The organism is Martinezella sp. CNPSo 3795, from assembly GCF_057784475.1.
The window spans coordinates 340,063-396,647 of sequence record NZ_JBXSOQ010000001.1; the positions used below are offsets into that span (position 1 = coordinate 340,063).

Here is a 56,585-nt window from a genome sequence, read left to right on the forward strand (position 1 = left end):
TCTCCTGCCGTTTGAACATGTGGAGATGGATTTTCTTGGCTCGAAAGTTCTCAGGCTGCACAATCCCATCAACCGGAGAGTCGCCTATGAGCTCTTGCGGCGGCTGGGTTTGGGCGCCATGTCCGAATGGGCCTATCGTTCAGCCTGACCTTGAGCCGGCCTCGCCTGCTGGTGGCGGAGTGACAGGGATTTCGTTTTTCAAGTAATCCTTCAGAGAGGCCCGCCAGAAGCGGGCCCCTCATCGGTCCTGATCAGTAGATTTCCGGCACATACATTTCCGGCGGCACCGGCGTACGGTGATAATCTGCATTACGCATGCGTTCCGGCAGCACGATTTCCGGCTTCGGCACGCTTTCGTAGGGGATCTGGCTCAGAAGATGGGCGATGCAGTTGAGGCGCGCCTTCTTCTTGTCGACGGCGTGGACGACCCACCACGGCGCTTCCGGAATATGGGTGCGCTCCAGCATCTCTTCCTTGGCCTTGGTATATTCCTCCCAATGCACGCGGCTCTGTAGGTCCATCGGCGACAGTTTCCACTGCTTCAGCGGATCCTGGATGCGCATGTTGAAGCGGAATTCCTGCTCTTCATCGGTGATCGAGAACCAGTATTTGATGAGGATGATGCCGGAGCGAACCAGCATGCGCTCGAAATCCGGCACGGAGCGGAAGAACTCCTCCAATTCCTCCGGCGAGCAGAAGCCCATGACGCGCTCGACGCCGGCGCGGTTATACCAGCTGCGGTCGAACAGCACCATTTCGCCCGCGGTTGGCAGGTGCGCTGCATAGCGCTGGAAGTACCATTGATGCCGTTCGCGCTCGGTCGGTGCCGGCAATGCGACGACGCGGCAGACGCGCGGATTGAGGCGCTGCGTGACGCGCTTGATGGCGCCGCCCTTGCCCGCGGAATCGCGCCCTTCGAACAGCACGACGACCTTCAGCTTTTTGTATTGGACCCAGTCCTGCAGGCGCACGAGCTCGTGCTGAAGCCGGAAAAGTTCGCGGAAATAGATGCGGCGGTCGAGCGTCGCCTCACCTTCGCTGATAAGGCCTTCTGCGACCAGTTCGTCCAGCCGGTCCTCTTCGAGCTGCATCTCCAGCTCTTCGTCGAAGCTGTCGACGATCTCATCCTTGATACGGCTGAGCGGGTCCTGGGTTTCGTCGGTCATTGTGCGCCTCCTGCTCTGTTTTCATGTTGATGCTGCAGCCCTGGGCTGCTGAGAGCCGGCACGGTGCTCAAGCATGTGCCGGCTATGGCTGCGGTGTTATTCGGCGGTCCAGCCGCCGTCGACGGAAAGCGTCGTGCCGGTAATCTGCTTTGCGGCGTCACTGCACAGGAACACCGCGATAGCGGCAACTTCGTCGACGGTTACGAATTCCTTCGTCGGCTGGGCGGCCAGCAGCACGTCATGCTTGACCTGCTCTTCCGTCATGTTGCGGGCCTTCATGGTCTCGGGGATCTGCTTTTCGACGAGCGGCGTCCAGACATAGCCGGGCGCGATGGAGTTGACCGTCACGCCGTTCTGCGCGGCCTCGAGAGCGATGGTCTTGGTGAGGCCGGTAATGCCGTGCTTGGCCGAGACATAGGCGGACTTGAAAGGCGAGGCGACCAGCGCATGCGCCGAGGATGTATTGATGATTCGACCCCATTTGCGCGCCTTCATGCCGGGAATGGCGGCCTTGATGGCGTAGAAGGCGGCAAGCAGATTGATGCGGATAATCGCCTCCCACTTGTCGTCGGGAAACTCCTCGATCGGGGCGACGAACTGGATGCCGGCATTGTTGACGAGGACATCGAGGCTGCCGAAGGCTTCCTCGGCTTCACGCACCATCGATGTCACTTCCTCGCCATTCATCATGTTGGCGCCGGAATAGCGGCACTTCACGCCGAAATCGGCTTCGATCGCCGCGCGCTCCTTTTCGATCGCATCGGCATCCCCGAGGCCGTTGATCGTGATGTTCGCGCCCTCGGCGGCAAAGGCGCGGGCGATCGCAAGCCCGATACCGCTCGTCGAACCGGTGACCAGTGCATTCTTCGAAGTCAACGAACCCATGATGCAACTCCTGCAATCTCTATGACATGGTTGGGTAGAGGGAAATGCTCAAGATGAGCGCACACTGCCAGCCTGATATGTCGCTTTGATAACAGCGCGGTTTTGCCTCGCGGCGCTGCCAATCATTGGCTGACACTTCACTGTCATGCAACCGTGCAAGTTTTCGCTCTGGCGCCCGGCGATTTCCTCCAACGACGGACAATACGATGAAGGTCGAAGACATTCTGAAGCATGCCTATGCGATGCCGCTGACCAATCCTTCCTATCCTCCAGGGCCTTATCGGTTCTTCGATCGCGAATATATCATCATCACCTATCGCACCACGCGCGAGGCGCTTGAAGCGGTCGTCCCGGCGCCGCTCGAAATCGACGAGCCGCTGGTGAAATACGAATTCATCCGCATGCCCGATTCCACTGGCTTTGGTGATTACACCGAGACCGGACAGGTCATCCCCGTGACCTATCGCGGACAAAAGGGTGGCTATGTCCACTCCATGTATCTTGATGACGATGCGCCGATCACCGGCGGGCGCGAGATCTGGGGCTTTCCGAAGAAGCTTGCCAATCCGAAGATCGTCAACGAAGGCGAAGTCATCGTCGGCACGCTGCATTACGGCAGCGTTCTCTGCGCCACGGGCACGATGGGTTACAAACACAAGCCGATCGACCAGGGACCGCTTCTAGCAGCTCTCTCGGAACCGAATTTCCTGATCAAGATCGTGCCGCATGTCGATGCCACGCCGCGTATCTGCGAGCTCGTGCGCTACTATCTGACCGATATCACCATCAAGGAAGCCTGGACTTCGCCGGCTGCCCTCGATCTTCGGCCGCATGTCATGGCCGACGTCGCGCGACTGCCCGTGCTGGAAGTGGTTTCGGCGGTTCATTTTACCGCCGATCTGACGCTCGGGCTAGGCGAAGTCGTTCACGACTATCTCGCCGAGCGCAGGTAGCCGAAGCCTTATTGTTAGACCATACTGGAGACGGATCGTGCTCGAACGAAATATCAAGGCGGTAGCGCCGACCATCCCGGAAATAGCCGCGCAATATGATCGCGTTGCCCTGGTCTTCCAGGGTGGCGGTGCGCTCGGCGCCTATCAGGCCGGCGTCTATCAGGCGCTTGCCGAAGCGGGATGCGAGCCGACCTGGCTCTCGGGCGTCTCCATCGGCGCAGTCAATGCCGCGATCATCGCCGGCAACGAGCCAGGCCGGCGGTTGCAGCGTCTGGAGCAGTTCTGGCAGATCATTTCCGGCCGCAAGATCTGGGCCTATACGCCGGAAGGCGATTTCTTCCGCGATATCCGTAATCGCACCAGTTCCTGGATGACTATGACCATGGGCCAGCCCGGCTTCTTCAAGCCGCGCTTTCCCAATCCCTGGTTCGAGCTGCCGGGAGCCGAGGGGGCAACCAGCTTCTATGACTCGGCAGAGCTCAAGAAGACGCTGGAGATGCTGATCGACTTCGACGTGCTGAACGATGGCAAGAAGCGCTTCAGCGTCGGCGCGGTGAATGTCCGCACTGGTAATTTCGTCTATTTCGACACCGACAAAGTGCGCATCGGCCCCGAGCATATCATGGCGAGCGGCGCCCTGCCGCCGGCCTTGCCGTCCATCCGGATCGAAGGCGAATATTACTGGGACGGCGGCATCGTTTCGAATACGCCGTTGCAATATCTGCTCGATCAGGAAGAGGACCGCAGCTCGCTCGTCTTCCAAGTGGATCTTTTCAGTGCCCGCGGCGTCCTGCCGCGCAGCATGCCGGACGTGCTCTCGCGCCACAAGGACATCATGTATTCGAGCCGCACGCGGCAGAATACCGACAATTTCAAGCGTATTCACGGACTGAAGATGAAGCTCCTGAGCGCCCTAAAGCGTGTTCCGAAAGAGCAGTTGACTGCGGAAGAGGAAGAGCTGATTGCGGATTATTCCGATGCCGGCGTCGTCAATATCGTGCATCTGATCTATCAGCATAAGAACTACGAAGGTCACGCCAAGGACTATGAGTTCTCCGGCACGTCGATGCGCGAGCATTGGGACATGGGCCTCGAAGATACCAAGCGCACGCTGCGCCATACCGACTGGCTGCTGCCACCCTTCAGCGACGATGCCGTCGCCATCCACGATCTTCACAGGGAAGATCCGGCTTGAGCCAATGGTGTTCTCGGCTCGACTCTAGTGATATCGGGCAGGAGCGAGCTGGGCTTAGCTTCAAGCTGTAATTCATGCTTCCAGCAAAACGCCTGTCTTTTTGCGGGACTGGCGTCAGCTCTGCTTGAGCCGATGTCGATGGGCTGCCTGCTTGGAGCGATTGCCGCACATCGCCATGCTGCACCAGCGTCTGCGGCGCCCGCGGGTATGGTCAACGAACATCAAGGTGCATGCGTGGCCTTCGCAGGCCTTCACATCGGAAAAATCTTCCGTGCAGACAAAACGTCCCAGCGCTTCGCCGATCGGTAATAGCAGCGATTCCGGAGAGCGCCATTTCCGCATCGGCTGAAGGCAGAGTTTGCGATCTTCGCCCGGCTTTCTTGTGACAATCCGGCTAAAACCTTCATCGCGTTCCAACAGACGGTTCAGCGGTTCCAGATCGTTCAAGGCCTCTGATGCCAGCGGCTTTCCCCTGTGGGAGTTTACGAAAGTTCTGAACCACTCACGCAGGCTTCTTGCCTGGTCGGCGACTTTGTCGAGTTCGCCCGGCAGCGCCTGCTTGCGCATGGCGGCAAGCGTTTTCCGCGGCACTAGGCCTGCCTGTTCCAGCCAGCGCAGCAGACCCTCTCCGTCGTCAATCCAGTCGATCGGCACATCCACCGGCGTTGCGACCGAATTGAGGAAATCCAGTCCGAGCGTGTCGCCAACGAAGATGGCGGGTGAACGGCTGTCCATCGACTGCTCCTTATTCCGGCCGACAGGGGGCTGAAAGGCCGCTCGAAAACATAGCGACTATATAACCCTTCCAAAGCCTCTTGACAAGTTACCCAAGTGAAGAGTAACCATATCAGTGTCATTAAAGAGGTTATTTATTCCAACTGGCGGGAGAAGGCCAATGCTACTACAGAGGGCCGAGTTGTCCGCGCTGATGATGGCGTCTGTCGCTGATATCGGTGCCAATGCAGGCGCGTCCGCGGCATCATTTGAATTCTGAGATGTAACCTAAAAAATAGATGTTCATAGGTTACGAAAGGAGCTTAACATGACTGATATCACCTATCGCAGCGTCAATATCGAAGATGTCAAGGTTTTCTACCGTGAAGCGGGCTCGGCCGGCGCGGACAAGCTTCTGCTGCTGCATGGCTTCCCGACTTCCAGCCACATGTTCCGCGATCTCATCCCGCTTCTGGCGGATCGCTACCACATCATCGCCCCAGATCTACCCGGCTTCGGGCAATCCGACGCGCCGAAGGGCAGCAACACATTCGACAGCATCGCCGAGACGATCGACCGTTTCACGGAAGTCGTTGGCTTCGACCGTTTTGCCGTCTATGTCTTCGATTATGGTGCGCCGACCGGCTTCCGACTGGCGTTGAAGCATCCGGAACGGATCACGGCGATCATCTCCCAGAACGGCAATGCCTATGAAGAGGGCCTGAGCGAAGGTTGGAATCCGATCCAAGCCTATTGGCGCGAAGCCTCCGATGAAAATCGTAATGCCCTGAAGGCATTCCTTCAGCCGGACGCGACGGCGTGGCAATACACGCACGGTGTCCCGGACCTCTCGAAGGTCTCTCCCGACGGCTATTCGCTCGATAGTCTCTATCTGGCCCGACCTGGTTCGGAGAAGGTGCAGCTCGATCTTTTCGGCGACTACAAAAGCAACGTCGCGCTCTATTCGACCTTCCAGAATTATTTCAGAACCTACAAGCCGCGTCTGCTTGCGGTCTGGGGCAGGCACGATCCCTTTTTCTTGCCGCCAGGTGCTGAGGCCTATCGCCGGGACATTCCAGACGCGGTGGTCAAATTCTTTGATACCGGCCATTTTGCTCTAGAAACCCACGCTGCCGAGATCGCAGTCGAAATCCGCGCTTTCTTGGGTTGATATCAAGCTGGACCGCGCCGGCGCTCGATCGGCGCGGTCGGATCATTCGCAATGCAAATGGGAGGAGACCGCAAAGCTGATGCCTTTCGGGGTTTCCTCGAGCGCATCAGATCGCTTAGGCTCGGAACCCTTCGTGGCATGCCTCATGAAAGGCTGATCTTGTCTTGACGCTGCCTTGACAATCCCAACGCAGATGGTTCGGCGAAACCAAATCCGCCGGACTTTCGCATGAATCAAAAGACATCAGCTGCTGCGGCGCCGGAGCGCCTCCTATCCAAGATTTCCCCTTGTCCTGCGTTGCCACCAACGGCTTCCCGACCGCCTATATCGCGATACATCGTCATCTGGAGAATATTGACCTTCGGCCTGCGCGTGCGCTGGAAGCGTGCTTTTCTCTTCTGGTGCCGCTTTGCTGCAAACCCGCTTCTGACTATTCGTTGGTGGCGCTTTATCACGGCGTTCGCGGCTACGCATGAATTACCGCCTCCGCATGACGAACTGCTGCAGAAACCGCTTTCGAAGTTTCTCGTCCACAGAATGCCCAATTCCCGTCGGCTGTCTCTTCTCATCGAGCATTTTTCGATTGCTGAAACCATCCTCTCCAGAGACAGCATGATACGGCTCTGGCGCGGCGAATGGCTGGAAATGGGGACGGTGCAGGGCAAATGCGAGGCATATGCATGCCACCTTGCGCTCGCCGACCGCAGCGGCGGCCGCCATGAGGGTGCTTTCGCCATCAAACTCCTGCGCGTGAGCGATCAGGCTGTTCTTTGCACGGCCAGATTCACGTTCGTCTATCAAGGGACGAAGGGGCGTTATACATTCGTCGTCGGCAGCATGCAGGGACCACGCAATGCGAAGCAGCGTATCATCGAGGTAACTCGCGATCTCGCCGGCCTCAGGCCCAAAGAGGCGATCCTGATCGTGCTGCAGGGCCTGGCGGCGGAGGGAGGCATGCAGCACTTCCTCGCGGTTTCGCAGGCAAGGCACCCGATTCAATATCGCCGGCGTTCCCGGCAATCGATGCTGCTATCGAACATCGATGCTTTCTGGCTTGAGCGTTCCGGCGAGCCGGAGTGCGTCTACGGCTTCCAGATCCCCCATTCGAAAATTCAGAGAGAGGACAGGCGCAGCCAGAAAAAGTCGTGGTTCCTCAATATCGGCGAACTCTTCCACTGACGGCCCGACCGCGGTGGCCTTGTTCAACAAAGCCGGCATTGTCCGGAGGCTGTATCCTGCTCACCGAAACCGCGCGTTTCTCCAGGCATACCGTCTGGCAAATGGATTGCGACCATGGCGCCGCCCTCGGGCCGATTTGCGAATTCAAGATGTCCGCCGTGGGCAGCCGCGATTGCCTGCACCACGGATAGTCCCAGCCCGGTGCCGCCGGTCGCCCGCGAACGCGAGGGGTCGCCGCGCCAGAAAGGGTTGACGGCGACGGCATCCATATCCTGCGGAAATCCGCGACCGTGATCGAGAACGCGAATGACGATCCTATCGTCCGCCAGCTGCTCGGTTTCGCATCGCAGCCATCCACCTTCGGCAGCGTAGCGGCACGCATTTTCGAGCAGCGCCAGCACGGCTTGGCGAATGCGGGGGGAGTCGGCTGAGATCCAGGCGGGTTTCAGCTCAGTTTCGACCTGCAGCTTGCTGGCTTCCAGCATGGGTTTTGCCGAGGCGATGACAGTCTCGACCAGCAGGGATGCGTCGATGCGCTGACGTTCCATCACGAGTTTCTGGCCGATGGCGAGCGACAGGGTGCGCAGATCCTCGACAACCCGTCCCAGGCCTTCGACCTGCAAGAGGAGGTCGGAAATGATTTTCCGATCCATCGGAAACACGCCATCGAGCATGCTCTGCAGCGATCCCTGCAGGATGGTCAACGGTGTGCGCAGCTCATGTGCAACCGCCATGTTGTTGAAGCGCAATCTTTCCTCCATCGTCTCCAGGCTGGTCGCAAGGGCGTTGAAGGTTTCAACGAGGCTCGCGACTTCGCGCGTGCTGCGATAGGAGGCTGCGACGCGGACGGAGAAGTCGCCGGACTTCAGGCCCTCGGCGGCGAAAGTGAGATCTTCGAGCGGGCGCGCAAGCCGCCGCGCCAGGAAGACGCCGATTACGGCGCAGAGTAGAGCCGACAAGAGGCCGAAAACGAGGACGGAGAGCTGCACCTTGAGATCCGTAGGTTCCGTCAGCGAAATGAGGTGTTCGACCAGGAGCTTAAGGGAATCTCCATCGGGAACCTTGTTTTCGCTCAGCATCTTGTAGGTCGCCGCGGCCTTGGGCGGCAGGGCCTCGCTGATGCCTTGCTCCAGATAGGTCGCATACCAGTTGACCCCCAGATAGGTTAGGCCAACGCTGAGCAGCAGCATGATCGTGGTGACTATGGCCGTGAGCGTTGCAAGCGGCGCGCTGGGAATTCTCTGTCTTTTCATCGCGGATCCGAAAAGCGATAGCCGATGCCGCGCACGGCAGGAAAGAAGCCGATCTGCCCCATTTCTTCCAGTTTGCGTCTGAGATTAGAGATGTGGGTATCGACTGTACGCACCAGGGCATCGCTTTCCGGCAGGCAGGCATCGAGAATATCGGCGCGCGCGAAAGCCTGGGTCGGATGGCGGATCATGTAGGCGAGGATTCGAAATTCGCTCAGCGTCAACGGCACTGCAACACGGCCTTCGTCCCTGTTGATGAAGACGGTGTAGCTGCCGAAATCGACCTCCAGCGCGCCGAAGCGCTTGATGGCTTCTGCGCGCTCGCCCTGCGTCCGGCGTAGGACCGCTCTGACGCGGGCGACGACTTCCTGCGGGTTGAACGGTTTGACGACGTAGTCGTCGGCACCGAGGCGCAACCCGCTCAGTCGGTCGATGTCGTCAGCGACGGCTGTGACCATGATGACCGGCGTTGAGCCGGCCTGGCGCAGGCGGCCGAGCACACCGAAGCCGTCCAGTTTCGGCAAACGAACATCCAGAAGCACGAGATCGGGCTTCAAAAGCGCATGGTGCTGCAGCGCGGTTTCGCCGTCGCCGGCGCGGACCGTGCGAAAACCGTCCCGCGTCAGATAGCCCTCGAGTATCTGTGCGATTGCCGGTTCATCCTCCACGATGAGAACAAGACTGTTATCCACCCCTAGCGCCCTGTGTTTCTTCTGTTTTTCCGTTCGGCTTTGCCGCCCGAGTTCTACTATTGCGGACAAAACCGGCTTCCGCAATTTCCAAACAGCTTTCCGATTGCCTGATGGCCGATTCTGAACAGGGCCTTGATGCGATCTTCGCCATTTCTTGACAATCGGGATTCAGCTTGGCGCCATTCCGTCTCTGGAGATATGGCATGTGGAAATTTGCATCGAATTCCTGGAGCTCCGATTCCGGCCAAGCGCGGCTGCGCCGGCGGCAGGAGCACGCAACGGCTGATGGTGAATTGGCAGCCATCGGTATGCTGATCGTCTGGAGCAGTTTCGTCTTCGTGGTCTTTCCGAAACTCGATCTGGCCGTTGCGCGCTTATTTGCCCACGGACATGTCTTCTGGCTCGCGGAAAACCCCTGGCTGAAGGCGGTGAGGGATATTGCCCGTCAAAGCCAGCCTTATATTCTCGGCACCATGGCCGTCATCATCGTCCTGCATGTTTTCCTGCCGCGGCGATTGCGGTTCTGCCCTCCTCACAAACCGCTTTTCGTGCTCCTGAGCTTTGCCGCCGGGCCGCTATTGGTGGTGCAGACGCTAAAAGTAGCGATTGGACGCGTGCGCCCTCGTCAGCTGATCGAGTTCGGGGGCACAGCTGATTTTACCCCGGTGTGGCAGTTTTCGGCAGCGTGCACCCGCAATTGTTCCTTCCCTTCCGGCGAAGCAGCCGCGGCTGCGGCGGCGCTGTCCCTATTGATATTTGTGCCTGTGGGGCGCAGATGGATTGCTGCGGTAATCCTGGTACCATGCTCGCTGTTCGTGGCGTTCAACCGCGTGATCTTTGGTGCTCATTTCCTGTCGGATGTCATGCTCGGATGGCTTCTGACCATGTTTGTCATGGCCATGGTCTGGCGCTGGATCGAAGCGAATTCGCGGATGATCGATCGCCACGTCACGCGCCTGATGTTCAGATGATCCCATCGTTATGGAAGCAGGCGCCGACATCCTCGTTCAGCCCTGTTTGCGATCGCCGCCGAGCGGGATTGGCTGCCGGGTGTCGCCGCAATGCGACAGTCCCAGGCAAACCCATGTTACAAACCTTAATACAACGTTTCTTCACCTTTCTTTCGATCAGGGGTTACCTATTTAGCGTTGGCCATGCCGTCGGACGCGATTGAGGCCGGTAAGGCGGATGGTGAAGGGACCTTGGCGGGGTGAGAGTGACGGGATGGGGTTGGTAGATTGGGCGTTGCGCGGAATGCTCGACCCGGATGGCCGACGCAGGATGCGCTCCCGCAGAGACCATTACGAGCCGTGGGTCGTGCTGGCCGTGGAAAGTTTCGAGCGGGAAATGCTGGCCTTCTACAGGCGCTCGCAGTTCAAGCTTGTTCATACCGCGGCGTGACGGCCGCGACGCCAACGCAATAGAGCATGTGAAAGCCGTCGCCGCAGTCGGCAGTGAATGCAGGGGATGTTGCAAGCACTCCAGGGACGCGCTTGCGCCGTGAATGGCGTCATCCGATCCGCATCGACAGTTCGATGTCTTCGGCGAACGGTACGGACATATATCCGCTTGCCGGCGACCGCACCCATGCCAAGTAATCGGGGCAGAAATCCGCATTGTCGGCCAGCACGAGAGCTCCCGGCCTTAGGCGGCTTTCCACCAGCCTCAGAATGTCCGGATAGAGCGCCTTGGCGCCATCGAGAAGCAACAGGTCGATAGCATCGGGCAGATCGGCGCTCAGCGTCTGCAGGGCATCGCCTTCCCGGATCTCTACGAGATCGATGAGGCCAGCGGCTTTTAGATGTTCCCGCGCCCGTGCCACTTTGGAGGGTTCGAATTCGGTGGTGATCAGACGCCCGCCGCCATTGTCCCGCAGCGCAGCCGCAAGGTGAAGGGTGGAGATGCCGAAGGAAGTTCCGAATTCGACGATGGTGCGGGCTCCCGTGCTTCGCGCCAGCATATAGAGCAAGGTTCCAGCCTCGCGCGAGACCGCGAGCGGTATGTCCTTCAGCCGGGCATAGAAATCGAGGTAGTCGGTTTTGCTGCGCACCAGACGCGCGCGTTCCTCGCTGGAAAGGCCGCCCCAGTAGGCGGCGACCGATGGAGTTGTCGCGGGCGACGTCGCATCGGCTTCCTCGAACAGGCGATCGAGCAAGGGTGCGAGCGGGGCGTTGGTCAGGGAGGTCATATTTTTCTCCGTTCAGGACTGACGTTTTCGTCGGCGAAAAAATACGAATAATTCGTCGCTTTTCATAATCGCGTCGGCCGATGTAGGCGTGGAATGCATTTATGATTTTGAAAATATTCAGTAAATCCGCGAGCTGATCACATCCCGTGCAATCTCGTGAGAGCTGTCATTCGCATTTCAGTGGTCGCCGGAGATATCGAAACCGACGATGTCGACCGGATGGTCGAAGCCCCTCAGAGCGTGGCGGCCGAAAGACTTGCATTGAATGCCGGCGGCCTCCGCGAGAGCCGAAGTCATCAGCATAACTGCGTCCAGATCCTTGGCGAGGGCCTGCAATCGGGCCGAGCGGTTTACCGGCGTGCCGATGATCGTAAACGAAAATCTGCCTGCGGAACCGATATTGCCGTGAACGACGTCGCCGATGTCGATGCCGATCCGCGCCCGCAGCGGCGGCGCCGTCTTTCGTGACAGCATGGCATTGACGCGCTCCAGTGCCTGCAGCCCCTCCAGCGCGGCCTTTACCGCAGCAGCACAGAGCGGCCGTTCACTTTCGGCGTCCGGAATGGGAAAGAACATGACGACGGCGTCACCGACATGACCGGAGACCTGGCCGCCGGCACGAGCCAGAGGCCGGGTAATCGTCTCGAAGAACAGATTGAGGTGGTCGATGAGAGCCCGAGGATCCAGCCGCTCGGTCAGCGAGGTGAACTGGAATAGGTCGCAATAGATCACGATCGCCCGAATTTGCTCGACCTCGCCAAGGCCCACGCGGCCGTCGAGCAAGGCGGTTGCAGCATTGCGGCCCAGATAAGTCTGCAGCAGAACGCGCGCGGCGGCGGCATTCAATCGGGCTCCGAGGGCAAGTGCGAAGACAGGCGTCAAGAGATGCAGCAGCTCTATTTCCATCGCTGAAAACCCACCGGGACGCTCGGTGATGAACAGGCTCATGACGTCGTCGAAGAAACCGAGCGTGACGTCGGGGGCAAGATGGTTCGCAAAGGCGATGGCGTCCGTTGCTCTATCCTGCGGAACGGATGCAAGGCGACCGCTGCGAGCATCAAGGCGGAGAACCGCTGCGTCCTCCTCCAGCATGGCAGTGAAGATCTTACCGCCGAGAATATTGTCTTCGGTGCCTTCGCCGTCTCGCCGCCAACGAATGAAATGCTGCACCCTCTCCGGATCGACGGCATCACAGCCGATCTCGATCGTCGAAATGTCGAGACCCACCGCATACAGCGCACGGCCGAGAAGAATGACGAGCTCGGAGTCGCTCGCGCCGGCAAGTGCGGCTTTCACCAGGCTTTGGCTCACATGCGAGACAGTCTTTGCCAGGGCGTCGGTTTCGACTGCTCCGCGTGCCGGCCCGCTGCTTTCATCGCCATGTTGTTCTTCGGTTTGCATGGCGCGCAAAATACGATTAATTCGTCATCTTTCCTATTCGCATTGTCAGGCCTCGATATGACGGATCGTCCAAGAGCCCGGATTTCCTCGCGAAAGCAGCCGAAGCAGGCTCGCTCGACCGAGCTCGTTTCCGCGATCCTGAGTGCTGCGGCTCAGGTTTTGGCAACGGAGGGCGCTCAGCGCTTCACCACCGCACGCGTTGCCGAAAAGGCCGGTGTCAGTGTCGGCTCCCTCTATCAATACTTCCCCAACAAGGCAGCGATCCTCTTTCGCCTGCAAAGTGACGAATGGCGGCGGACTTCGGATATGCTGCGACGCATCCTCGAGGATACGGCAACGCCACCGCTGGGCCGATTACGCTCCCTGGTCCACGCGTTCATCCGCTCCGAATGCGAGGAGGCCGCGATGCGTGTTGCGCTCAACGACGCGGCGCCGCTTTATCGTGATGCGCCGGAGGCGCATGAGGCGCGGTCATCCGGGGACCGCATCCTGCAGCTCTTCATGCGCGAAGCCTTGCCGGAGGTCGATGACGCGGCCCGTGTCCTGGCGGCGGACTTGATCGCCACGACGCTGAGCGCCACGGGAAAGCAGCTTTCGGAAAGCACGCAAACTGCGCAGGAGATCGAAGCCTATGGCGATGCCATGGCGGATATGTTCTGCGCCTATCTTAAAAGCCTCAGGCTTCGGTGAGGGGCGGGCCAGCATGCCTCCGGCGCGGTCAACGCGATGTTGACACGCTTGCGGCAAGCGCCTATTGGAATGGCAGCCGGCGGTGCCGGCCGTAAGCGTTTGACGTCAAGCAACGCACTCAACGATCCTCGTCGGTCGGAGTGCGTTTTTTTGTGCCTTCGCTGATCGAGGAAAAGCCCGGAGATTATCATGGCTTTTCGATCGACACCTGAACAGACGCGCGGCCGGCTGATGCTGCTGAGCGTCATTCTCTTCATATCCTATCTTTGCATCGGCATCTCGTTTCCGATCGTGCCCCTTTATGTGAGCGGTCAATTGCGGCTCGGCAATGTCTGGGCCGGGCTCGGCGTCGGCATCGCCTTTCTGGCAACCATCCTCACGCGCGGCTATGCCGGCGGGCTCTCGGACCATCGCGGCGCCAAGGTGGCTGTGACGCGGGGGCTTGCATTCTATGTCGTGGGGGCTTTGATGGCTTTGGGTGCCGGCGTTCTCACCGACACGCCGTTGCCGTCCTTTCTACTCCTCCTTCTGGGACGCTTGGCTTTGGGGCTGGGCGAAAGTCTGGTTGCCGTCGGCATCATCGCCTGGGGCATTGGCGTCGTCGGCCCGGCTCGTTCGGGCAGGGTTCTGGCGCTGGTCGGCGCCGCCATCTATGGAGCGCTCGCCGTAGGCGGGCCGATCGGTCTGGCTTTGTTCAGCCGGTTTGGCTTTGCCGGGACAACGGCGATCAGCGCTGTTCTACCATTCCTAGGGCTGATGGCGATCTGGCGGGTTCCTGGCGTTGCGCCTAATCCCGGTGCGCAGCGCCCGCCATTCTGGACCGTCGTCGGCAAGGTCTGGCTGCACGGGGCGGTCGTGTGTTTTCAGGGCATAGGCTTCGCCGCGATTGGTGCCTTCTTCACGCTGTATTTCCTTAATCGGGGCTGGAGCTATGCCGGGCTGGGCCTGACGGCCTTCGGCGTCGGCTTCGTTTTGGTGCGCGTGCTCTTCGGCCATCTGCCTGATCGTATCGGTGGCTTGCCGGTCGCGTTCGGGTCACTGGCGGTCGAAGCGGTAGGCCAATTGCTGATCTGGAGTGCCGCCGATCCCATGCTCGCCCTGGCGGGTGCCTTTCTGACCGGGCTCGGATGCTCACTGATCTATCCTTCCATGGGCCGCGAGGTCGTCCGGCGGGTGGAACCGCATCTGCGCGGCACCGCGCTTGGAGGCTTCTCGGCCTTTCAGGATCTCGCCTACGGGCTGACCGGGCCATTTGCCGGCCTTCTGGCCGACCGGACCGGCTATGGCAGCGTCTTTCTGGCGGGCAGCGTCGCGGCGATCGCCGGCCTGTTGATCGCACTCTCGCTCCGCAGGATACGCACTGTTGCGTTCGGCTGATTGATGTGGTGGTCCCTGCGTTCGGCCGGGACCGCCAGTAGGCTTGGCAATATGACCAGCGACATCCTTGGCACAGCTATAGGGCAGCGAAAACCACGCCGTAGTGATAGGGCGGCAGCTCGATCACGGCCTGGGACTTGAAGCCGAAGGTCTCGACAATCGCCGCGACCTTGGCCGGCGCCATGCGCATCTCGGTCCTGGGACCGCGCGGCAGCCCGAGCACCGTAGTCTCCTCGCGCGATCGCGTCTCCCAGTTGACGATGCCGAAAAGCCCCTTGGGAGCGAGCACCGAATGGATGGCGCGGACGAGGCCAGGCTGATCGGGAACACCGTGAAACGTGTTCGCCATCAGGACATAATTGATATTTTCGGGAAGATGTTTTGCGACGTCGCGCGCATCGGCATGGATCCATTTTTGCACGGAGACGCCTTGTCGATCGGCTTCCGTCCCCGCCATTTCGAGCATGGTTTCGTCCAAATCGAGCGCATAGACCTTTCCGGCAACGAGTTTTGCCAGCGGTGCGGTGAAGTAGCCATCGCCGCAGCAAAGATCGAGGACGGTCATGCCGGGCTTGATGCCGAGTGCTTGGAGTGTTGCCAGCGGATCGGGCCAAAGTGCCGTCCACCAATCGCGGTCCGGCATCGATGTCGCTGGAAATGCTTCGCCCATTGGGATCTCCGCAGATGGAGGACTTGCGGCACCATAGAATACCATTGATACCGCGGCGTCAGAATATCACGGCGAATGCGGCGTCATCGCGACAAGAGGCTGCAACATGCGTGGATGGTGGAGCGAGAGCAATCCGCGTGTGTTGGCGACCTTAGAGAGCTTGCGGCGCATCCTTCGGCAGGCTTTTGAGAGCCCAGGATGCGATGGCCTTGTCCGCCAGCCTCTCCGTGACCTCGAATTCGCTGATCATCAGGCTGGGTAGAAGCGAAGTGCTGCGTGCCTGTGCGGCAAAATTCCTTTCATAATGCGCCGGCTCCAGCACATATGTGGAGAAGGCGGCAACCTTCCGCCCCCCAAAATCCATCCGTTCGAGGAAACTCATGACAGGCGGCGTGATGGTATTCCACCACACCGGGCCGCCGACGAGGATCAGGTCGTATTTCGAAAGATTGGGAAGGCCATCGAGCAAGGGAGGAAGCTCTCCCGTTTCCAGCTCGTATTTGGACTGCTCGGCTGCACGCTGCATGTCGAGAGGATAAGGGTTGCGCATCTGGATTTCGAAGAGCTCGGCCCCCAGGAGTGCACGAAGCTTTTCGGCAACCGCCCTGGTATGGCCGGTATAGGAATAATAGACGACCAGAGCCCGTCGTTCGTCTGCGGCAAAGCTCCATCTGGGTGCGGCGGCCGCGGCCACCATCGATGTCAACACGGTGCGGCGGGAAATGTGCATGGGTTTGCCTTCCAATTTAAACGAGGCTTTTGGGTGCGGAAGATGACCGGACAATTTCGACGGCGGACAATCATTGCTGCCGCGCCGATGAAGCGCCCATTGATGCCACGGCCCTTTGGGCCGGCAGCATAGGTCCGCCGGAAGTCTGCATTGCCTCGTCGAGGCGCTGCTCGAGAGCCAGGGGATCGGTTTCGCCCTCGTCGGCGAATTTCATGAGCTCACGAGCGGCGATGATCGCCGTTCGATCGGCGAACTCCAGTTCGTGCCGGGCGCAGAAGATTTCGAGAACGCGGCGAAGCGTTGCGATCTGTGATAATTCCATGGCCAATTCCATATCCTCCTGTCAGCGTCGATAGTCTCGACCGGGCAAGTGATCTTCGAGCAGGAGGTTAAGACGCTCATGTCGCAGCTTTGTGCCGGAGATGTAAAAGCCTGTCGCCGGCGATGGCAGCGCCGGCCATCGGCTCTGGCACAGGCCGGCGCGGCAGTGATTGTTGGACGGCTGCTGCAAGCGGCCTATTTTGCAGAGCAAATGGCAGGATTTGCCCTTGATCGAAGCCGGGCGATGTCGTCGCCCCATTCCGCATATCGGTGGTACGAGAGCTGCGACAGCTTGTTACAAATTTGCCCGTCCGCGGCACATCCATGTGACAACAACCTTATAGTTTGTCAGCTGCAGGGGACCTCTTCGCGCAACATATCGATTGGATTTCGAGGACAGGTTCGATGAAATCCGTATCCTCTCGATACGGCTTGCACCGGCTGTCGCAAGGTTTGCAAGCGGGGGTGCCGCTTGCAGCGCAACCCTCCGGTCTATGTGAAACTTTGATACACTTTTTTCGATGCGGCTCGGAGCGGCCTTCTGTAGAATGACTTGAGATCGTGGAAACCGTCATGCAAAAAGCTGCGCACATCGCCGTCGTCGATGATCATTCGGATATAAGGGACCTTGTCGGCCAATATCTCGAGCAGCAGGGCTATAAGGTCAGCGTCGCCGATAGCGGGCTCGCCCTGAGAAGGATCCTCGAGCGCGGTGCGGTGGATCTGATCGTTCTGGACGTCATGATGCCGGGCGAAGATGGTCTCTCCGTCTGCCGCCATCTCAGGGGGACGACGGATACCCCGATCATCTTTCTGACCGCCATGAGTGAGGATACGGACCGCATCATCGGCCTTGAACTGGGGGCTGACGATTATCTGGTGAAGCCATTCAATCCGCGCGAATTGCTGGCACGCATCCGGGCTGTCCTGCGTCGGGCCAATGGTGTGCCGCAGCAGCAGCGGGAAACGCTGAAAAAGGCCAGGGTTATCCGCGTCGGTCAATGGCGCGTCAATATGGGGCGGCAGGAGCTTTCGGGCGACGACGGTGTCGGCATCCCGCTCAGCACCGCCGAATTCCGGCTTCTGAAGGTCTTCCTCGAACGTCCGGGCATGGTGCTCAGCCGCGAGCAGCTTCTCGATCTGACGGTTGGCAGGACGGCCGACATCTTCGACAGAAGCATCGACAACCAGGTGAGCCGCTTGCGCAAGAAGATCGAGCCGGATCCGAAGAATCCTTCGGTCATCAAGACGCATTGGGGCGGCGGCTACAGCCTCTCGGCGGATGTGGGGTTCGAATGATCTACTGGTGGAGGAGGAGCCTTGCTGCCCAGTTCATCGGCTTTACCCTGCTTGCCCTTGTCGTCTCGCAGTGCCTGACGTTTTCGATTTCCTGGGACGAGCGCACCAAGGCGCTGCATGCCGCCATGAAAAGCGAATTCTTCAGCCGGTGCGCCTCCGTCACGCGCTTGATGGAATCCATGCCCAAGCCGTTGCGTGAACAGGCGCTGCTCGCAAGCGAGACCAGCTATTCCCGTTTCTGGCTTTCGCAGATTGAGCCGACGGATGCCGGCGCATGGCGCTCGCGTGCGGCAAATGAACTTGCACGGCCGATCGAGAATTTTATCGACCTTGGAGCGAAGTGGGGCATGCGCTCGAGCCCGGATGTCGATCATCTGATGTCGAAGGGGGTAATGACGGCGAACGCCGGCGAGGACTGGGCTACCCCACCGCCCGTTCTCTGGAGCCTGCCGCAGCCGGCAAAGTTCGTTTATTTCGGGGATCGCAATGGATATGGCCTTGCCGTCAAGCTCAATGATGGCATGTGGCTGAATACGGCGTTCTATAAGAATGTCGGCGACCGCTGGTGGGATATGAAATCGCTCACCTCACTTGCGACCACCGCGCTCATCCTGTCGCTCATCGGAGTATTCATCGCCAGCCGCATCGCACGCCCGCTGAGACGGCTTGCCGTTTCGGCGGAAGCCTTGGGGCGTGGCGAAAATCTGCCGCCGTTGCCGGAGCAAGGACCTGACGACATCAAGCGTACCGCCGAAGCATTCAACCGCATGCAGGAGCGTCTGCATCGCTTTGTCGATGATCGAACGAGGATGCTGGCCGCGATCGGCCACGATCTCAGGACGCCGTTGACCTCGCTGCGGTTGAGGGCCGAGTTCGTCAAGGATCCGGACGTACAGCAGAAGATGCTGGCGACCATCGACGAGCTTCAGAGCATGACGGAAGCCGCCATTTCCTTCGCACGTGGTGAATCCACGGCCGAGGAAACGCGGGCCATCGAACTGGAGGCGCTGGTCGGCAGCATTTGTGACGACCTTGCCGATCTCGGCCTGCCAGTGGAGTATATCGAAGGACCAAAGACGACTTATCGCTGCCGGCCCGATGGCTTGCGCCGCGCCGTCCGCAATCTTGCGGAAAATGCGGCGCGCTACGGCGGCCATGCCAGGGTCCATATTCACCATTCGGCCGGCACCATCGATATCGTCGTCGAAGACAATGGCCCGGGCATACCTGAGGATATGAAGGAAAAGGTATTCGCGCCCTTCTTCCGTCTGGAAGCTTCGAGAAACAGGGGCACGGGCGGCGTCGGGCTCGGCCTGTCGATTGCAAGGGCAGTGGCCCGGCAGCATGGCGGCGATATCCTGCTTCAGCCCAACAATCCCGGTCTGAAGGCGATCATTTCCTTGCCCCAGGAAGGGCAGGTCAAGACGCCTTCGTCGCGGGTGAGCCGGAGAAGAAAGCGGGCGCAAGCTCTCAAGCTTGCCGGGCAGGAACGCTAAAGCACGTCGCGATCTTTCAGATTCGCTTCCTGTGCTTTAGATCCTTGATTTTGCGCATGTCGTTCTCGCAAAACCGCTACCCACTTTTGCGCGACATGCTTTAGATGCTTGATCCGGCTTATGGTAGGGCAACCGCATGGACTGAAGTCGTTGCGGCGTCCCTTCTCCCCGCCGGGGAGAAGGAATTTCCAGTGCTCATCCGCCCCATATGCGATAGCCCTGAGGCTTATGGGGACACCATGCCGGAAGTCACGAGCAGCGGCACGGCAACGGTCAACGGGCAACCAGGAGCTACCGCATCTGCAATATGATCGGGCTGCTGCTTGCCGGATCCGTATGCTCGCGTAGGGCCTTCACATCGTTAGCTGCAACCGCTCCGCCGTGATTTCCCCAGGAAGAGCGCACGAATGTCAGGACATCGGCAATCTGCTGGTCCGAAAGCTGCTGGCGGAACGGCGGCATGCGATAGGCATCCGGAATTCCGTTCGCCACGACGCGGCTGGAACCGTTCAGCGTCACATTGATCTGCGATGCGTTTTCCTTCGCAAGCGAAGCGGCAGAGCCGGCGAGCGGCGGAATCCATTGCTGCTTTCCGCGCCCGTCGATGCCGTGACAGAAGCTGCATTTTGCAACGAAAGTCTGGGCGCCCGGTATCTGCTCACGGTTGGAAAGCGATACGTTCTGGGCGGTGCCTTCGTCGTATCGCCAGGGCGTGCCGTCGCGGGCGGGATCGCCGGGCAGGGATTTCAGGTAGTGGCTTATCGCCTTCAGGTCGTCGTCCGTCATGAACTGTGTCGAATTGTTGAAGGCATCCGCCATGGAGCCGAAGACGACGGCGTGACCGTTCCTGCCGCTCTTGAGGAAGGCATAGATATCCTCCTCGCTCCAGCGGCCAAGGCCGGTATTGGGATCGCCGCGCAGGCTTGGCGCATACCAGCCGTCGAGAAGAGCACCGGAAAGATAGAGCGGACTGCTCTCATCCAGCGCCTTTTCCGCCATGGTGATGGCGCGCGGTGTATGGCAGCTGCCGCAGTGTCCCGGCCCCTGCACGAGATAGGCGCCACGGTTCCATTGGTCGTCGCCGGCCGTTTTCGGCTGATAGGTGCCGCCTTCGGTGAAAACGGCGTTCCAGAGTGCCAGAGGCCAGCGCATGTTCATCGGCCATTTGATGTCGGAGGGTCTGTCCGCCTGCTGTACCGGCGCGACCCTATTCATGAAATAGGCGTAGAGCGCTCGAATGTCGTCGTCGTTCATCTTCACATAGGAAGGGTAGGGCATGGCCGGATAGAGGCGATGCCCGTCGCGCGCAACACCCTGGCGGACGGCGCGGTCGAAATCGGCGAGCGTATAGTTGCCGATCCCGGTTTCCTTATCCGGGGTGATGTTGGTCGTGAAGATGGAGCCGAGCGGCGTCCCCATTTCCAGCCCGCCGGCGAAGGGAGCGCTCTTCGGCGTGCTGTGGCAGGCGACGCAGTCGCCGAGGCGCGCGACATATTCGCCGTGGCGCAGCAGGTCTTCCGAAGGCGCCTGTATCGCGGCGACATTGTCGAAGGGAGAAGCCGGCGTGCGCGTGACGAACCACGCAATACCGCCGGCCACAAGCACGATAATCAGGAGAAGAACCAGAAGAAGTTTCTTCAAGAGTGTGCCCTCATGTCTTTGCTTCGGGATTTCGTATTCTGTCAGGCGGAAGCCAACCAAGCCGGCTCTCGGACCGGAAATGAGCCGAGAGCCGGATATGTGCCTGGCGCAGCGAGTGCTGCGCCTCAGCTTTCAAAGGTGTAGTTGGAGAGAGGCATGCTGCGTATCCGTTTGCCCGTCAGCGTAGAAACTGCATTGGCGACCGCCGGAGGGACGGCTGGCAGGCCCGGCTCGCCGATGCCGCCCATCTCTGCCCCGCTTTCGACGATGCGGACGTGAACGCGCGCCATGCGATCCGGCGGCAGGATCGGATAGAGGTCGTAGTTGCGCGCCACCGGCTCGCCGTTCTTGTAAACGGCCTCCTCCATCAGAACCTGTGACATTCCGAGCGCCGTCGCCGAATTGATCTGTGCTTCGATGATCGCCGGATTGACGATGCTGCCGGGATCGATCGCTTCCCAGACATCATGGACGACGACCTGGCCGTTGTGAATGGAGACCTCAGCGATTGCCGCCGTATGGCTGCCGAAGGGAGAGGCCATGGCAACGCCACGCGCCCGCTTCGAGCCATCCTCCGCCGTGAAGGGGCCCCGCTTCCAGCCGCCTGAGAGATCGCCGGCCGCTTTCAGGAGATTGCTCAGCCGCTCGTTCTTTTGCAGCAGCTTGAGACGCAGCTCGTAGGGGTCCTGCCCGCCCTTGTCGGCCAGCTCGTCCAGGAAGGTCTCGTAGAAGAAGTCGTTCATGGAATTGCCGACAGAGCGCCAATAGGCGAGTGTCGTCGGGTTTTTGACGTAGATCTGTGCGATGCGATAGTTCGGGATTGCATAGGATTTGCCGGCCAGGCCCTCCAGGGCCGTCGGATCCAGCGAATCCTCCTTGTGACCGTAAACGCCCTCGGTCGGTCCCTCGCAAGCGCTGATGGCCTCGAGCGCCACTGGCATACCGTTGGCATCGAGTGCGCCGCGGAAGCGCACTGCCGCCATCGGGCGCATCGGATCGCGCAGAAATTCCTCCTCGCGGCTCCAGATCAGTTTGACTGGCCGCCCTACCTCTTTTGCAAGCTGGATGGCCTGCGGATAGGGATTGGCGGACGGATACAGGAAGTGCCGTCCGAAGAAGCCGCCCAGAATGGGGCTGTGGAGCGTCACTTTCGATGGGTCGAGGCCGGTCAGCTTGGCGATATCCGCCTGGAATTGCTCGGGCGCCTGGTTGGGCATCCAGATTTCGAGACTGCCATCCGGGTTGAAGCGGGCTAGGGTCGATGGCGGCTCCAGCTGCGCATGATGCAGATACTGGCTCCTGTAGGTGGCGGAAATGACGGTCTTGGCGCCGTCGAACGCTTTGGCGATATCGCCGACATTCTCCGCCTCCTTGCCATTGCCCGGTTCGTTAGCAAGCTTGTCGTTGAAAGCTGTTGTCGAAAAATCGGCGGGCATATAGCGGAGCGCAGGATCGGCGTCCGAGCCGGGTTCGCGCCAATCGACTTGAGCGGCTTCTGCTGCCCGCTTGGCATTCCACCAGCGTTCAGCGACGACAGCAACAGCGCCGGACAGACTATGGACGGAATGAACACCCGGCATCGCCTTCACCTGGTCTTCGTTGCGGATCTTGCCGACCGTCAGGCCGAGGCGGGGAGCGTGCTGGACGGCGGCATGCAACATGCCGTCAACCTTGCAATCGATCGCGTAGATTGCCTTGCCCGTTGACTTGTCATGCATATCGAGCCGTTCGACCGGTTTGCCGATCCATCGGAATTTGCTTGGGTCCCGAAGCGCGACGTTCTCAGGGGCAGGAACCGGCAGATCCAGTGCTTCGCTCGCAACGTCGCCATAGGCGAGGCTGCGGCCCGATGCGGCATGGATCACGCGGCCGGGTTCCGTCGTCAGCTCGGTAATCGGAGCATCCAGGCGCTTGGCGGCTGCTTGCAGGATCATGTTGCGGGCGAGCGCGCCGAGCCGGCGCATGGTCTCATAGCTGGTGCGCACCGACATGCTGCCGCCGGTGATGCGCATCTTGCCGTGCACGACAAGATAGTCGCTGCCTGTCGGCGCATTTTCGACAATGAAGGTCTTCGGATCGGCATCGAGTTCTTCGCCGACGATCTGCGCCATCGCAGTGAAGACGCCTTGCCCGCCCTCGACGAAGGGGCTCATGAAGCGGATGGTGCTATCCGGGCGGATTTCGAGGAATGCCGGAACGCGAGTGCCTGGAGGCATAGCGCTTGCCGCCTGCTGTGCCCGTGCCCGGCCGACAGGAACGCCGAAGCCAAGCACGAATGCCCCGGCTGCCGCACCGGCAGAAGTGAGGAGAAAGTGCCGGCGTGAGATGTTGACCGGAGATCCGGTAGGGAATTCATCCTCCGGAACGAGATTGCGGCTGGTTTCGGTCATAGCGTCTCTCCTTCCTTGGAGGAGAGGTCTTTGACCGCCGCCTTGATCGCATTGTAAGTCCCGCATCGACAGAGATTGATCATCGCCGCGGCGATTTCGTCATCGGAAGGGTTTGGCGTTTGTTTGAGGAGCGCGGTCGCGGCGACGACCTGCCCCGATTGACAGTAACCACATTGCGGAACCTGATGCTTGACCCAGGCGGCGACAACACGCTTTCCAACCGGGTCGGCTTCGATCGCCTCGATCGTCGTGACCTGTCGACCGGCGACGCTGTCGAGCGGCGTCACGCACGAGCGCACCACTTCGCCGTCGACAAGGACCGAACAGGCGCCGCATTGTGCCAGCCCGCAACCATATTTGGTGCCGGTCATGCCCAACTCATCACGGATGATCCAGAGGAGCGGTGTATCTTCCTCCGAATCGACTTGGTACGATTGGCTATTGATTTGAAGATTCATGAGGCGCCTCCTGAGGCTTTCGATCGCGAACCTTCAATGCCGGTGCTGTTCGATGATCTGGATGCTCAACGAACGGATGACGTATAGCTCAGGCTCACAACCCGGACTATAACACTGAACCGGCCGCATCAAAAAGATTAGTATGTGAAACGTGATAGACGTTAGAAACCAGATTCATAAATCCGGTTTCCAGGCCTTTTTCGTTCGCGCAAAGGGGCGGCTGCATCGAAGAAGTGATCGATGCAGCTTTCGCGCCAAGCGATAATATGCTGATTCTAATGCGTAATCGCGCAGCTATGGTCCTGCACGTCCTCGCCGCCCATGCCCGGTGCGGCGACATCCGTCAGGACGATGAAGCCGGGGCCGTCGGCGAAGTTGGCGCCGACCACCACGAGATTGTGATCGCCCATTTCCTTTGCCGGGTCCTTCAATGTCTTGGCAAGCGCCAGGAATGGATTGAAGTCGCCCAAAGTCTCGCCCTTGACCCGGACCGCCATGAACCTGTGGCCGGCGATGGTATCGGGAAGAGGTGCCCAGTCGGCACCAATTTTGTCGGCATCGGCCTTGAGGACTGCCCGTGCATCAGCGCTCAGGCAATCGATGTGGATATGCAGCTGGTTCTGTGAGCGCGCTTGCTGTGCGTTAATAGCCAGGCTGAGGCCGTCACGCGGGAGCGCATGCGGCAATCGAACATCGACATCGGCCCGCTCGGCCCAGGCATCGGCAAAGAAGTTATGCGTTGCAGGATCGAGGAGCGCCGCGCTCTCCATGCCGGTAATCTTGTCGGTCGGAATCAGCAGAACTTGCGCAACGCCCCGCAGATCCTTCAGCATCGCGTAGTGTTCGGCCGTATTCACCGAAAGGCAGGGTGCAGTTTGTACGACGCACTTGTCATGAACGATCTTCCAGAGCACGTCGGAGTCGGCGAAGGCCGGCGCGAAAAGGAGGGGGAGGAAGGATGCGGCAAGAGCCGTGACGCGATACGAGAATGTCATGGCGGGAAATTTCCTAGGTTCAAACGGTTTGGCATTGTCCGAAATTCTGGAAGCTTAGCACAGGCCTATTAGGCTGATGTGACGGCTTGGCGGCGGCAAGTGACAAATGTGGGCAGGCGCGTGTCGCAGAGATTGCGCAGCATCAGCTTCGCTTCATCTTGGGCTAAGGCCGCTTTCAGTTTAGTTGCCTAAATGGCAGGAGCCGGGGAAAACCATGCCTCGCCCCAGGGAGGAAAAGGTCGCTTGCGGTGACTTTCCAAACATCGGCTGCGAGGCGTTCGCAACGCTCGATTGCCGCAACTTTGCGGCAGACAAAAAACGATCAGGAGCTTGAAATGGGTATCGGAAAGCTGATTGAAGAAGTTGCAGGTGCCGTGGCTGCCGACGAGGCCGTCGAGGCTGTCGACCCGAATGCCGGTTTCCTGACGAAGGCGGCCGCCGCCGTCGCCGGTTTCGAAGGCGTCAACAAGCTGACGGACGTGCTGAAGGAGAAAGAACAGGAGCCGGCTGCCGACAATAGCGGCGACCAGAACGGCTGACAGGAAGCGGCAAGCACGCCTGCCGAAAAGATTTTGAAAGCCGGGCATGTCCCGGCTTTTACGCCAGGTTCATCAATCTGCTGTCCGTCTTCAGCCATCGGCCTCGATGGAGATAAAAGGGCGAAAGAATGCAGTCGGCTGCAGGATCGAACTGGCGATATTGGCGATGATCGGGCCTGAAGCCTCGCTCTTTGCCAAAGCTTCCTTCCAGACCGGATCGGTTACGAACTCCGCCCACTTCCGCTGGCGTTCCTCTAGTGATTGCCATTCAAGTAAATAGATGAGGTCATTGCTGGACGGTCCGATCATCGTCGTCCAGAAACCGATGGGGCGGATTCCGATCCGATCCCAGATCGCGAGTGTCGCCGTTTCAAAACGCTCCTGGAGCGCTGGCAGCTTGCCGGGTAGGCAGGTATAGATGCGCATTTCATGGATCATGAAAATCCTCCTTAAGTGAATTCACAAGAGGTCGAGCCTGTCACTGACGGCCAGATTTAAAAATAGTTGAGCGATGACAGGAGGTTGTGATCATTTTGGTGCTGAATCAAAATGAGGGTCCGATGGCCTCGGCTACTATTGCTCGATTTGAGCATAACTTAGGTACACTTCATTTTTCAAGTGATTTGATGGATGGGGAGCGGGCGTTGATCGATCCCTTCACCCCGCCGGCTCGCAAGAAGGGACCGAGGACAAATAGCAGAGGCTCTTTCGATCCGCCTCCTGCCCATCCTCTATCTCGATCGTTTCAAAGCTAGATTCGCCCGAATGTCGGGGCTTGACGAAAACAAGCCAGGCATTAATTTAAACGGAGGCGCCTCCGTTTATTTGTTGCGTCCTCCGCTTCCCAATTCAGATGAGAGCCGATCATGACGTCAGAATTCCATCGGCCCATCTTTCCAACAGAAACCATAGCAACCGGTAGACCGACGGATAGATTCCACTAGATTCCGCAGGTCTTATCTTCGTGACGATGGCAGGAGCTTATCATGACACGAACCATCCATATCGCGCTCGACATTAACGGGCAGCGCCACGAGCTCGATATCGAGCCGCGTGTGACGCTTCTCGATGCGCTGCGCGAGCATCTTTCCCTCACCGGCACCAAGAAGGGCTGCGATCAGGGACAGTGCGGCGCCTGTACCTGCCATGTCGACGGTAAGCGCGTGCTATCCTGTCTGACGCTGGCTGCGCAGGCCGAAGGCCGTGAGATCACGACGATCGAGGGACTGAGCGGCGAGAGCGGCGATCTGCATCCGGTGCAGGCCGCATTTATCGAGCAGGACGCTTTCCAGTGCGGCTATTGCACGCCGGGCCAGATCATGTCGGCGGTTGCCTGCATCCGCGAGGGACATGCCGGCTCGGATGCGGAAATCCGCGAATATATGTCCGGCAATCTCTGTCGGTGCGGGGCCTATAACAGCATCGTTGCGGCGGTGCGCCAGGCCGCGGAGGTGGCATGATGCGAAACTTCTCCTATCTGCGGGCCACATCGACAGCAGAAGCCGCCCAGGCGGCGCAGCAGGCCGGCGCCATGCTGCTTGCCGGCGGAACGACGCTGCTCGATCTTGCCAAATGCGGTGTCGGCGAGCCCGATACCGTCATAGACATTACCCATCTTTCCGGTATGAGCGGCATCACCGTAACCGCCGATGGTGCAACGATCGGCGCGCTTGCCAGGATGAGCGAAGTCGCCGACCACAAGGATATCCTCGCGGCCTTCCCGGCTGTTTCCGAATCCTTGTCTCTGGCCGCCTCCGCCCAGCTTCGTAACATGGCGACAGTCGGCGGCAACCTCCTGCAGCGGACGCGCTGTTCCTATTTCCGCGATCCCGGCGCCTTTCCCGCCTGCAACAAGCGCAATCCCGGTTCCGGCTGTTCGGCGATCGGCGGCGTCACGCGCAATCACGCCGTGCTCGGAACCAGCGAGGCCTGCATCGCCTCCTACCCCGGTGATCTGGCGGTTGCTCTGGTCGCATTTGACGCCGTGGTCGAGACGGATAGCCGTAAAGTCGGCATCGACGATTTCTTCCTCGTTCCGGGCGACACGCCGAACAAGGAAACCGTCCTGCAGCGCGGCGAGATCATTACCGCCGTCACTATTCCTGCCTCCGCCGCTGCTCGGAACTCCACCTACCTCAAGGTCCGTGATCGGCAGTCCTATGAATTTGCTGCCGCGAGTGCCGCAGTCGGCCTGGAGCTTGAAGCCGACGGGAGAACGGTGCGTGATGTCCGCGTGGCAATCGGCGGGGTTGCCACCAAGCCCTGGCGGGCACGGGCAGTCGAGCAGGCACTCATCGGCAAGGCTCTCACTCCGGAGGCTTTGGAGAAGGCCAGCCGGCTCGCCATGGAGGGTGCCGCCGATCATGGCGGCAACCATTATAAGATCGAACTTGCGCCGCGCGTCATCGTCCGCGCCATTCAGAAGATGGGAGGTCTCGCATGACCATGATGGAACCCCGCAAGCACGGCGATGCGTCCGACGGCACCGTCGGCGGTCGTCAGTCGCGCTTCGAAGGCAGTATGAAGGTAACGGGTACGGCGACGTATGCGCTGGAATATCCGGTCGAAAACCTCGCTTATGCCGTGCTCATCCAGAGTACGATTCCGGCTGGCCGCGTTGTCGAGGTGGATGCTTCGGCAGCACTTGCGATGCCGGGCGTGCTGCTGGTGCTGACGCCGGAAGATGATCTCGGTCTCAAGCTTTCGGCTGATTGGGGCGGCAATAAGCCCGCCGACGGACCCTACTATCCGCTGCCGCGTGATGTGGGTTTCAACGGACAGTCGATTGCCGCTGTCGTTGCGGAGAGCCGCGAACTGGCGACGGAGGCCGCCAGGCTGGTGCGCGTCACTTACGAAGAGAGCCAGCACGTCGCCGATCTCAACGATCCGAATGCCGGCGAGGGCAAGCTCATGGAGCCCCTCTCGATTGCCTGGGGTGATGCCGAGGCAGCACTTGCTGCTTCCCCGGTTAGGATCGAAGCGGAATATTCGACACCGCGCGAATATCACGTGGCGATGGAGCCGCATGGTCTGACGGCGAAATGGGATGGCGACCAGCTGACGATCTGGGAGCCAAGCCAATGGTCCCATGGCATGGCGCGCATGTATTCCGAATGGTTCGACATGCCCTATGAGAATGTCCGGATCATTTCGCCCTTCATCGGCGGCGGTTTCGGATCGAAGGGGGTGCCGCTTGCCTATGGCGCGGTCGCCGTTGCGGCTGCCAGAAAGCTAGGCCGGCCGGTGAAACTAGCGGTCACCCGCCCGCAGAATTTCACGAGCTATGGCGGGCGCGCCGCGACCAGGCAGAAGATCGCGCTTGGCGCGACGGAAGACGGTATCCTGCAGGCGATCGTCCATCGCGGTGCCAGCGAAACCTCGGTCGATGCCGACTGGCCGGAGCAGACGGGGGCGGCAACGTCGATCCTCTACAAGGTCGAGAATTTCTCCTCGCAGCATCGTGTCGTGCCGGTCAATAGCGTCACGCCGGGCGCCTTGCGTGGTCCGGGCAAGAATCCGAGTGCCTACGGCATCGAATGTGCGATCGAGGAGCTGGCCTACAAGCTCGGCATGGACCCGCTCGAGATAAGGCTGAAGAACTATGCCGATCACGATTACCAGTCCGGCAAGCCGTGGTCGACGCGCCGGCTGCGCGAGGCGCTGACGGAAGGCGCGGAGGCTTTCGGCTGGTCGCGGCGCAGCCACGCGCCGCGCTCGATGCGGGACGGCAAGACGCTGATCGGCTGGGGCATCGGCTGCGGCACCTTCCCGGTCATCCGCGCACCGAGTGAAGCGATGATCCGCATTCTCGCAAACGGTCGGGTCGAGGTCGTCAGCGGCGCCATCGATATGGGGCAGGGCACCTACACGATCCTTGCCCAAAGCGCTGCGGAGGTCTTCGGCATTCCGGTCGATCAGGTCGAGGTCTATCTCGGCGATTCACGCCTACCGGGTTCGGCGATCGCCGGCGGTTCCATGCTGGCAGGCTCGATCATGGGGGCCGTCCATAAGGCGGCGGTCGCTGCCCGTGACGAACTCATCGGCCTTGCGCTTAGTGATGCCAATTCGCCCTTCCGCGATACGGGTGCAAATACGCTGAATTTTGCCGAGGGGCGCATCGCAGCCCCGCGTGGCGAGGCACCATCGCTGACGCTCGCCGAACTGATGTCCGCGCTGAAGCGCGAGGAGATCGAAGTCCGGCGCAACACCCTGCCTGACGGTGCGAACGCACAGGAGCAGCTTCAGGCGTGGACCACCATGGCTAGGGTTCAGGGACCGACCATGGGCGATTATTCCATGCATAGCTGGTGCGCCCATTTTGCCGAAGTGCGAGTCGACGAGGACTTCGGCACGGTGCGCGTCTCGCGCATGGTTTCCGCCTTTGATTGCGGCCGGCTCTACAATCCGAGGCTGGTGGAAAGCCAGTGGCGGGGCGGCATCATCATGGGCATCGGCCAGGCGCTTCTGGAAGAGGGGCTGGTCGATCAGCGTAACGGACGCACCGTCAACAACAATGTCGGCGATTACCTCGTGCCGACGAATTCCGACATTCCGGATATCCAGGTGATCTCCGTCGGTGTTCCTGACCATAATGCTTCGGCGCTCGGAGGCAAGGGCGTCGGGGAAGTCGGCATCGTTGGTGTTGCGCCTGCCATCGCCAACGCCGTGTTCCATGCCACCGGCAAGCGTGTTCGCGACCTGCCGATCACGCTGGAAAAGCTGCTCTAACGACAGTTCGGCTTGAGCCGCATTGTGTAAATGCGTGCGGCTCAAATGCCTCAAGCCTATCTCACTTCTGGTGGGTGTCTTCCAACAGATTTTCTCCCCCGCGAGCGTTGCCATTTCGGCAATCAGAAGGCCGAAAATCGGCGCTTCTTCAGAACGCTCCCATTTGTCATAGTTCGTCGAAAGCGCCCTTGAGAGCGCTGCGAGGCGAGCGTTATGGCTTACGTAATCACCGAGCCCTGCATCGATACGAAGGATGGCGCCTGCACTGTCGCCTGTCCGGTCGATTGCATCTATGAGGGCGGACGTATGTTTTACATCCATCCGGACGAGTGCATCAATTGCGGCCTCTGTCTCTCGGTCTGTCCCGTCGACGCCATCCTGTGGGACGAGGAAATGCCGGCGGAGCGGCTGTTCCTGCGCGACGTCAACCGCGATTTCTTTGCCGACGGCGTGACCGGCTGGGGTGCCCCCGGCGGCTGGGACAAGAGCCGCACGACCAGTCTCGATCATCCCTTCGTGGCGGCTTACGATGGTGCGCCCGAAAATTGCTTGTGATGCAAAGATGTCCTGATTAGGTGTCTCCGCTGCTCTTTGGGCAGTGGTTGTTGCCTCTCGCGATATCAGGAAATGCCGGACCAGCTCGCATAATAGGCGCGCGTCGCTTCCGACAATGCGTTGACGAGAGGCCGTTGCCTCTCAAGTCTCGGCAGATCGGCTCTTGCCTGCGCCAGGAGCTCGGCAATGGCAGCATCGAAGTCGACGCCTGTCAGTTCGCCTCCGCGCATCACCTCGCGGCCAGCCACGACAAGTCCGCGGGCGTATTGCGCGCTCATGCGCGTCAACAGGACCTCCGCCTCGTCGACATCATCGAACAGCGCATCGGCGATTAGGGCTTTATAATCGATGATCGTAAAGTCTTCCGCACTCTTGGCATTGATGACCTGCCTCCCAACCCGGATTGCTGCGTCGAAGACATTCTCGGCCGTCAAATGTCGTGTCAGGTTACGTCCGCCATGTAGCAGATAAAGGAGACGCATTTCCCGCCATAGATCCTGATCGTCATCCAGCCCTGTGCCGTCGAGGCCGATGGCGAAGGCGGGACCGCCGAGTTCGGTCATGGATGCGATCGGAGCGATGCCGGAGCGAAGGCGCAGATTGGCTGAGGGATTGCTGACGAGCTGCACGCCGCGCTCGGCAAGCAGTTCAAGTTCATCGGGGCGCAATTGGACGCCATGGGCGATGGCGAGCCGCGGCGACAGGAAGCCTATTTTGTCGAGATAGTTGACGACGCCCTCGGGAAAGCGGCGGTCCAGCCATAGGCGCTGGCGGGGACTTTCGAGCAGATGCATGTGTATGCGTCGATTATGATGCGCAGAAGCCTCCGCAATCGCCTCCAGAAGCGCGTTCGAACACCATTGCGGCCCGATCGGCCCATACTGCACATCGACCAGCGGGCTGGTGTTGGCCGCAGCAACCGCCTCAACGGCTGCAAGTTGGGTGGAGATCGGAGCGTAGGCTGGGATGGTCGGCTCCAACGCCTGCCAATCACCTGTGGACAGAAACGGCTTCAGCCGTTGCGGCCCGCCATCATAGGCCCAGGCATTATAGTCGAGCAGCGGGCAGGAAAGCGCAAGTCGAATGCCGATATCGTTGGCGGCCCGTATGACGGCGCTTGCCTCATCGACCAGATGATCGACATTGAGCGAGTTGTGGCAGTGCATCGTCGCGCCGACGCCGGTTTTGGCCAGCCGGCCGAAGGCGACAAGCGCCTCGAGATAGGGATCGGTGCGCGGCCGCAGCCTCAAGCCCGGTATCCACACCTCAAGTGCGTCGTCGACCGCGCCAAAATCAAGTGTGCGGATGCCATAGCCATGATCGTGGGCGTTGACGGGCGAGGGGAGGATGAGGTCGCCGGGCAGCGCAGTCGCAGCGTTGAACTGCAATGGCAGGTCTGTCAATCTGTCGAAGCGCGTGGCCGGGTCGTAGCCAGGACATTTTAGCAGGCGGATCGTTTTCATACTTTTCTCATCTGCTGACGATGGCTCTCAAATCCTCGCCGAACCTGCGCAACTCGGTATTAAGCAGCTCGATGACTGCTTGGCTAGCATGAGTTAGATGCCGATCGCGGGGGACGAAAACAGCGATATCGACGGTGCTGAGCTTGAAGTCCCGAATCGGAATGGCAACGATTTCGCCCGTCTGGATTTCCGGCCAGAGTCCGACCGGGGTAAAGAAACCAATGCCGTCTCCCGACATGATTAATGGTTTGAGGAGGATTGGATTGTTGGATGCGACCAACGTTCGCCCCACACGATTAAGCCCCGCAAGCTCGACCGCTATCGCCGAACTGACGACTTCGCTGTCGAGCGCCAGAAGCAGCTTATATTGGGCGCATTCTGGCAGCGTCACCGATTTCGCCCTAGCCAATGGATGCGATGAAGCGACCATGGCCATGAAGGCTGTGCGGATCGACCCCACAAGCTTCAGGTCATGTGGGGTCGCAAGGTCAAAGCTGATGCCGATATCAATGTCGCCCGCCGCCATGAAATGGAAAATATTGTTGTAGGCTCCCGCTCGGACGCGAAAGTCGACCGCAGGATGCAGTTTATGAAACCTCTTAATGAAATCAGGAAGAAACGTGACGAGCAGGCTGTCGAGGGCGGCGATATGGACGCGGCCCGTATTCTTTCCCTGAAGGTCACCGAGATTGGACTTCATTACCTCGAAGTCCTGCAGCGTCTCCTTGGCGTGGCGCAGCACGATTTCGCCGGCGGACGTCAGCCGCAGCCCGTCGGAAAAGCGTTCGAAGAGCGGTGTTCCAAGCTCGTCTTCGAGCTTCTTGATCTGGCGGCTGACGGCGGAGGTTGCCACATGCAGCTCTTCGGACGCCTTGCGGATGGATCCAGAGCGTGCGACCTCGGTGAAATATTTCAGGATGCTGGCATGCATAGAAAGCCCTCGGCAATCTTGAAGCTATAGCATGCCTATCTGCCGCGCCAAACGGGCGCACGCTTCTCGCGGAAGGCCGCTACACCCTCCATCGCATCCTCGCTTTTCAGCGCCTTGATGAGCGCCGGCGTCCGCAGCGCCTGTGCCTCGGCCGGGCTCAAATGGGCGGTGCGATTGACCGTCTGCTTGATCGCCCGCAGCGACAGCGGCGCGCAGGCGACAATGTCGGCAACCCAGCGATCGACAGCCGCATCGAGTTCGCCAGCCGATACGACTTCGTTGACGACACCATAGCTTGCCATTTCCTGGGCGCCGAACTGACGTCCCGTCAGCATCACGGCCATGGCGCGGTTGAACGGGATTTTGCGCTGGAGCAGCACCATGCCGCCATCGAGCGGCATGCGACCGACGCGCGCTTCCGGCAGGCCGAAGCGTGCCGTTTCCACCGCAATGACGATATCGCAACCGAGCACCATCTCGAAACCGCCGCCCAGCGCGTAGCCGTTGACGCGGGCGATGACGGGCACGTCGAGCGAGCGGCGGAACGCGAGGCCGCCAAAGCCGTTTTCCCGGCCGACGGTCCAATAATCGACGCCGGAACTGCCGCTGCCACCCTTGAGGTCGGCGCCTGCACAAAAAGCCTTTTCGCCTGAGCCTGTCAGGACGACGCAGCTGATATCGTCGCGCTTCTCGATCTCCGCCCAGATCGACTCAAGTTCGGCTTCCGTCTCGGCATCGACGGCGTTCATCCGGTCGGGCCGGTCCAGGGTGACGCGGGCGACGCGGTCTCCTACGGTGAAGGAGACGCTCATGCTGCGTCTCCCTGCACCTCGGAAAGCGAAGCCAGAATTTCGTCATTGTGCTGGCCGAGCTGCGGCGGAGAAATTCGCACGGTCACCTGTGCGGCCGACATGTCGATCGGCGAGCCGATCAGACGGATCGGACCGGCTGCGGTCTCGCCTGCCTCGAGGATCATCTTGTTGATGATCGTCTGCTCGTCCTTCAGCGCCTCGGGGAGTGAACGCACCGGGGCGCAGAGGATGTCGACGCCTTCCAGCCGTTCAATCCAGTGCGCGGTGCTGTTCTTGGCGAAGTTGTCGCGGAAGATCGCCTGCAATTCCGGCCGCCGCGCCATCTGCGCATCGAAATCCTTATAGTGCGGATATTGCGAGAGGTCCTCGATCTCCAACGCCTCGCAGATGTCACGCAAGGGGTTCGGCTTGAAGGCGCCGACCATGACGATCGCGCTGTCCGTTGTCTCGAAAACACCCGTCAGCGGAAAGGCGCCCCAGTTCAGATCCTTCTGCCGCATCAGATGTGTCGTGCCCTCCTGCATCTGCATGGCGATCATGGAGTTGTAGAGGCTGACGGCGACCTGTTGGCCTTCGCCGGTCTTGTCGCGTTGCAGCAGGGCAAGCAGGATGCCCTGGACGAGATGCATGCCGGCCGAGTAATCGGCAAGCGGCGTGGCATAGATCGAGGTCGGGTGGCTATTGTCCGACTTGCGGCGCATGACGCCGGAGACGGCCTGCGCCAGCACATCCTGGCCGCCTTTATGCTGATAGGGGCCGGTCAGCCCGAAACCCGTGCCGACGGCATAGATCAGGCGCGGATTGATCTTCTTGAGATCCTCATAGCCAAAACCCATGCGTTCCATGACGCCGGGCCGGAAGTTGTTGACGACTACGTCGGCAGTCTCAAGCAGCGCCTGGACGGTTTTGCGGGCGCCGGCATCCTTCAGATCGAGCGCCAGGCTCTTCTTGTTGCGGTTCAAGGAGCAAAAGACCGGATTGTTGAGCCCGTCCGGATCGGAGCCCAGCGACCAACGCGAGAGATCGCCGATCTTGACCTTCTCGATCTTGATGACTTCGGCGCCATAGTCGGCCAAAACCTGCGTGCAGGAAGGGCCGAGCATGACCTGCGTGAAATCGATCACGCGGATTCCGTCGAGTGGCAAAGTCGTCATTCTGCAGCCTCCAAATATGTCGCGTTCTCCGAGGGAATGTCGCCTGGATCGGCTCCCTGAGCCCGCATCTGCTTCTGAATTGCCCGGATATCGGCCTTGCGAACGGTCGTTCCGGCATTGAGGGCAACCGTTGCTGCGACACCCGCCGCTTCGCCCATCGCCATGCAGGGCGGGATCTCGCGGCTGGATTTCTGTGCCTGCGGCGTTGCCGAATAATGCCGGCCGGCAACGATCAGCTGATCGACCTCCCTGGGCAGCATGGCGCGGTACGGCGTGTAGTAATCGCGGCCGCGGCAGACCGTGTCCGCAAAATGGCGGCGGGTCATGACGTCGTCCTTCGTTACGACATAATCTCCCTGCAACAACCGCGTCTGGCGCACGCCGGTCTGCGGCGCAAAATCGATGACATAGGCGTTCTCGAAGCCGGGCATTTTTTCCCGCGCGAAATCGAGCAGCTTTGCGATCCGCGAGCGGCCTTCCATCTCCGCCTTGGTCAGGTCGTCGACCTTCAAACCACTCAGCGTCGGCATATGCGGGCAGTTCAGCCAGACGACGCCTGGCAGCGGCGTCTTCAGCCACCAGAAGGACCAGCAACCGCCGATCAGCCGCTTGGCTTCGTGATCGAGCGCCTTGAAGGCTTCCGGCTCCTGCCGTTCGAAACGCTCCGCCGCTTCCGTATCGACGCCACCCCAACGCGAGACCGTCGTCAGGATGAAGTTGGATTCGACATGGGAAGCCCCCGCGCTTGCAGCGACATCGAGATCGCCCGTCGTGTCGATGACGACATCGCCGAGGATCGCCTGCATACCTTCCTTGGTCTGGCAGATGACGCCCTTGATTGCGCCACCTTCGACGATCGCCGAGGAGAACCAGCTATGGGTTCTGAGCTTGATCTTCGCTTCGGCGATCATGTCATAGGCCGCGCGCTTGAAGGCGTCGGGATCGAAGGCGGCCGAAAAACAGATCGGATGCGGCATCGACTGGGTGTGGAAGTCGAAAAGGCCCCAGCGCGCCCAGCGCTGCCAGGCCTCCGGCGTATCGCGGAATTCGATCAGGCGATCGCGATCGGTCGGGGTCACGCAGAGTCCCCAGCGCTTCATACGCTCGATCATCTCCATGCAAATGCCGCGCACAGTGATTTCAAGCTCGTTGATCATGTCGTCGAGCACGAGCACCATGCCGCCGGCGGCAAGTCCGCCGACATAGGGATAACGTTCGAGAAGCGTGACGCTGGCGCCGTTGCGTGCGGCCGAGACGGCAGCGGCAATCCCTGCCGGGCCACCGCCGACCACAACCACATCAGAGCGATCGACGACACGGATATCCCGTGCAGGCTGGTGAATAACCTGTTCCATTGGTGTTCCCTCGATGTTTTCTAAGCTTTAGTGCTGTCCCGCCGGTTTCCAGCGGATCATCTTCGCCTCGGCGACTGAGACGATGAAGAAGAGGATCACGGCCAGCAGCGCGGCAATGACAACCGTCGCGTAAAGCAGCGGCGAGCGGAAATTGTAGGTCGCCTCGATGATGAGCGCGCCAAGTCCGAAGCTGGAACCGATCCATTCCGCGACGATCGCGCCCATGACACTGCTCGTTGCGGCGATCTTCAGCGCGGCGAACAGAAATGGCAGCGAGCTTGGCAGACGGACCTTCCAGAGAATCTCCGAATTGCTGGCCGAAAGCACCCGCATCAGGTCGAGCATTGCGGGGCTGGCGGAGCGAAGTCCCTGCACCATGTTGACCAGCGTCGGGAAGAAGCAGATGAGGCCGGCAATGATGATCTTCGGGGCGACGCCGTTGCCGAAGATCAGGACCAGGATCGGCGCAAGCGCGATGATCGGGATCGCCTTGACGAAGACGGCGATCGGATAAAAGGCCTTCTCGGCCGTCGCACTGTGGACGAACCAGATCGCCAGCAGTATGGCGACGAGATTGCCGAAGACGAAACCGAGAACGGCCTCGAGCACGGTCGGCAGGAAGTTTCGCGTCAGTGTCGCGGCATTGTCGCGAAAGGCAGAGAGCACATCGAGCGGGCTTGGCGCCATGAAAGTCGGGATCTTGAAGATCCAGATGACCGCCTGCCAGAGCACGATGCAGCCGAGTGCCGCAAGAATCGCGGGCATGTGCGAGGAGAGAACGCCGATGGTTGCGTCGAGGATGGCGACCTTGCGCGGCGCCTTGGCGATGTGGCCGATGTCAGAGTGCACGGCGTTGCTCATATGCATTCCTCCAGGAGCGCGCGCAGATGCGCGGTCACTTTTATGAAGTCGACCGTGTCACGCATCGCAAGGGCGCGGGGATAGGGAAGATCGACCTTCATGAATTCTTTCACCCGGCCGGGGTGGGCCTGCAACATCAGCACGTGCTGACCGAGGAAGACCGCCTCCGGAATGGAATGGGTGACGAAAACGATGGTCGTGCCCGTTTCGCGCCAGATGCGAAGCAGTTCCTCGTTGAGCTTGTCGCGGGTGATTTCATCCAGAGCGCCGAAGGGCTCGTCCATCAGCAGGATACGTGGCTTTGTTATCAGGGCGCGGGCGATGGCGACGCGCTGGCGCATGCCGCCGGACAATTCGTGCGGCAGGGCATTTTCGCGACCCTTGAGGCCGACGAGAGCGAGCAGCTCCATGGGATCGGCGTAGGAGCTTTTGTCGTGCCTGCCGACTTCCAGCGGCAGGCGGACATTGTCGATGACGCTCCGCCACGGCAAAAGCGTTGCCTCCTGGAAGACGAAGGCAAAATCGCGACCTTGGCGCGCCTCTCGTGGCGGTCGGCCGAAAACCGAAACCGAACCGTCGCTGATGTCAACGAGATCGGCGATGCAGCGCAGCAAGGTCGACTTACCGCATCCGGACGGCCCGAGCATGGTGACGAACGATCCTTCCGGAATATCGACGGAGACCTTGGACAGAGCGGTGAACTCGTTGCCCTTGTCGCCGAAGCGAATATCGAGATCGCGAATGGAAACGGCAAGCCTTGACGTTTCGACGACCGGTAGCGGCGGCTGCTTGATGGTGGCGGCGCTCATCATGGCATTCATCCGATCTGCTTGCGGATATCGGTCGTCGCGTCGAGGATCGCCATGGTGGCGACGTCATCGACGGTCGGTATTGCTCCCGTAAACTGCTTGAGATCGGCGTAAGCCTTGATCTGTGCTGCCCAATTGTCCTTGTTCATCGCGCCCCAGCCGGTCTGCTTGGTGCTATCGCCGAAGGAGAAATCGATAACCGGGTGGACGGCTTCAAGCTCGCTGGCCTTGTCGAGATTGGGATAGGCATCGACCAGCATGTCGACGGCTTCTTCCGGATGGTCGCGGACGTAACCCCAACCTTTGGCGGCAGCCTTGGTGAAGCGCACCAGCACGTCGGAATGTTTGTCGAGCTGTTCGTCGGTCGTATAATAGACGTTGGCGTAGAGCTGCAGGCCGGCATCCCAGAGCATCATGTCGACACGATCGTCGCCGAGCACCTTCAGCGCGTTGGTGTTCGTGACCCAGCCGGTGACGGCATCGGCCTGGCCGGTCATCAGCTGGTTCATGTCGGAACCCATGTTGACCATCTTCACCTTGTCTTCCGGAATGCCGTTTTTGGCGAGGAGCGCGCGCAGCAGGATGAAGGCGGTCGGCTGGGTGGCGATCGTCTTGCCGATCATGTCCTTCGGCTCGCGGATCGGCGCCTTTTTCAGCGAGAAATATGTAAATGGATGCTTACGGTATCCTGCCAGAAACGCCTTGACCGGCATGCCGGCCGAGCGCGCGAGCATGACGGACGGGCTGGAGGAAATCTGCCCGATGGTGGATTGGCCTGCCGCAACGCCGGCAACGCCATCGACATTCGGGCCGCCGGGGACGATGGTGAGATTGATGCCCTGCTCGGTGAAAAAGCCCTTCTTCTGTGCCGCGACTTCGCCGATGAGTCCGTTGGAAGCAAGCCAGCCGAGCTGCATGCGCACTTCGGCAACATCGGCGGCCTTGCCGGCACGGATGCCGACGAAGGTCTGGGTCGCAGCAAGACCCCCGACCAAGGCAGCATTGGATAGGAAACGGCGACGATTCATCATGAATTGAGACATGCTGATAGTTCCCCTGTTGATTGGGCGATCGGACTTTTCGTCTCGTTATCCACCAATGCCAGGGATGATGGGGGAATTCAGCGTTCTAATAAAGAACAATTATGCGCACTATCGATTGCCGAAAAGGCAACGGTCAAGGTGGCGTAAGTCATGCCTTAGTTGCCGTGTTCATCACGAGAGTGCAGCCGTCGACCACCGCCGGACTTTGCGAGATCGGTGGCGGATAATGATGGATCAATGCTGTATGGGATATTCGAGCTGCAGCGCGACGATATCAGATGTTCGCGCACCATACCGCGCGGCAATCTCGAACAGCGTCTGATCCAGCGCCTGCGCGGGCGGGCGCGCGGGAACCGTCAAGACCGAGGCCTCGGTATGGGCTGAAAGGTCCGGCACAAGCAGGAGGCCGCTGCGCGAACGGATGGATTGGGCCGGCTCCGCAATGACAGCCTTCGAACGATAGGTTCTCGACCACGCATCCGCCGTCAGCGCCAAAGCGATTTCATCGAAACCGTCCTCCGCGGGCAGGCGGATGATCTCGTGGTTCCAGAAGGCAAGGGTGTTGCCGGCAAAGCGCCAGAGGCGGCTCGTTGTCATGTGAAACGGTGCGGAATCATGCGCGCTGCTCCAATCGATGACACCCAGCCGGGTGGCAGCCGAGCGCGCCTTCTGCGCTCCAGCAATGGCCTCCACCAGAGTCAGGGAAGCGGGGATCGATGCCGTGACGCCCGTGGTGCTCATGACATTACCGTCGACGATGTAACGCCGGTTATGAACCCACACTGTCCGCGGAAAGGTACGGCGGATTTCGTCGAAGGCGTACCAATGGGTGGTGGCGCGCTTGCCGTCGAATACGCCGGCCCTTGCCGCAAGCCAGGCGCCCTCACAGATCGAAACGACCATCGCGCCCTTCGATGATTGCTCGCGAATCCAGGCAATGACGTTGCGGCTGCTGTTGTCATGCATGGCGGGGATGATGACGATATCGGCGCCTTCCGGATGCTCACGGTCAAAATCCCGCATTGTCGCGTCCGGCTTGATTTTCAGCGCCGGCATGAGGTTCACGATGCCAGCCTGGGTCGAGACGATAATGACATCGGCGACATCGGCACTGCGCAGGACGCCGTAGGGGATGACGAGATCGGTTGTCTCCGTGCCTCGGTTGTCGGCGGCGATCGCGATGAGAGGCCGTGTCCGTCCGGCTTTGAACGTCGGGAGCCGGATGGCATTTTCCGCAGCTATCACAGGTCTTTCGAAAGGGAAAACCGCAATGCAAAATACGAGCAGGGCGAGAAGCAAGATTTTGGGGGAATGGCGATCCATGGCACGTGTCCAGATTTTTGATGTCATACCCTCGGAAATATTTGGTTCGCAGGCTGGCGAAAATGACAAAGATATCGCATTTTTCGCCAATGCAGGATTCTGGACATTCCCCGCGGCGTATCGTCGTTATCGGCTATGACGGTGTTCAGGCGCTCGATATCGTTGGACCCATGGAGGTCTTCGCGATGGCGAACCTTCATTTGCCCGAGGGTGCGCCGCCTTACGAAGTCGTGCTCGCGTCCCCGGCCGGTGGATCGGTGAAAAGCAGCTCCGCCGGCGGCCTTGTCTTCGGCGAGACCATGAGCCTCGAACAACTGCCCGCCGCTCTCGATACGATCATCCTCTCCGGCGGCAGCGAGGATGGGCTTCGGCAGGTCATATTTCAGACCGACCTGCTTGCCTGGCTGCATTCGCGGGCGAAGCCTACCCGGCGCATGGCTAGCGTCTGCACCGGAGCCTTCATCCTCGCGGCCGGCGGTTTCCTCGATGGCAGACGCGCGACCACGCATTGGAATTCCTGTTCCCTTTTGAAGGAATTGCGGCCTCAGATCGAGGTCGAGCCCGACGCCATCTTTGTGGCGGAGCCGCCCGTCTTCACCTCAGCCGGCATTACGGCTGGCATCGATCTATGTCTGGCGCTGGTCGAGGCCGATTGTGGTCCGAAGACCGCTCTTGCCGTTGCGCGACAGATGGTATTGTTCATGCGCCGGCCGGGCGGTCAGTCGCAGTTCAGCGCGGGCCTCGCCCTTCAGGCGAATGCGACACCGCGCTTGCGTCAGCTCCTGAGCGAGATCATCGACGATCCCACAGGGGATCTATCGGGACCTGCTCTTGCCAGCCGGGTCGGCATGACGGAGCGCACCTTTTCGCGCAGTTTCCGCAAGGAGACCGGAACAACGCCGGCGCAATTCGTGGAAACCGCACGGTTGGAGCGGGCAAAGGCGCTTCTCGAAAGCTCTGACTGGCCGCTGGCCCGCATCGCCGAGCGTTCGGGCTTTTCAAGCCCCGACACGCTGCATAGGGCCTTTCTCAAGAATCTTGCCATAACACCCGGCTTTTATCGGGCGCGTTTTGGCACGGGCGCCTGACGACAAGGTCAGCCTCGTCACTCACATGCCGACTCATGCCGCGCTGGTAAAAACTTCTCTTCTTTCGTAGATAAATATGGATTTGGAGCCAAGCTCGCGCATCAGCCGCCATATTCGATGATTTCGAGCCCGGCATTGTAATCCGTGGCATAGATCAGACCATTGGCGTCAACAAAGACGTCGGCTGATTGGATCACTTTCGGGCGGCCTGGACGGCGGTCGGTCATGACAGTCGGCCCCGCCGGCACGAGAGCGCCGGTTTCGACAGGATGATAGGGGTCGGAAATGTCGAAGGCGCGGATGCCGGCATTCTGCCACGTCGCAAAGATCAGCGTCTCGGAGACGAAAGATCCGGGCCGGTTTTCGTGCAGATTGTGCGGTCCGAAATGACCGCCCTTCTTCGCGTAGTCGATTTCGGCGGGGATCGGGAAAGTCGAGATGCTGATCGGATTTTCGGGCACGCGGATGTCGAAGACCCAGGTATGTTTCCGGCCGTCTTCCTCATTGTCCAGCACAGCCTCATCCGCCACGACAAGAAGATCGCGGCCGGGAAGTGGCAGCGGCGAATGTGTGCCGCCGCCGTAGGGCGGGCACCAGTTATGGTGTTTGATGAGCCGGGGGGCGGAATGATCCTTGATATCGAGGAGCGTCAATCCGCCATCGCGCCAGCAAGCGTAGGCGGTGTCGCCATGGACGAGCGCGTGGTGCAGGGCATAGCGCTTGCCGTCGCCCCAATTTGGGGTTTCGCCCGCCGCGCGGTTCATGCCGGGAAGCCACCATTGGCCGACAAGTTCGGGCCTGGTTGGATCGGCCATGTCGATGGTCACGAAGATATAGTCGGTAAAGCCGTCGAGCAGCGCCGAGGCATAGGCATAGCGGCCGCCGACATACCAAAGCCTGTGAAAGCCGACGCCTTCGACATCCAGTTGGCCGATCTTGCGCGGCTTGTCGGGAACGGAAATATCAAACACGCTCATGCCCGCGGTCCAGGCGCGCTCACGCTTTCTGGAGGCGACCGTCTCGCCGACGGATTGCGTGTAGTAGGCCTTCTCGTTCGTGAAGGTTTCCACGTCGGCAAAGAGGTCGAGCGCGTTGATGACCAGCAGCAGGTCGTCATGCGTCTGCAGATGGATGTTCCAGGTGTTGGCTGGCGCTGGCACGTAATTGACCGTCTTGGGATGTTTCGGGTCGCGTACGTCAACGATCGAGAAGCCCTGCGACCAGGGATGGGCGACATAGGCGTAGCCTCGATGAACCATCAATTGCAACCCATCGCCACGGCCGCCGATATCGTTATGGCCGATCAATGTCATGTTGCGGGCAAAGTCGGGTTTCGGCAGGTCGGTCGATGCCATGGGACGTCTCACGCTCAGGGGAATGAAAAGGGCCGCCCTTGCGGGCGGCGCCTGCGAAAGCAGCTGATAAGTCTCAGTTCTTGGCCGCCGGAATCCAGGCTGCCGTCGCGGCATCGCTCTTCAGGAAGGCCGGGAATTTCTGTTGCAGCTCTTCGATGGTGCCGATCTTGTTGTTGACGAGATCGTCGCGCGTGATGAGTGTCGGCTGCAGAAGAACGGAGTGGCCCGGAGGCTGACCGGCAATGGCAAGCGAAACGGCGCGGACGGAAACTTCACCGACGACGGCAGCGTTGGTGGCAGCCGTCGCTACCCAGGCGCTGTCCGGTTCGACCATCAGCTGGATATCGGCAGTCGACGTGTCGACGCCGTAGATCTTCACTTTGGCGGAAAGGCCGAGCTCGTCGATAGCGAGCTTTGCACCCTTGGCGAACTCATCCCATGGCGTGAAGATCACCGAAATATCCGGATTGGCGCGCAGGACGGCCTTGGTCTGGTCGGCGACGGAGGCGGGAACGGTGTCATTGACCACGCCCCAGACGGCCTTTTCCTTCAGATTGTGCTTGGCAATGAAGTCCTTCCACACCGCATATCGGCGGTCGAGCGGCGCGAAACCGGCAACGTAGACCGCACCGCCGGTGAACCCGTCACCCTTATCCTTCACGGCCTGGTCAAGCACGAGCTTGGCCATGTCCTTGTCGCTCTGTTCGATCTGCGGAATTTGCGGATTGTCGAGGTTGACGTCATAGGCGACCACCTTGATGCCCTTGTCGAGTGCCTTCTGCACGACATCCTTCAGGACCTCTGGACGGCCATTGTTGATGATGATGCCGTCGACGCCGAGATTGATCGCCTGCTCGACAAGATTGCGCTGCGTGTCGTTGTCATTGCGGGCCTGCGAAACAGTGAGGTTGACGCCAAGCGCATCCGCCTGCCGCTTGACGCCGGCCTCGAAGGCTTGCAGCCAGTCGCCGCTGCCAAGGAAGCTGATGACGGCGATATTGACTGTTCTTTTATCGAAGGGAGCGGGCGCGCCGCTGAGGCCTGCCGCCGATGCCGTGGTCATGAAAAGCGAGCCGGCGACGACGGCCGAAGCTATGATTTTGAATAATTTGATCATTGAAAATCCATTGAGCGTTGAGTTGGGATGGATGGCGGGATCACGCCTTGCTGCGGCCGATCCCGTAGGTCAGCGCAAGCGCGCCGACGAGAACGGCACCCTTGATGAAATCCTGGGTATAATAGGGCGCATTCAGCATCGTCAGGCCGTTCAGAAGCACACCGACGAAGACCGCTCCGATCGTCGTGCCAAGAACGTTGGGGCGGCGCAGGCCAAGGACGGCAAAGCCGATGAGCGAGGCTGCGACGGAGTCCATCAGCAGCGATGCGCCGGAAGAGACGTCGCCGCGACCGACGCGGGCGGCAACGATAATGCCGCCGAGCGAAGCGAGAACGCCTGACAGCACATAGGCAAAGGTTTTCAGCCGGGCGATATTGGCGCCGGCGAGCCGCGTCGCGGCTTCATTGCCGCCGGTTGCGTAAAGAAGGCGACCGAGGCGCGTACGCTCGGTGAGGACATAGAGCACGACGGCGACGACAAGCATCAGAATGACGGGAAAGGGAATGGTGCCGAACAGGCTTGAACGTCCTATCGTCAAAAAGGTGGGATCGACCTTGCCGATCGCCTTCGTCCCATCGGGAAGGATCAAACCCACCGAGATCGAGCGTCCGGCTGTCGGGATCAGCTGCAATCCCGTGAGCAGGAACATGGTAGAGAGGGTCGCGAGGAGATCCGGCACCTTCAGCCGAACGATCAGCAGAGAATTGACGAGCCCGACGATCGCGCCGAAAGCGAGAACCAGCGGCACGGTCTCATAGACATCGAGGTTCCATACGATCATGGCATAGCTGGCGGCCATGACACTGGAGGCAGCTACCGCGCCAACGGATAGATCGAAACCGCCGATGGCAAGCGTCACCGTCACGCCGGCACCGATGATGGCGACCACCGAAACTGCCTGCAGGATGCTCATCAGATTGTTGATGTTGATGAAGGCCGGCTGGGCGAAGCTGAAAATGATAATAAGGGCAAGGAGGAGGAGAAATACAGCGCCCCGCCGCACGAATTCCTGCGGTGATATCGCATGGTTCGTCCGCCTGATCTGTTCGGGGATTTCCACGGTACCTTCACTCATCAGGCATATTCCTCGTTCTGCCGGCCGCCTGAGGCCGCATCAACGGCTTCTTTGAGACCATGATGTTCCATCACCAGCACCCGGTCGGCGACTTCGAGTGCCTCTTCCGGATCGGATGTGGCGATCAGCGTAGCGCGGTCGGTATGGGCGCGTATGGCCGCGATAATGTCCTGGCGGGCGCCGACATCGACCCCCTGAAAGGGCTCGTCGAGAAGCAGCAGGCGGCTTGGCTCGGCTTCCCAGCGCGCGAGCACGACCTTTTGCTGATTGCCGCCGGAAAGAGACCAGACGGACGCCTCGGGACCGGGGGCCTTTATGCCGAGGCGCCGGATGGCCTTTTCTCCCTCACGGCTCTCGTGCCCGGAAAACAGGAAACCCGATGGATACCAGCGTTTTAGGTGCGGTAGGCTGATCGTTGCCGCAATACTCTCTCCGGGCCAGTCTGATGGCATCAGAGAAGAGCGATGCCGGTCAGCGGCAGCCATGACGACGCCACGCGCGATTGCATCCGCAGGCGAGCCGGGCTGAAATGCAATGCCGTCCAGAAGCGCCGTGCCGGAGGCAAAGCGTCCGATGCCGAAAAGCGTAGACAGAAGACGGCTCTTGCCGGCGCCGAGAACGCCGGTAATGGCGACGACCTCGCCGACATGAAGCCTGAGATCGATCGGGGGGCTATCGGCAAACAACTGTATGCCCTGAAGCTCCAGTATGGTTCGGTCGAATTGTTCACGGCGATGCGGGCGAGCCGCCTTCATGGAACGGCCGATCATGGTTTCGATGGCGGCGTCGAAGTCAATCGGGCGCGAGAAGGCACCGACGTTGCGGCCGCCGCGCAGGACGACCACGCGATCGGCGAGCGCATCGAGATCGGCCGTACGATGCGAGATATAGAGAATGCCCAAGCCGCGGGCCTTCAGTCGACGGACGATATCATAAAGCCGGCTCGCCTCGCGCGCAGACAGGCTTGCGGTCGGCTCATCCAGGATCAGCAATTGCGCCTGATTGGAAAGGGCGCGCGCAATGGCGACCATCTGCCGGTCGGCAGTGCCGAGATCGCCGAAATCTCGATCGAGCGGCAAGTCGAAGCCGGTTTCAGAGAGGATCGCTTCTGCCTTCCGCCGCGCTGAACGCTTCGACAGAAAGAAGGGCAGGCGTCCGTCAACATATTGGTTGAGCAGCAGCGCATCCGCGACCGAAAGGCCGGCGACCCCGACGACATCGGTCGATTGATGCACGGTAACGATGCCCTGCGCTGTTGCCTCGGCCGGACTGTCGGGGCGATAATCCGCGCCGTTCCATAGGATCGTGCCTGAATCGGCGCGGTGAATACCCGACAAGATTTTGACCAGCGTCGACTTGCCGGCGCCATTCGCTCCCATCAGTGCGACGACCTCGCCGCGATCAACGGTTAGAGACGCTGCCGACAAAGCCTGTGTCGAGCCGAAAGCAAGCGAAAGATTTTGGGCATCCAGCAAGGTCATGGGCATGGGTTCGATGATTGTCAGCGGTACTCGTAAGCCACTGGCGATCAATTAAAAGGACGAGCCTTGCTTTGTTTATTTAATCCATAGAATAAATTTTTTCGGGCTCCGGTTCGCCTCCATCTGGAGCTCGTGGATGTGCGGCGAGATCGAGCAAGTGTTGCCGACGCCTGTCGTCAGGGAGTTTAATTTGTCTGAAATTCCGAGGGAGCCGGAAAACCCTTCCTTTAATCTACTAATTTTATAGACAATATAAAACCGTTAAATATCAGCAATGTCCGCGATAGCGAGGTGATCACGTCGCGCCCGCGGAAACATGCGCCAGGGGTTTTCATGGATACAGTGCTCTATCTCGCTTCTCTTGCAACGCGGCCAAGCCTTGCGGCAACCAAACGCGCCTGGTCGATCCTGCAGCATTTTCTGGCGGGCCTGATGGTCCTCTTTTCGCTTCTGGTGCTGCTCCACGCTCTTTGCGGAAGCTGAGATCTGCGCTTCGATTAAGGGTTGGCGAGACGAAGCAAAGAAAGGCCCGGCGTGCCGCATCTGAACGCCGGGCCTTATGCGGTTACTTGATGCTGTTCAGATCGACGCCCTTGGTTTCCCGAACGAAGATAAGGCCGATGATCAGAGTCATCGCAGCAATCGCGATCGGGTACCAGAGGCCGTAGTAGATATCGCCCTTGGCGGCGCTCATGGCGAAGACCGTTGCGGGCAGCAGGCCGCCGAACCAGCCGTTGCCGATATGATAGGGCAGCGACATACCTGTATAGCGGATGCGGGTCGGGAACATCTCAACCAGGATTGCGGCGATCGGGCCGTAGACCATCGTCACATAGATGACGAGGATGGTCAGGATGAAGATGGTCAGCGGCCAGTTGATGACCGAGGGATCGGCAACCATCTTGAAGGCACCACCCTTGGGTATGGTGTAGACCGGCATTTCGGTCGCGCCGCCGGCCTGATCCGCCGTCAGAAGCTTCGCCTTGACGAGATCCGCGACCGGAGTGACTGTCTTGTCGCCCGCCCGCACGGTTGCCGCATTGAGCCCGAGTTCCGGGTTTGCGGCGATGAAGGCATCCAGCTTGGCGTCCGGTACCTTGGCGGGATCGCGCGCCAGCGGGAAGCCGGCCTTCTGCAGGGCAAGGTTCATGTCATGCGTGAATGCCGCGCTCTTCGCTGCTGCACCGGCACCTGCCGCCGTCGCATCGTAAGAGGTGATGGTCGCGTCGCCGACCTTGACCGTCGCCGGCTGCCCGGCTGCGCCTTCGACAATCGTATAGGGCACGGACGACTTCGCCAGGAAGGACGTGGCGATATCGCACGAATTGTTGAACTTGGCGGTGCCTACGGGATTGAACTGGAAGGTGCAATCGCCAGGAGCAGCCGTCACCGTCGCCCGGATGGTTTGCTCCGCTTGGGCAAGCGCCGGATTTGCGGCATTGGTCAAAGCCTTGAACAGCGGGGAATAGGTGAGGATCGCCAGTGCAAGGCCCGCCATGATGATCGGCTTGCGGCCGATCTTGTCGGAAAGCCAGCCGAAGAACACGAAGAAACCGCTGCCGATCAGAAGCGCGATCGCGATCATGATGTTGACCGATTGGCCGTCGACCTTCAGCACGTTCTGCAGGAAGAACAGGGAGTAGAATTGGCCGGCATACCAGACGACCGCCTGGCCGGCGGTAAGGCCGAGCAGGGCGATCAAGGCGATCTTGGCATTCTTCCACTGGCCGAAGGCCTCGGAAAGCGGAGCTTTGGAGCCCTTGCCCTCTTCCTTCATCTTCTTAAATGCCGGCGATTCGCTGAGCGACAGCCGTATCCAGACGGAGATGGCGAGCAGAAGGCAGGAGAGCAGGAAGGGAATGCGCCAGCCCCAGGCGGCAAAGGCATCCTTCCCGAGGGCGTTCTGGACGATCAGGATAACGATCAGCGACAGGAACAGGCCGAGCGTCGCAGTCGTCTGGATCCAGGAGGTGTAATAGCCGCGTTTGTTGTCGGGTGCGTGTTCGGCGACATAAGTCGCAGCACCGCCATATTCTCCGCCGAGCGCCAGACCTTGCAGCAGGCGAAGGATGATCAGGACGACGGGCGCGGCGATGCCCCAGCTCGCCGATCCGGGAAGGACGCCGACCAAAAAGGTCGAAAGACCCATAATCAGGATCGTGACGAGGAAGGTGTATTTACGCCCGACAAGATCGCCGATGCGCCCGAAGACGAGGGCGCCGAACGGCCTGACGAGGAAGCCGGCGGCAAAGGCGAGCAGGGCGAAGATATTGCGGGTTGCTTCCGGATAGTCGCTGAAGAAGGCCGTGCCGATGAAGGCGGCCAGAGAACCGTAAAGATAGAAATCGTACCATTCGAACACGGTTCCAAGGGAGGAGGCGAAGATGACCTTCTTCTCCTCCCTGGTCATGCCTCGACTCGTCGTCTCGGCCACGGACGTGGATGCCATGAATCAATCCTCCCAATTGCACCAGGGACATGGTCAAAAGACCCGTGTCATGTCCCCCATAATGACATTACGCAGGACTTTCCTGCCGATGGGCGCGGAAAGTCGCGCCAGTGGGTGCTCTCCTGATTTCCTCCCCCAGAAGATCACGCACCTGATGCATATGTGAGTGTTGGCCAAAAATTGAAAATTGCAATGGCTGCAACCGCTGCCGCTTACGGAAATCTGTGTGTAAGCATCAAGAAATACGAATATGTCCTTCCCCAGCGTGGCGGCAAGGGCTTTTGGCCGAGAAAAGAGCTGTCGGGCTTGGTGAAATATGAGGCACCCGACAGGTTTCGCGGAAGCGGGTCCAGGCCGTTTCCAGCCTGTCTTATGCCGCCTGCAGTTGCAGGCGGCGCATTGGCGGAAAGGCAAGCGCGATGGCGGCAGCCCCCAACCCCACAAGGGACGAGCCGATGAAGAGCCAGGAATAATTGGCGAAGGTATCGAAGATCCAGCCGCCGATCAAAGGCCCGGCGGCCATGCCGATGCTCGAGAGCATCGATGCCGCGCCAAAGACGGTGCCGATGACGCGCGGTCCGAAATATTCGCGCGCGAGCACGGCATAAAGCGGCATGACACCGCCATAGGCGCTGCCGAAGATGACCGCCAAAGCATAGAACTCGCCGAGTTCACTGACCATCAGATAGGTAGCAAGTGCCGCCGCCTGCACGAGAAGGCCCGCAACAAGCACCGGTTTCACACCGAGCCTGTCCGCCAGCGCCCCGTAAAGAAGACGGCCGCCAAGGCCTGCGAGGCCCTCGACGCTATAGATGCTGACTGCTGCCATTGGCCCTACACCACAGATGGTGGCGTAACTGACCATGTGGAAGATCGGCCCGGAGTGGGCTGCACAGCAGGCAAAGAAGGTCGCGCCGAGTACGAGGAATTGCGGCGAGCGGAAGATCCGGCCAAGGGGCAGGCTCTGCTCTTCCCTCTGCCCGCCCGAAGCGGTGGCTTCGGCAAGAACAGGTGCCCGCCGCACCAGCAGTGCCGCCGGTATCAGTAGAACCCAGGCCATGATGCCGATGATGAGCATGGCGAAACGCCAATCGTAAGCGGAAATCAGGTAACGGGCGAAGGGCGATACCGTCATAGGTGCAACGCCCATGCCGGCCGAGACCAGCGACACCGCAAGACCTCTGCCCTCGTCGAACCAGGCGGTCGTCGCTGCGATCATCGGTGCGAAGAAGGCGCTGGCGGCAAGGCCGACGAGAATACCGTAGGTCAGCTGGAATTGCAGAAGCGAGCCCGCCCGGCTTGCCAGAACAAGCGCAAGTCCAAGCAGCAACGCTCCGATCACCACCACGATGCGGATGCCGAAACGATCGCTTGCGGCACCCCAGGCAAAGGCGCCGAGGCCCATGGTCAGGAAATTCAGCGTCATGGCGGCAGCGATGCCGGCATGCGACCAGCCTGTATCGGCGGCAATTGGTACCTGAAAGATCGCCAAGGAAAACATCGCGCCGAGCGCAACACAGGTCATCAGCGCGCCGGCACCGACAATCACCCAACGATAGGACGAACTCATTTTTGCAGCTCCCTTCATCCGGTTCAGCTCACGCGCGAAAGATCGGATAATATCCTTTCGCGTCATATCTGGAATAAAGACGATTGCGTCGGGACGATTTCGACATTGCCGCCGGAAAAATTTTTATCGGCGGTGCGGGAACACGTTGAAGCGGCCTGGATGAGAGGCGTCCTCGGCAACCGAAGTGGTAGAAGCTTACCCTCCCCTTGAGGGGCCTCGAAGGGAGGTTTTGTTTCGCACCCAGTGCGCCCCGCTAGAAAAATGTCCTCCTGCGGGGTGATGGCCTGAACGTCCAGCCGCCGCCAGCATCCGGAATTTAATCTTGAGCTCATATAGGGCTGCTAAGACAGCCGCCTCGATGCTGGAAGACCCTGCTTCGCGGCTGTAAGGCCAGCGCATGCAGCTGCAAATGACATACATGCTCAAAGCAATACCGAACCAGATTCATATCATGGAGCGGACCATTCAATGGCTCATATCGTCATCATCAATCCGCGTTTCGAAACCTCTTATTGGGGCATGGAGCACGCTCTGCCGCTGTTCGACGTGAAGGCCAACCTTCCGGTTGCCTGCCTGCCTTTGCTGGCGGCGCTGACGCCGGCCGAACATACCGTCACTCTGGTGGACGAGAATATCGAGCCGATAGACTACGGCCTTTGCGAGAAGGCCGATATCGTTGCGCTGACGGGCATGATCGTCCAGCGCTTCCGCATGACGGAAATCCTGACCGAGCTCAAACGGCGCAACTGTTTCACCGTCGTCGGCGGACCTTGGGTTACGGTCAAGGAGGATTATTTCGGCAATCTCGTCGATGTCTCCTTCATTGGCGAGGCGGAAGAGACATGGCCCAAATTCCTGGCTGAATGGCAGGAGGGTCATCATGCGCGGCGCTATGAACAGGCTGACAAGACGGATATGAGCAAGGTGCCCGTGCCGCGTTTTGATCTCCTGAAGATGGACGAATATGCTGTCGGCAGCATCCAGTTTTCGCGCGGCTGTCCCTTCACCTGCGATTTTTGCGATATCATCGTCGTTTTCGGCCGCAAGCCGCGCATCAAGACCAGTACGCAGATTATTGCCGAGATGGAGGCCCTGCTCGCCTCCGGAATGGATACGGCTTTCATCGTTGACGACAATCTGATCGGCAACAAGAAGGCAATCAAGGAGGTCCTGCGGGATGTCGTTGCCTGGCAGGAGCGCCATCATTACCCGATGACGTTCCTGACGGAGGCATCGATCGATCTGGCTGACGATGCTGAATTGATGCAGTTGATGGTCGATGCCAATATCCGCGTCGTCTTCATCGGCATCGAAACTCCGAACGAGGAGGCGCTGCGCGAAACCAAGAAGCTGCAGAACCTGCGCAAGGGCGGGACGATGCTGGACAAGATCCACACGATCCAGCAGACCGGGATGGAAGTCTGGTGCGGCATGATCCTGGGCTTCGATAGTGACGATGCGACCATTTTCGATGCGCAGCGGGTCTTCATCAGGGATGCGCGCATCGTCAACGCCATGATCGGCATGCTGGCGGCGATTCCGAAGACGCCGCTTTATACGCGCCTCGCCAAGGAAGGTCGCCTCGACCACGACGATCCGCCCGCCTATGGCACCAATGTCATACCGCTCAATCTCTCGCGCGAAACCCTGCGGGATGGATATCTTTCGGTTCTAAGCGATCTGCACGAGCCGGCCGCCTATTTCGATCGGTTGGATGCGCTTTACATCGATGCGCGTATCGAACCGGAAAGTACCCGCTTACGCCACCTGCGCCGCCATCCACTGCGCCTGCTGGCACTCAACGCGACATGGGCATTCGAAGCTGTCGGGATTTTCCTCCGGTTGATGCGCCGAGTTAAGGAGGCTGATTTGCGCGCCACTTACCGCGCGCGGCTTTTCAATCTCCTGCGGCATCGGCGCTCTCCTGTCGTCCTGCAAATCTACGCCATCAAATGCGCCATGCACTACCACGCCCATATTATGGTGCAGCAGATGCGCACTGGCGGCGGTATCGTCAATTCATTCTAACGGGCTCTGTAATTTCCGTTTGTCGTCGGGCTCGCCTTGCGGCCGCGGTCTAACATTTCGTTCGCAGACGATTATTCGACACCATCGTCACTGTTGCTTCGATGCAACATATTGTGCCGGATATTTGCAATTCGAAATTGTGGGGTTGCCGATTTGTGGATCTCGCGTATGATTACGCCATCCGTAAATCGAACAAGGAGGCGTGACATGCATAATTCACATATGTTTACCTACGTCTCCGGCGGAATGATGTCGATCGCCATGGTGTGTGCTGCACCAACCGCGCGGCGACTCTATAATTAAAGCTCAAAAGAGCTTTATTTTCTGCCGCTTAGGCGTTTTCCCAATAAACCTATATGACTTGCCGAGGGTGTGATTTGGTGTGTCGTTGACGCATCGACTCCTGAAGCCGGTCAAGCTTCAAGAGGACCTGGTCGCGTGACTGCGCCAGGAATAGCGATGACTCATTCACAATTTATAGTTGCCGAGAGTTTGACGGCGACGGTCGATGAACTGTACCAGAAATTCGGTGCGTGGAGGACTGCACGCGCCCTGCTGTTTGTTGTCTGGAAACGGCGGCAGACTTATGAGCAGGTATACGGATTATCGAATTATCAGCTTCGGGATATCGGTCTTCCCGAGCGTGAGGAAGGGCTGGATTATCGCAGCTTGCTGGCGTTGCATGTGAGCCGCCTTAAATGAGGTGGGTTTGATGCAGATGGGCACTTTACGGCTCGTCCTTCTTGACCTCTGCTGGTTCGAGAATGGCGGTGCGGCTGCGAAATCACGACGGACGGGAAACCATTTGTATGGTGGGTTCACCGCTCCGTTCGCTGTAGCCTACCTATCAGCCGCCGCGCGGCGGATATCGCAGGGGGAGGCGATGCCTTCCCCTGTGACCTGACTGGCGTCGAAAGCCGGAACTGGCCGATATCTTTCCTACCGACAGCGTATCGGTCTGAATTCTCCAGTGAATGATGAAGTGTCGCCTGGAGAGGGTCGCAATCTTCCCGCAATCCGCTTATGCAATGCAATCCTTACATTTTTGGGGACGGTTCATTGCGGATATTGTTGCTTGAAGACGAGCCGGAAATGGCTGCGGCGCTGAGCGCTGCGTTGCAGGCTCGCGATGCCGTCGTCGATCACGTCTCGATCCTGGCCGATGCGGAAGAGGCTGCGATCAATCTCCCTTATGATGTCATTCTCCTCGACCGGCAGGTTCCGGATGGCGATGGCTTGTCGATCATTCCGAAGCTGCGCGCGGCCGGCATCGATACGCCCGTTATCGTGTTGACGGCACGCGGCGATCTCGACGACCGTATTGGCGGCCTTGATACCGGCGCCGACGATTATCTCGTCAAGCCTTTTGCCATGGAGGAGCTTCTGGCGCGACTGCGCGCCATCCTGAGGCGCCCCGGCGAACTGCGGAGCGAGGTGATGAATTTCGGCAGGCTATCTTATGACTTCGGCTGTCATGACATCCTGATCGAGGGTGAACGGCTCGAATTGCCACGCCGGGAAGTTCTGGTCTTTGAGGCGCTTGCGCGTCGGCTTGGTCGCACGGTATCGCGCCACGCTCTGGAGGAGGCTGTCTACGGGTTCAGCGAAGATATCCAGTCAAACACCCTGGATGCGCATATCTCCCGTCTTCGCCGCAAGCTTGCCTCGGTGGAGTCCGGGCTGGAGATTCATCCTGTTCGCGGCATTGGCTATCTGATGAGACTGAAATCATGAGCGGAGGCCAGCCTTCCTTGCGATGGCGTCTCGTATCGCGCCTATCATTCCTGCAAGCGATCTTCCTGTCGCTGCTTGCGGTGCTCATCGTGGCTGCTCTTTGGGCGACCGGCAGTTTCATCTCTCTTCAGCCGGAAGATGAGACCATCGATGCCATCTCCCGGTCCCTTGGGCGCGATCAGAATGGTGCCCTTATGCTGAAGGAGACGGCAGCGCTTTTGGCGCGGCGTGGGGATCTGCCGGGTCTCTGGTTCGTCGTTCGCGATCGCAGCGGCGCCACGATCAAGGACGGAAACGTACCCGCGGCCTATGCCGCGATCGGCGCTGCGCTCGACGGTGTCGGACAAGCCCGTTTCGGCGGCAATCTCGGCGGCAGCACCGTACCTGCCGCCCGGTTGCAATGGGTCTCGTCTCCGGCCGGTGAGGTCCAGGTTCTGACAGGTATGGACGGCAGCGTGTCGACGATCCGTGTCCTTGGCGCGGTGGGCATTGTCTTCTTCAGCGCTCTTCTGCCGCTGCTCATCGTAACGGCGGTCGCAACGGTGATTGCCGCGCCGCTCGTGATTCGCCGCGCTTTTTCTTCGCTCGATTCCGCCGTTGCCCGCGCCGGGCAGATCGATATCAATCGCCAGGGGATGCGGCTACCGATCGATGATGTTCCGCGCGAGATCCTGCCGCTTGTCGAAGCCGTCAATGACGCGCTGAGCCGGCTGGACGACGGCTATGAGCGGCAGAAGCGTCTGTTTTCCCATCTTGCCCATGAGTGGCGGACCCCGGTCGCAATCCTGCAGGCACGTCTCGATGGTCTGCCGGCAGGCCCTTTGAAGGAGCGGCTGTTTGAGGATACGGTGCGCCTTGCGACGCTTGCCGAGCAGTTCCTCGATCTTCAGCGCCTCAATCATCGCTTCGAGCCAACTTCGGTCGATCTCGTACAGGTCGCCGAACACGTCGTTTCGGAACTGGCGCCGCTCGCGATCGCTGCCAATTACGAACCCTGTTTCATCAAGGACGAGGAGGCCGTGGAGGTCCTTGGCGATCGCATGGCCATCGAGCGGGCCGTCACCAACCTCGTGCAGAATGCGATTCAGCATGGCGGCCGCCGCGGCAGGATCACCGTCCATGTCGGCCGCGCCACCGGCATCACCGTAAGCGACGAAGGAAACGGTGTCCCGCAGGAGGAACGGGACCGCATCTTCGAACCGTTTCACCGCCTCCAGGGACGCAGCAAAGGGTTCGGCCTCGGGCTGAACCTCGTTCAGGAGATTGCGAGGCTCCACGGTGGAAAGGTTTGCGTCATCGACGGACCGACGGGTGGTGCGTCTTTCAGATTGAACTTTCCGATGGCCGGATAGCCTATCGGCTCCCGATGCAATGTTCTCGCAATCGGCTCCTCCTAGGAAAAGCCTGCCGCACAGGCGAATCTCTTGAGCCCCTACTGGCGGGAACATATGTCAAACACATCACTATTCTTGCGAACTCTGCTGACCAATCCGCGCATGGTGGGAGCGATCGCCCCCTCCGGCCCGGTCCTGGCCAATCTGATTACAAGCGAAATTGGTCCTTCGGCGGGACCTATCCTTGAGCTCGGCCCGGGCACGGGTGTGTTCACACGAGCCCTGCTCGCACGCGGCATATGCGAAAGCGATATTACGCTGATTGAATCCGCTGATAGTTTTGCCAGTCTGCTGCGACAGCGGTTTCCTGATGCCCGCGTCATCTGCGCCGATGCTGCGCGGCTTGATGCCTATGACTTGCCGGAAGGAGAGCTGTTCGGCTGTGCGATCAGCGGGTTGCCGCTACTTAACATGTCGCCGAAGACGGTCATTGCCATTCTTGCTGCGGTATCAGCGAGGCTGCGTGAGGGCGGGGCACTCTATCAGTTCACCTATGGCCTGCGCTGTCCGATACCGCATCGCCTGCTCGACCGGTATGGCTTCAAGGCAACGCTGCAGGGCCAGGTGCTGCGCAACTTTCCGCCTGCTAGGGTCTATAAGATCGTCCGGCGCAGGCCGATAAAATCTCCGGCTGCCGCCACATGAGTGACTCCTCCTATATGTTGGATGTTCTGCCCGATCTGGCGGCGTGGGGACTGTTCGGCCTTGCATTGTGTTCCGCAATCGAGAAGCTTGTCCCCATCCTACCGTCGATCGCCCTATTCTTGATGCTGGGCATGCTGGGTGTCGCCAACCCGGTTGATCTGCCTGCAGTGATCGCCGTTACCGCCGCCGGTTCAACGGCAGGCTCGCTGTTCTGG

54 protein-coding genes (2 of these 54 only partly in view) are annotated in these 56,585 nt (G+C 59.9%); 24 read left to right on the forward strand and 30 right to left on the reverse strand.

Annotation, left to right across the window (positions count from 1 at the left end):
- Positions 1-148 carry the end of a class I SAM-dependent methyltransferase gene (locus AC13QY_RS01655; protein ID WP_113350694.1) on the forward strand. 632 nt of this gene lie to the left of the window's left edge, so 148 of the gene's 780 nt are visible here — the last part of the coding sequence; the start codon falls outside the window, past its left edge; its stop codon occupies positions 146-148.
- A gap of 103 nt (positions 149-251) precedes the next feature.
- Here AC13QY_RS01655 and ppk2 read toward each other — a convergent pair whose 3' ends face one another.
- Positions 252-1,166, reverse strand: coding sequence for a polyphosphate kinase 2 (gene ppk2, locus AC13QY_RS01660; protein WP_113350693.1), 915 nt, complete (start codon positions 1,164-1,166; stop codon positions 252-254).
- Positions 1,167-1,262: 96 nt separating this feature from the next.
- Positions 1,263-2,051: a 3-hydroxybutyrate dehydrogenase gene (locus AC13QY_RS01665; protein ID WP_113329531.1), complete on the reverse strand. Its 789-nt coding sequence runs from the start codon at positions 2,049-2,051 to the stop codon at positions 1,263-1,265.
- A gap of 206 nt (positions 2,052-2,257) precedes the next feature.
- Between AC13QY_RS01665 and AC13QY_RS01670 the strand changes: the two genes are divergently transcribed.
- Positions 2,258-3,004, forward strand: a complete 747-nt coding sequence (locus AC13QY_RS01670) for an acetoacetate decarboxylase (RefSeq protein WP_113329532.1) — start codon at positions 2,258-2,260, stop codon at positions 3,002-3,004.
- Between the two features lie 37 nt (positions 3,005-3,041).
- Positions 3,042-4,199: a patatin-like phospholipase family protein gene (locus tag AC13QY_RS01675; RefSeq protein ID WP_113329533.1), complete on the forward strand. Its 1,158-nt coding sequence runs from the start codon at positions 3,042-3,044 to the stop codon at positions 4,197-4,199.
- A 114-nt stretch (positions 4,200-4,313) separates the two neighbouring features.
- Here AC13QY_RS01675 and AC13QY_RS01680 read toward each other — a convergent pair whose 3' ends face one another.
- Positions 4,314-4,934 carry a CGNR zinc finger domain-containing protein gene (locus tag AC13QY_RS01680; RefSeq protein WP_113350692.1) on the reverse strand — a complete coding sequence of 207 codons (621 nt, stop codon included), beginning with the start codon at positions 4,932-4,934 and terminating at the stop codon, positions 4,314-4,316.
- 307 nt (positions 4,935-5,241) lie between these two features.
- Between AC13QY_RS01680 and AC13QY_RS01685 the strand changes: the two genes are divergently transcribed.
- Positions 5,242-6,084 carry an alpha/beta fold hydrolase gene (locus AC13QY_RS01685; RefSeq protein WP_113350691.1) on the forward strand — a complete coding sequence of 281 codons (843 nt, stop codon included), beginning with the start codon at positions 5,242-5,244 and terminating at the stop codon, positions 6,082-6,084.
- Between the two features lie 228 nt (positions 6,085-6,312).
- Positions 6,313-7,263 (forward strand): DUF535 family protein, encoded by a 951-nt coding sequence (locus AC13QY_RS01690; RefSeq protein ID WP_488492699.1) that lies wholly within the window; start codon positions 6,313-6,315, stop codon positions 7,261-7,263.
- A 23-nt stretch (positions 7,264-7,286) separates the two neighbouring features.
- On the opposite strand, the gene AC13QY_RS01695 is transcribed toward AC13QY_RS01690, so the two are convergent.
- Together AC13QY_RS01695 and AC13QY_RS01700 are read right to left on the reverse strand one after the other, a co-directional pair.
- Positions 7,287-8,516: an ATP-binding protein gene (locus tag AC13QY_RS01695; RefSeq protein ID WP_113350689.1), complete on the reverse strand. Its 1,230-nt coding sequence runs from the start codon at positions 8,514-8,516 to the stop codon at positions 7,287-7,289.
- Positions 8,513-9,205: a response regulator gene (locus AC13QY_RS01700; RefSeq protein WP_113350688.1), complete on the reverse strand. Its 693-nt coding sequence runs from the start codon at positions 9,203-9,205 to the stop codon at positions 8,513-8,515. The genes AC13QY_RS01695 and AC13QY_RS01700 overlap by 4 nt, the downstream gene beginning before the upstream one ends.
- Positions 9,206-9,513: 308 nt before the next feature.
- On the opposite strand from AC13QY_RS01700, the gene AC13QY_RS01705 reads away from it, so the two are divergent.
- Positions 9,514-10,176 carry a phosphatase PAP2 family protein gene (locus AC13QY_RS01705; RefSeq protein WP_233788565.1) on the forward strand — a complete coding sequence of 221 codons (663 nt, stop codon included), beginning with the start codon at positions 9,514-9,516 and terminating at the stop codon, positions 10,174-10,176.
- A 253-nt stretch (positions 10,177-10,429) separates the two neighbouring features.
- Complete coding sequence (locus AC13QY_RS01710) at positions 10,430-10,606, forward strand: hypothetical protein (protein ID WP_162748755.1); 177 nt, start codon at positions 10,430-10,432, stop codon at positions 10,604-10,606.
- Positions 10,607-10,715: 109 nt separating this feature from the next.
- Here the strand turns inward: AC13QY_RS01710 and AC13QY_RS01715 are convergent, their stop codons facing one another.
- Both AC13QY_RS01715 and AC13QY_RS01720 read right to left on the reverse strand, forming a co-directional pair.
- Positions 10,716-11,393 (reverse strand): O-methyltransferase, encoded by a 678-nt coding sequence (locus AC13QY_RS01715; RefSeq protein WP_113350685.1) that lies wholly within the window; start codon positions 11,391-11,393, stop codon positions 10,716-10,718.
- A gap of 177 nt (positions 11,394-11,570) precedes the next feature.
- Complete coding sequence (locus tag AC13QY_RS01720) at positions 11,571-12,794, reverse strand: adenylate/guanylate cyclase domain-containing protein (RefSeq protein ID WP_113350684.1); 1,224 nt, start codon at positions 12,792-12,794, stop codon at positions 11,571-11,573.
- Between the two features lie 57 nt (positions 12,795-12,851).
- Between AC13QY_RS01720 and AC13QY_RS01725 the strand changes: the two genes are divergently transcribed.
- Positions 12,852-13,484, forward strand: coding sequence for a TetR/AcrR family transcriptional regulator (locus tag AC13QY_RS01725; RefSeq protein ID WP_113351047.1), 633 nt, complete (start codon positions 12,852-12,854; stop codon positions 13,482-13,484).
- A 189-nt stretch (positions 13,485-13,673) separates the two neighbouring features.
- Entirely contained in the window at positions 13,674-14,861 is a 1,188-nt protein-coding gene (locus AC13QY_RS01730) for an arabinose transporter (protein WP_113350683.1), read from the forward strand.
- Between the two features lie 76 nt (positions 14,862-14,937).
- Here the strand turns inward: AC13QY_RS01730 and AC13QY_RS01735 are convergent, their stop codons facing one another.
- From AC13QY_RS01735 to AC13QY_RS01745, 3 genes are all read right to left on the reverse strand, one after another.
- On the reverse strand, positions 14,938-15,531 hold the full coding sequence (locus tag AC13QY_RS01735; RefSeq protein ID WP_113350682.1) for a class I SAM-dependent methyltransferase: 594 nt from the start codon (positions 15,529-15,531) through the stop codon (positions 14,938-14,940).
- Positions 15,532-15,682: 151 nt separating this feature from the next.
- On the reverse strand, positions 15,683-16,261 hold the full coding sequence (locus AC13QY_RS01740) for a flavodoxin (protein WP_113350681.1): 579 nt from the start codon (positions 16,259-16,261) through the stop codon (positions 15,683-15,685).
- A gap of 70 nt (positions 16,262-16,331) precedes the next feature.
- Entirely contained in the window at positions 16,332-16,583 is a 252-nt protein-coding gene (locus AC13QY_RS01745; protein ID WP_145633950.1) for a hypothetical protein, read from the reverse strand.
- A 572-nt stretch (positions 16,584-17,155) separates the two neighbouring features.
- On the opposite strand from AC13QY_RS01745, the gene AC13QY_RS01750 reads away from it, so the two are divergent.
- Both AC13QY_RS01750 and AC13QY_RS01755 read left to right on the forward strand, forming a co-directional pair.
- Entirely contained in the window at positions 17,156-17,881 is a 726-nt protein-coding gene (locus AC13QY_RS01750; protein WP_113350679.1) for a response regulator, read from the forward strand.
- On the forward strand, positions 17,878-19,377 hold the full coding sequence (locus AC13QY_RS01755) for a sensor histidine kinase (RefSeq protein ID WP_488492700.1): 1,500 nt from the start codon (positions 17,878-17,880) through the stop codon (positions 19,375-19,377). The genes AC13QY_RS01750 and AC13QY_RS01755 overlap by 4 nt, the downstream gene beginning before the upstream one ends.
- 291 nt (positions 19,378-19,668) lie before the next feature.
- Here the strand turns inward: AC13QY_RS01755 and AC13QY_RS01760 are convergent, their stop codons facing one another.
- From AC13QY_RS01760 to AC13QY_RS01775, 4 genes are all read right to left on the reverse strand, one after another.
- Complete coding sequence (locus AC13QY_RS01760; RefSeq protein ID WP_488492701.1) at positions 19,669-21,018, reverse strand: c-type cytochrome; 1,350 nt, start codon at positions 21,016-21,018, stop codon at positions 19,669-19,671.
- A gap of 125 nt (positions 21,019-21,143) precedes the next feature.
- Positions 21,144-23,408, reverse strand: a complete 2,265-nt coding sequence (locus tag AC13QY_RS01765) for a xanthine dehydrogenase family protein molybdopterin-binding subunit (RefSeq protein ID WP_488492702.1) — start codon at positions 23,406-23,408, stop codon at positions 21,144-21,146.
- A complete protein-coding gene (locus AC13QY_RS01770) occupies positions 23,405-23,866 on the reverse strand; it encodes a (2Fe-2S)-binding protein (protein WP_488492703.1) in 462 nt (153 codons plus the stop codon). Before AC13QY_RS01770 ends, AC13QY_RS01765 begins: the two co-directional genes overlap by 4 nt.
- Positions 23,867-24,141: 275 nt before the next feature.
- Complete coding sequence (locus AC13QY_RS01775) at positions 24,142-24,861, reverse strand: CDP-diacylglycerol diphosphatase (RefSeq protein ID WP_113350674.1); 720 nt, start codon at positions 24,859-24,861, stop codon at positions 24,142-24,144.
- 335 nt (positions 24,862-25,196) lie between these two features.
- Between AC13QY_RS01775 and AC13QY_RS01780 the strand changes: the two genes are divergently transcribed.
- The gene (locus AC13QY_RS01780) at positions 25,197-25,400 is read left to right on the forward strand and encodes a hypothetical protein (RefSeq protein WP_092707204.1); all 204 of its coding nucleotides are present in this window, start codon (positions 25,197-25,199) and stop codon (positions 25,398-25,400) included.
- Between the two features lie 90 nt (positions 25,401-25,490).
- Here AC13QY_RS01780 and AC13QY_RS01785 read toward each other — a convergent pair whose 3' ends face one another.
- The gene (locus tag AC13QY_RS01785) at positions 25,491-25,838 is read right to left on the reverse strand and encodes an NIPSNAP family protein (protein ID WP_113350673.1); all 348 of its coding nucleotides are present in this window, start codon (positions 25,836-25,838) and stop codon (positions 25,491-25,493) included.
- Between the two features lie 548 nt (positions 25,839-26,386).
- Between AC13QY_RS01785 and AC13QY_RS01790 the strand changes: the two genes are divergently transcribed.
- From AC13QY_RS01790 to fdxA, 4 genes are all read left to right on the forward strand, one after another.
- Positions 26,387-26,860: a (2Fe-2S)-binding protein gene (locus AC13QY_RS01790; RefSeq protein WP_113350672.1), complete on the forward strand. Its 474-nt coding sequence runs from the start codon at positions 26,387-26,389 to the stop codon at positions 26,858-26,860.
- Positions 26,860-27,843 (forward strand): FAD binding domain-containing protein, encoded by a 984-nt coding sequence (locus AC13QY_RS01795; RefSeq protein WP_113351046.1) that lies wholly within the window; start codon positions 26,860-26,862, stop codon positions 27,841-27,843. Before AC13QY_RS01790 ends, AC13QY_RS01795 begins: the two co-directional genes overlap by 1 nt.
- Positions 27,840-30,128 (forward strand): xanthine dehydrogenase family protein molybdopterin-binding subunit, encoded by a 2,289-nt coding sequence (locus tag AC13QY_RS01800; protein ID WP_113350671.1) that lies wholly within the window; start codon positions 27,840-27,842, stop codon positions 30,126-30,128. Before AC13QY_RS01795 ends, AC13QY_RS01800 begins: the two co-directional genes overlap by 4 nt.
- 213 nt (positions 30,129-30,341) lie before the next feature.
- A complete protein-coding gene (gene fdxA / locus AC13QY_RS01805; RefSeq protein ID WP_113350670.1) occupies positions 30,342-30,683 on the forward strand; it encodes a ferredoxin in 342 nt (113 codons plus the stop codon).
- A 65-nt stretch (positions 30,684-30,748) separates the two neighbouring features.
- Here fdxA and AC13QY_RS01810 read toward each other — a convergent pair whose 3' ends face one another.
- From AC13QY_RS01810 to AC13QY_RS01850, 9 genes are all read right to left on the reverse strand, one after another.
- Positions 30,749-32,146 (reverse strand): amidohydrolase family protein, encoded by a 1,398-nt coding sequence (locus AC13QY_RS01810; protein WP_113350669.1) that lies wholly within the window; start codon positions 32,144-32,146, stop codon positions 30,749-30,751.
- A 7-nt stretch (positions 32,147-32,153) separates the two neighbouring features.
- Positions 32,154-33,077 carry a LysR family transcriptional regulator gene (locus tag AC13QY_RS01815; protein WP_069610244.1) on the reverse strand — a complete coding sequence of 308 codons (924 nt, stop codon included), beginning with the start codon at positions 33,075-33,077 and terminating at the stop codon, positions 32,154-32,156.
- Positions 33,078-33,112: 35 nt separating this feature from the next.
- Positions 33,113-33,889: an enoyl-CoA hydratase-related protein gene (locus AC13QY_RS01820; protein ID WP_113350668.1), complete on the reverse strand. Its 777-nt coding sequence runs from the start codon at positions 33,887-33,889 to the stop codon at positions 33,113-33,115.
- Complete coding sequence (locus AC13QY_RS01825) at positions 33,886-35,043, reverse strand: CaiB/BaiF CoA transferase family protein (protein ID WP_113350667.1); 1,158 nt, start codon at positions 35,041-35,043, stop codon at positions 33,886-33,888. The genes AC13QY_RS01820 and AC13QY_RS01825 overlap by 4 nt, the downstream gene beginning before the upstream one ends.
- Positions 35,040-36,398 carry an FAD-dependent oxidoreductase gene (locus tag AC13QY_RS01830; protein ID WP_488492704.1) on the reverse strand — a complete coding sequence of 453 codons (1,359 nt, stop codon included), beginning with the start codon at positions 36,396-36,398 and terminating at the stop codon, positions 35,040-35,042. The genes AC13QY_RS01825 and AC13QY_RS01830 overlap by 4 nt, the downstream gene beginning before the upstream one ends.
- 27 nt (positions 36,399-36,425) lie before the next feature.
- Positions 36,426-37,259, reverse strand: coding sequence for an ABC transporter permease (locus AC13QY_RS01835; RefSeq protein ID WP_113350666.1), 834 nt, complete (start codon positions 37,257-37,259; stop codon positions 36,426-36,428).
- Positions 37,256-38,071 (reverse strand): ABC transporter ATP-binding protein, encoded by an 816-nt coding sequence (locus tag AC13QY_RS01840; protein WP_113329810.1) that lies wholly within the window; start codon positions 38,069-38,071, stop codon positions 37,256-37,258. Before AC13QY_RS01840 ends, AC13QY_RS01835 begins: the two co-directional genes overlap by 4 nt.
- Before the next feature lie 5 nt (positions 38,072-38,076).
- Positions 38,077-39,111 carry an ABC transporter substrate-binding protein gene (locus AC13QY_RS01845; protein ID WP_113329559.1) on the reverse strand — a complete coding sequence of 345 codons (1,035 nt, stop codon included), beginning with the start codon at positions 39,109-39,111 and terminating at the stop codon, positions 38,077-38,079.
- A 234-nt stretch (positions 39,112-39,345) separates the two neighbouring features.
- Entirely contained in the window at positions 39,346-40,356 is a 1,011-nt protein-coding gene (locus tag AC13QY_RS01850) for a DJ-1/PfpI family protein (protein ID WP_233788566.1), read from the reverse strand.
- A gap of 140 nt (positions 40,357-40,496) precedes the next feature.
- On the opposite strand from AC13QY_RS01850, the gene AC13QY_RS01855 reads away from it, so the two are divergent.
- On the forward strand, positions 40,497-41,522 hold the full coding sequence (locus tag AC13QY_RS01855) for a GlxA family transcriptional regulator (RefSeq protein ID WP_246661120.1): 1,026 nt from the start codon (positions 40,497-40,499) through the stop codon (positions 41,520-41,522).
- 101 nt (positions 41,523-41,623) lie between these two features.
- Here the strand turns inward: AC13QY_RS01855 and AC13QY_RS01860 are convergent, their stop codons facing one another.
- From AC13QY_RS01860 to AC13QY_RS01875, 4 genes are all read right to left on the reverse strand, one after another.
- Complete coding sequence (locus tag AC13QY_RS01860; RefSeq protein WP_113350664.1) at positions 41,624-42,877, reverse strand: LVIVD repeat-containing protein; 1,254 nt, start codon at positions 42,875-42,877, stop codon at positions 41,624-41,626.
- Between the two features lie 73 nt (positions 42,878-42,950).
- Positions 42,951-43,994 carry a substrate-binding domain-containing protein gene (locus tag AC13QY_RS01865; protein ID WP_113350663.1) on the reverse strand — a complete coding sequence of 348 codons (1,044 nt, stop codon included), beginning with the start codon at positions 43,992-43,994 and terminating at the stop codon, positions 42,951-42,953.
- Positions 43,995-44,034: 40 nt separating this feature from the next.
- On the reverse strand, positions 44,035-45,069 hold the full coding sequence (locus AC13QY_RS01870) for an ABC transporter permease (protein WP_113350662.1): 1,035 nt from the start codon (positions 45,067-45,069) through the stop codon (positions 44,035-44,037).
- Positions 45,069-46,550, reverse strand: a complete 1,482-nt coding sequence (locus AC13QY_RS01875; protein ID WP_113350661.1) for a sugar ABC transporter ATP-binding protein — start codon at positions 46,548-46,550, stop codon at positions 45,069-45,071. The genes AC13QY_RS01870 and AC13QY_RS01875 overlap by 1 nt, the downstream gene beginning before the upstream one ends.
- 333 nt (positions 46,551-46,883) lie before the next feature.
- Between AC13QY_RS01875 and AC13QY_RS01880 the strand changes: the two genes are divergently transcribed.
- A complete protein-coding gene (locus tag AC13QY_RS01880) occupies positions 46,884-47,033 on the forward strand; it encodes a hypothetical protein (protein WP_162748754.1) in 150 nt (49 codons plus the stop codon).
- Between the two features lie 82 nt (positions 47,034-47,115).
- Here the strand turns inward: AC13QY_RS01880 and AC13QY_RS01885 are convergent, their stop codons facing one another.
- Positions 47,116-48,999, reverse strand: a complete 1,884-nt coding sequence (locus AC13QY_RS01885) for an MFS transporter (protein WP_113350660.1) — start codon at positions 48,997-48,999, stop codon at positions 47,116-47,118.
- A 370-nt stretch (positions 49,000-49,369) separates the two neighbouring features.
- Positions 49,370-50,569 (reverse strand): MFS transporter, encoded by a 1,200-nt coding sequence (locus AC13QY_RS01890; RefSeq protein ID WP_113351044.1) that lies wholly within the window; start codon positions 50,567-50,569, stop codon positions 49,370-49,372.
- 468 nt (positions 50,570-51,037) lie between these two features.
- Here AC13QY_RS01890 and AC13QY_RS01895 point away from each other — a divergent pair, with 468 nt between their 5' ends.
- The 6 genes from AC13QY_RS01895 to AC13QY_RS01920 all read left to right on the forward strand — a co-directional run.
- Positions 51,038-52,597 carry a B12-binding domain-containing radical SAM protein gene (locus AC13QY_RS01895; RefSeq protein WP_113350659.1) on the forward strand — a complete coding sequence of 520 codons (1,560 nt, stop codon included), beginning with the start codon at positions 51,038-51,040 and terminating at the stop codon, positions 52,595-52,597.
- A gap of 459 nt (positions 52,598-53,056) precedes the next feature.
- Positions 53,057-53,299: a DUF1127 domain-containing protein gene (locus tag AC13QY_RS01900; RefSeq protein ID WP_113329568.1), complete on the forward strand. Its 243-nt coding sequence runs from the start codon at positions 53,057-53,059 to the stop codon at positions 53,297-53,299.
- A gap of 357 nt (positions 53,300-53,656) precedes the next feature.
- On the forward strand, positions 53,657-54,331 hold the full coding sequence (locus tag AC13QY_RS01905; protein WP_162748753.1) for a response regulator transcription factor: 675 nt from the start codon (positions 53,657-53,659) through the stop codon (positions 54,329-54,331).
- A complete protein-coding gene (locus AC13QY_RS01910) occupies positions 54,328-55,683 on the forward strand; it encodes a sensor histidine kinase (protein ID WP_152095405.1) in 1,356 nt (451 codons plus the stop codon). The genes AC13QY_RS01905 and AC13QY_RS01910 overlap by 4 nt, the downstream gene beginning before the upstream one ends.
- A gap of 96 nt (positions 55,684-55,779) precedes the next feature.
- On the forward strand, positions 55,780-56,370 hold the full coding sequence (locus AC13QY_RS01915; RefSeq protein ID WP_112723326.1) for a class I SAM-dependent methyltransferase: 591 nt from the start codon (positions 55,780-55,782) through the stop codon (positions 56,368-56,370).
- Between the two features lie 14 nt (positions 56,371-56,384).
- Positions 56,385-56,585: the 5' end (the start) of a DedA family protein gene (locus AC13QY_RS01920; protein WP_233788591.1), read on the forward strand. It continues 402 nt past the right edge of the window; 201 of the gene's 603 nt are visible here — the first part of the coding sequence; its start codon is at positions 56,385-56,387; the stop codon falls past the right edge of the window.

Excerpts from the sequence above, each read along its gene's own strand:
- ppk2 (WP_113350693.1), bottom strand. The coding sequence starts at position 1,166 with ATGACCGACGAAACCCAGGACCCGCTCAGCCGTATCAAGGATGAGATC.
- AC13QY_RS01665 (WP_113329531.1), bottom strand. The coding sequence starts at position 2,051 with ATGGGTTCGTTGACTTCGAAGAATGCACTGGTCACCGGTTCGACGAGC.
- AC13QY_RS01670 (WP_113329532.1), top strand. The coding sequence starts at position 2,258 with ATGAAGGTCGAAGACATTCTGAAGCATGCCTATGCGATGCCGCTGACC.
- AC13QY_RS01680 (WP_113350692.1), bottom strand. The coding sequence starts at position 4,934 with ATGGACAGCCGTTCACCCGCCATCTTCGTTGGCGACACGCTCGGACTG.
- AC13QY_RS01685 (WP_113350691.1), top strand. The coding sequence starts at position 5,242 with ATGACTGATATCACCTATCGCAGCGTCAATATCGAAGATGTCAAGGTT.
- AC13QY_RS01690 (WP_488492699.1), top strand. The coding sequence starts at position 6,313 with ATGAATCAAAAGACATCAGCTGCTGCGGCGCCGGAGCGCCTCCTATCC.
- AC13QY_RS01695 (WP_113350689.1), bottom strand. The coding sequence starts at position 8,516 with ATGAAAAGACAGAGAATTCCCAGCGCGCCGCTTGCAACGCTCACGGCC.
- AC13QY_RS01705 (WP_233788565.1), top strand. The coding sequence starts at position 9,514 with ATGCTGATCGTCTGGAGCAGTTTCGTCTTCGTGGTCTTTCCGAAACTC.
- AC13QY_RS01710 (WP_162748755.1), top strand. The coding sequence starts at position 10,430 with ATGGGGTTGGTAGATTGGGCGTTGCGCGGAATGCTCGACCCGGATGGC.
- AC13QY_RS01715 (WP_113350685.1), bottom strand. The coding sequence starts at position 11,393 with ATGACCTCCCTGACCAACGCCCCGCTCGCACCCTTGCTCGATCGCCTG.
- AC13QY_RS01720 (WP_113350684.1), bottom strand. The coding sequence starts at position 12,794 with ATGCAAACCGAAGAACAACATGGCGATGAAAGCAGCGGGCCGGCACGC.
- AC13QY_RS01725 (WP_113351047.1), top strand. The coding sequence starts at position 12,852 with ATGACGGATCGTCCAAGAGCCCGGATTTCCTCGCGAAAGCAGCCGAAG.
- AC13QY_RS01730 (WP_113350683.1), top strand. The coding sequence starts at position 13,674 with ATGGCTTTTCGATCGACACCTGAACAGACGCGCGGCCGGCTGATGCTG.
- AC13QY_RS01735 (WP_113350682.1), bottom strand. The coding sequence starts at position 15,531 with ATGGGCGAAGCATTTCCAGCGACATCGATGCCGGACCGCGATTGGTGG.
- AC13QY_RS01740 (WP_113350681.1), bottom strand. The coding sequence starts at position 16,261 with ATGCACATTTCCCGCCGCACCGTGTTGACATCGATGGTGGCCGCGGCC.
- AC13QY_RS01745 (WP_145633950.1), bottom strand. The coding sequence starts at position 16,583 with ATGGAATTATCACAGATCGCAACGCTTCGCCGCGTTCTCGAAATCTTC.
- AC13QY_RS01750 (WP_113350679.1), top strand. The coding sequence starts at position 17,156 with ATGCAAAAAGCTGCGCACATCGCCGTCGTCGATGATCATTCGGATATA.
- AC13QY_RS01755 (WP_488492700.1), top strand. The coding sequence starts at position 17,878 with ATGATCTACTGGTGGAGGAGGAGCCTTGCTGCCCAGTTCATCGGCTTT.
- AC13QY_RS01765 (WP_488492702.1), bottom strand. The coding sequence starts at position 23,408 with ATGACCGAAACCAGCCGCAATCTCGTTCCGGAGGATGAATTCCCTACC.
- AC13QY_RS01770 (WP_488492703.1), bottom strand. The coding sequence starts at position 23,866 with ATGAATCTTCAAATCAATAGCCAATCGTACCAAGTCGATTCGGAGGAA.
- AC13QY_RS01775 (WP_113350674.1), bottom strand. The coding sequence starts at position 24,861 with ATGACATTCTCGTATCGCGTCACGGCTCTTGCCGCATCCTTCCTCCCC.
- AC13QY_RS01780 (WP_092707204.1), top strand. The coding sequence starts at position 25,197 with ATGGGTATCGGAAAGCTGATTGAAGAAGTTGCAGGTGCCGTGGCTGCC.
- AC13QY_RS01785 (WP_113350673.1), bottom strand. The coding sequence starts at position 25,838 with ATGATCCATGAAATGCGCATCTATACCTGCCTACCCGGCAAGCTGCCA.
- AC13QY_RS01790 (WP_113350672.1), top strand. The coding sequence starts at position 26,387 with ATGACACGAACCATCCATATCGCGCTCGACATTAACGGGCAGCGCCAC.
- AC13QY_RS01795 (WP_113351046.1), top strand. The coding sequence starts at position 26,860 with ATGCGAAACTTCTCCTATCTGCGGGCCACATCGACAGCAGAAGCCGCC.
- AC13QY_RS01800 (WP_113350671.1), top strand. The coding sequence starts at position 27,840 with ATGACCATGATGGAACCCCGCAAGCACGGCGATGCGTCCGACGGCACC.
- fdxA (WP_113350670.1), top strand. The coding sequence starts at position 30,342 with ATGGCTTACGTAATCACCGAGCCCTGCATCGATACGAAGGATGGCGCC.
- AC13QY_RS01810 (WP_113350669.1), bottom strand. The coding sequence starts at position 32,146 with ATGAAAACGATCCGCCTGCTAAAATGTCCTGGCTACGACCCGGCCACG.
- AC13QY_RS01815 (WP_069610244.1), bottom strand. The coding sequence starts at position 33,077 with ATGCATGCCAGCATCCTGAAATATTTCACCGAGGTCGCACGCTCTGGA.
- AC13QY_RS01820 (WP_113350668.1), bottom strand. The coding sequence starts at position 33,889 with ATGAGCGTCTCCTTCACCGTAGGAGACCGCGTCGCCCGCGTCACCCTG.
- AC13QY_RS01825 (WP_113350667.1), bottom strand. The coding sequence starts at position 35,043 with ATGACGACTTTGCCACTCGACGGAATCCGCGTGATCGATTTCACGCAG.
- AC13QY_RS01830 (WP_488492704.1), bottom strand. The coding sequence starts at position 36,398 with ATGGAACAGGTTATTCACCAGCCTGCACGGGATATCCGTGTCGTCGAT.
- AC13QY_RS01835 (WP_113350666.1), bottom strand. The coding sequence starts at position 37,259 with ATGAGCAACGCCGTGCACTCTGACATCGGCCACATCGCCAAGGCGCCG.
- AC13QY_RS01840 (WP_113329810.1), bottom strand. The coding sequence starts at position 38,071 with ATGATGAGCGCCGCCACCATCAAGCAGCCGCCGCTACCGGTCGTCGAA.
- AC13QY_RS01845 (WP_113329559.1), bottom strand. The coding sequence starts at position 39,111 with ATGTCTCAATTCATGATGAATCGTCGCCGTTTCCTATCCAATGCTGCC.
- AC13QY_RS01855 (WP_246661120.1), top strand. The coding sequence starts at position 40,497 with ATGACAAAGATATCGCATTTTTCGCCAATGCAGGATTCTGGACATTCC.
- AC13QY_RS01860 (WP_113350664.1), bottom strand. The coding sequence starts at position 42,877 with ATGGCATCGACCGACCTGCCGAAACCCGACTTTGCCCGCAACATGACA.
- AC13QY_RS01865 (WP_113350663.1), bottom strand. The coding sequence starts at position 43,994 with ATGATCAAATTATTCAAAATCATAGCTTCGGCCGTCGTCGCCGGCTCG.
- AC13QY_RS01870 (WP_113350662.1), bottom strand. The coding sequence starts at position 45,069 with ATGAGTGAAGGTACCGTGGAAATCCCCGAACAGATCAGGCGGACGAAC.
- AC13QY_RS01875 (WP_113350661.1), bottom strand. The coding sequence starts at position 46,550 with ATGACCTTGCTGGATGCCCAAAATCTTTCGCTTGCTTTCGGCTCGACA.
- AC13QY_RS01880 (WP_162748754.1), top strand. The coding sequence starts at position 46,884 with ATGGATACAGTGCTCTATCTCGCTTCTCTTGCAACGCGGCCAAGCCTT.
- AC13QY_RS01885 (WP_113350660.1), bottom strand. The coding sequence starts at position 48,999 with ATGGCATCCACGTCCGTGGCCGAGACGACGAGTCGAGGCATGACCAGG.
- AC13QY_RS01890 (WP_113351044.1), bottom strand. The coding sequence starts at position 50,569 with ATGAGTTCGTCCTATCGTTGGGTGATTGTCGGTGCCGGCGCGCTGATG.
- AC13QY_RS01895 (WP_113350659.1), top strand. The coding sequence starts at position 51,038 with ATGGCTCATATCGTCATCATCAATCCGCGTTTCGAAACCTCTTATTGG.
- AC13QY_RS01900 (WP_113329568.1), top strand. The coding sequence starts at position 53,057 with ATGACTCATTCACAATTTATAGTTGCCGAGAGTTTGACGGCGACGGTC.
- AC13QY_RS01910 (WP_152095405.1), top strand. The coding sequence starts at position 54,328 with ATGAGCGGAGGCCAGCCTTCCTTGCGATGGCGTCTCGTATCGCGCCTA.
- AC13QY_RS01915 (WP_112723326.1), top strand. The coding sequence starts at position 55,780 with ATGTCAAACACATCACTATTCTTGCGAACTCTGCTGACCAATCCGCGC.